The sequence below is a fragment of the Mesorhizobium sp. WSM4846 genome (genome assembly GCF_055811415.1).
The window spans coordinates 115344-172819 of sequence record NZ_JBVVPZ010000006.1 but is presented as its reverse complement, the minus strand read 5'-3'; the positions used below and the strand labels follow the sequence as shown (position 1 = coordinate 172819).

45 protein-coding genes and 17 pseudogenes (2 of these 62 cut by a window edge) are annotated in these 57476 nt (G+C 59.1%); 33 read left to right on the top strand and 29 right to left on the bottom strand.

Annotated elements, in window-relative coordinates:
- Both AC0L15_RS08310 and AC0L15_RS08305 read left to right on the top strand, forming a co-directional pair.
- On the top strand, positions 1-208 hold the 3' portion of the coding sequence (locus AC0L15_RS08310; protein WP_473496185.1) for a Mu transposase domain-containing protein. Its footprint begins 167 nt before the window's first position; only the last 208 of its 375 coding nucleotides appear in the window; the start codon falls outside the window, past its left edge; its stop codon occupies positions 206-208.
- Positions 209-301: 93 nt separating this feature from the next.
- A pseudogene (locus AC0L15_RS08305) lies at positions 302-445 on the top strand (AAA family ATPase); the annotation flags it as partial.
- 18 nt (positions 446-463) lie between these two features.
- On the opposite strand, the pseudogene AC0L15_RS08300 reads toward AC0L15_RS08305, so the two are convergent.
- Positions 464-1198: pseudogene (locus AC0L15_RS08300) on the bottom strand (transposase); the annotation flags it as partial.
- A gap of 204 nt (positions 1199-1402) precedes the next feature.
- Positions 1403-1645, bottom strand: coding sequence for a PIN domain-containing protein (locus tag AC0L15_RS08295; protein WP_473496184.1), 243 nt, complete (start codon positions 1643-1645; stop codon positions 1403-1405).
- A gap of 921 nt (positions 1646-2566) precedes the next feature.
- Between AC0L15_RS08295 and AC0L15_RS08290 the strand changes: the two genes are divergently transcribed.
- On the top strand, positions 2567-3514 hold the full coding sequence (locus AC0L15_RS08290; RefSeq protein WP_473496183.1) for an aminotransferase class IV: 948 nt from the start codon (positions 2567-2569) through the stop codon (positions 3512-3514).
- Here the strand turns inward: AC0L15_RS08290 and AC0L15_RS08285 are convergent.
- The 3 genes from AC0L15_RS08285 to AC0L15_RS08275 all read right to left on the bottom strand — a co-directional run bounded on the left by AC0L15_RS08285 (position 3505) and on the right by AC0L15_RS08275 (position 6183).
- A complete protein-coding gene (locus AC0L15_RS08285; RefSeq protein ID WP_473496182.1) occupies positions 3505-3810 on the bottom strand; it encodes a hypothetical protein in 306 nt (101 codons plus the stop codon). The genes AC0L15_RS08290 and AC0L15_RS08285 overlap by 10 nt on opposite strands.
- A 995-nt stretch (positions 3811-4805) precedes the next feature.
- A complete protein-coding gene (locus AC0L15_RS08280) occupies positions 4806-5216 on the bottom strand; it encodes a hypothetical protein (protein WP_473496181.1) in 411 nt (136 codons plus the stop codon).
- Positions 5200-6183 carry a recombinase family protein gene (locus tag AC0L15_RS08275; RefSeq protein WP_473496180.1) on the bottom strand — a complete coding sequence of 328 codons (984 nt, stop codon included), beginning with the start codon at positions 6181-6183 and terminating at the stop codon, positions 5200-5202. Before AC0L15_RS08275 ends, AC0L15_RS08280 begins: the two co-directional genes overlap by 17 nt.
- A 542-nt stretch (positions 6184-6725) precedes the next feature.
- Between AC0L15_RS08275 and AC0L15_RS08270 the strand changes: the two genes are divergently transcribed.
- Entirely contained in the window at positions 6726-6920 is a 195-nt protein-coding gene (locus AC0L15_RS08270; protein ID WP_473496221.1) for an ATP-binding protein, read from the top strand.
- A 2-nt stretch (positions 6921-6922) separates the two neighbouring features.
- On the opposite strand, the gene AC0L15_RS08265 is transcribed toward AC0L15_RS08270, so the two are convergent.
- A complete protein-coding gene (locus tag AC0L15_RS08265) occupies positions 6923-7150 on the bottom strand; it encodes a hypothetical protein (protein WP_473496224.1) in 228 nt (75 codons plus the stop codon).
- Positions 7151-7253: 103 nt separating this feature from the next.
- A complete protein-coding gene (locus tag AC0L15_RS08260) occupies positions 7254-7457 on the bottom strand; it encodes a hypothetical protein (RefSeq protein ID WP_473496179.1) in 204 nt (67 codons plus the stop codon).
- Between the two features lie 98 nt (positions 7458-7555).
- On the opposite strand from AC0L15_RS08260, the pseudogene AC0L15_RS08255 reads away from it, so the two are divergent.
- Positions 7556-7747 (top strand): annotated as a pseudogene (locus AC0L15_RS08255) (transposase domain-containing protein); the annotation flags it as partial.
- 557 nt (positions 7748-8304) lie between these two features.
- Here AC0L15_RS08255 and ggt read toward each other — a convergent pair.
- Positions 8305-9999: a gamma-glutamyltransferase gene (ggt, locus tag AC0L15_RS08250; protein WP_473496177.1), complete on the bottom strand. Its 1695-nt coding sequence runs from the start codon at positions 9997-9999 to the stop codon at positions 8305-8307.
- A gap of 111 nt (positions 10000-10110) precedes the next feature.
- Between ggt and AC0L15_RS08245 the strand changes: the two genes are divergently transcribed.
- Complete coding sequence (locus AC0L15_RS08245) at positions 10111-10341, top strand: transposase (RefSeq protein WP_473496176.1); 231 nt, start codon at positions 10111-10113, stop codon at positions 10339-10341.
- 6 nt (positions 10342-10347) lie between these two features.
- Here AC0L15_RS08245 and AC0L15_RS08240 read toward each other — a convergent pair whose 3' ends face one another.
- From AC0L15_RS08240 to AC0L15_RS08230, 3 genes are read right to left on the bottom strand one after another with little or no spacing between them, the layout of a single operon-like run.
- Positions 10348-13047, bottom strand: a complete 2700-nt coding sequence (locus AC0L15_RS08240; RefSeq protein ID WP_473496175.1) for a lyase family protein — start codon at positions 13045-13047, stop codon at positions 10348-10350.
- Complete coding sequence (locus tag AC0L15_RS08235; RefSeq protein ID WP_473496173.1) at positions 13047-14102, bottom strand: cysteine synthase family protein; 1056 nt, start codon at positions 14100-14102, stop codon at positions 13047-13049. The genes AC0L15_RS08240 and AC0L15_RS08235 overlap by 1 nt, the downstream gene beginning before the upstream one ends.
- Before the next feature lie 10 nt (positions 14103-14112).
- Positions 14113-15060 (bottom strand): GHMP family kinase ATP-binding protein, encoded by a 948-nt coding sequence (locus AC0L15_RS08230; protein ID WP_473496171.1) that lies wholly within the window; start codon positions 15058-15060, stop codon positions 14113-14115.
- 1423 nt (positions 15061-16483) lie between these two features.
- Between AC0L15_RS08230 and AC0L15_RS08225 the strand changes: the two are divergent.
- Positions 16484-16919 (top strand): annotated as a pseudogene (locus AC0L15_RS08225) (transposase); the annotation flags it as partial.
- Positions 16920-16939: 20 nt separating this feature from the next.
- On the opposite strand, the pseudogene AC0L15_RS08220 reads toward AC0L15_RS08225, so the two are convergent.
- Positions 16940-17325, bottom strand: a pseudogene (locus AC0L15_RS08220) (ectoine synthase).
- 143 nt (positions 17326-17468) lie between these two features.
- Between AC0L15_RS08220 and AC0L15_RS08215 the strand changes: the two are divergent.
- Positions 17469-17921 carry a hypothetical protein gene (locus AC0L15_RS08215; RefSeq protein WP_473496170.1) on the top strand — a complete coding sequence of 151 codons (453 nt, stop codon included), beginning with the start codon at positions 17469-17471 and terminating at the stop codon, positions 17919-17921.
- Positions 17922-18068: 147 nt separating this feature from the next.
- Here the strand turns inward: AC0L15_RS08215 and AC0L15_RS08210 are convergent, their stop codons facing one another.
- The 6 genes from AC0L15_RS08210 to AC0L15_RS08185 all read right to left on the bottom strand — a co-directional run bounded on the left by AC0L15_RS08210 (position 18069) and on the right by AC0L15_RS08185 (position 24495).
- On the bottom strand, positions 18069-19190 hold the full coding sequence (locus AC0L15_RS08210) for an ABC transporter ATP-binding protein (protein ID WP_473496169.1): 1122 nt from the start codon (positions 19188-19190) through the stop codon (positions 18069-18071).
- Entirely contained in the window at positions 19183-20190 is a 1008-nt protein-coding gene (locus tag AC0L15_RS08205; protein ID WP_473496168.1) for an ABC transporter ATP-binding protein, read from the bottom strand. The genes AC0L15_RS08210 and AC0L15_RS08205 overlap by 8 nt, the downstream gene beginning before the upstream one ends.
- Entirely contained in the window at positions 20187-21119 is a 933-nt protein-coding gene (locus tag AC0L15_RS08200; protein WP_473496167.1) for an ABC transporter permease, read from the bottom strand. Before AC0L15_RS08200 ends, AC0L15_RS08205 begins: the two co-directional genes overlap by 4 nt.
- Positions 21116-22090 carry an ABC transporter permease gene (locus AC0L15_RS08195; RefSeq protein WP_473496166.1) on the bottom strand — a complete coding sequence of 325 codons (975 nt, stop codon included), beginning with the start codon at positions 22088-22090 and terminating at the stop codon, positions 21116-21118. Before AC0L15_RS08195 ends, AC0L15_RS08200 begins: the two co-directional genes overlap by 4 nt.
- Positions 22087-23784: an ABC transporter substrate-binding protein gene (locus tag AC0L15_RS08190; protein WP_473496165.1), complete on the bottom strand. Its 1698-nt coding sequence runs from the start codon at positions 23782-23784 to the stop codon at positions 22087-22089. Before AC0L15_RS08190 ends, AC0L15_RS08195 begins: the two co-directional genes overlap by 4 nt.
- 570 nt (positions 23785-24354) lie before the next feature.
- Positions 24355-24495 carry a hypothetical protein gene (locus AC0L15_RS08185; RefSeq protein WP_473496164.1) on the bottom strand — a complete coding sequence of 47 codons (141 nt, stop codon included), beginning with the start codon at positions 24493-24495 and terminating at the stop codon, positions 24355-24357.
- A gap of 398 nt (positions 24496-24893) precedes the next feature.
- Between AC0L15_RS08185 and AC0L15_RS08180 the strand changes: the two are divergent.
- Positions 24894-25023 (top strand): annotated as a pseudogene (locus AC0L15_RS08180) (IS91 family transposase); the annotation flags it as partial.
- Between the two features lie 64 nt (positions 25024-25087).
- On the opposite strand, the gene AC0L15_RS08175 reads toward AC0L15_RS08180, so the two are convergent.
- Positions 25088-25363, bottom strand: a complete 276-nt coding sequence (locus tag AC0L15_RS08175; protein WP_473496163.1) for a hypothetical protein — start codon at positions 25361-25363, stop codon at positions 25088-25090.
- A 279-nt stretch (positions 25364-25642) separates the two neighbouring features.
- Between AC0L15_RS08175 and AC0L15_RS08170 the strand changes: the two genes are divergently transcribed.
- Complete coding sequence (locus AC0L15_RS08170) at positions 25643-27079, top strand: amidase (RefSeq protein ID WP_473496162.1); 1437 nt, start codon at positions 25643-25645, stop codon at positions 27077-27079.
- A gap of 344 nt (positions 27080-27423) precedes the next feature.
- Here the strand turns inward: AC0L15_RS08170 and AC0L15_RS08165 are convergent.
- Positions 27424-28766 (bottom strand): annotated as a pseudogene (locus AC0L15_RS08165) (transposase).
- Between the two features lie 501 nt (positions 28767-29267).
- Between AC0L15_RS08165 and AC0L15_RS08160 the strand changes: the two are divergent.
- On the top strand, positions 29268-30497 hold the full coding sequence (locus AC0L15_RS08160; RefSeq protein WP_473496220.1) for an ATP-grasp domain-containing protein: 1230 nt from the start codon (positions 29268-29270) through the stop codon (positions 30495-30497).
- A 1215-nt stretch (positions 30498-31712) separates the two neighbouring features.
- Here the strand turns inward: AC0L15_RS08160 and AC0L15_RS08155 are convergent.
- Positions 31713-32414 carry a GntR family transcriptional regulator gene (locus tag AC0L15_RS08155; RefSeq protein ID WP_473496161.1) on the bottom strand — a complete coding sequence of 234 codons (702 nt, stop codon included), beginning with the start codon at positions 32412-32414 and terminating at the stop codon, positions 31713-31715.
- Entirely contained in the window at positions 32414-33187 is a 774-nt protein-coding gene (locus AC0L15_RS08150) for a maleate cis-trans isomerase family protein (protein ID WP_473496160.1), read from the bottom strand. Before AC0L15_RS08150 ends, AC0L15_RS08155 begins: the two co-directional genes overlap by 1 nt.
- 159 nt (positions 33188-33346) lie before the next feature.
- Between AC0L15_RS08150 and AC0L15_RS08145 the strand changes: the two genes are divergently transcribed.
- The 9 genes and pseudogenes from AC0L15_RS08145 (at position 33347) to AC0L15_RS08105 (ending at position 40534) form a co-directional block, all read left to right on the top strand.
- Positions 33347-34492: a M24 family metallopeptidase gene (locus tag AC0L15_RS08145; RefSeq protein WP_473496159.1), complete on the top strand. Its 1146-nt coding sequence runs from the start codon at positions 33347-33349 to the stop codon at positions 34490-34492.
- 9 nt (positions 34493-34501) lie between these two features.
- Positions 34502-34714 (top strand): hypothetical protein, encoded by a 213-nt coding sequence (locus AC0L15_RS08140; RefSeq protein ID WP_473496158.1) that lies wholly within the window; start codon positions 34502-34504, stop codon positions 34712-34714.
- Positions 34707-36047, top strand: a complete 1341-nt coding sequence (locus AC0L15_RS08135; protein ID WP_473496157.1) for an amidase — start codon at positions 34707-34709, stop codon at positions 36045-36047. The genes AC0L15_RS08140 and AC0L15_RS08135 overlap by 8 nt, the downstream gene beginning before the upstream one ends.
- A gap of 305 nt (positions 36048-36352) precedes the next feature.
- Positions 36353-36538: a hypothetical protein gene (locus AC0L15_RS08130; protein WP_473496156.1), complete on the top strand. Its 186-nt coding sequence runs from the start codon at positions 36353-36355 to the stop codon at positions 36536-36538.
- Positions 36539-36613: 75 nt separating this feature from the next.
- A pseudogene (locus AC0L15_RS08125) lies at positions 36614-37180 on the top strand (extracellular solute-binding protein).
- A 98-nt stretch (positions 37181-37278) separates the two neighbouring features.
- Positions 37279-38388 (top strand): annotated as a pseudogene (locus AC0L15_RS08120) (ABC transporter ATP-binding protein).
- Between the two features lie 480 nt (positions 38389-38868).
- Positions 38869-39630, top strand: a complete 762-nt coding sequence (locus tag AC0L15_RS08115; RefSeq protein WP_473496155.1) for an ABC transporter permease — start codon at positions 38869-38871, stop codon at positions 39628-39630.
- 10 nt (positions 39631-39640) lie between these two features.
- Positions 39641-39967 carry an ABC transporter permease gene (locus AC0L15_RS08110; RefSeq protein ID WP_473496154.1) on the top strand — a complete coding sequence of 109 codons (327 nt, stop codon included), beginning with the start codon at positions 39641-39643 and terminating at the stop codon, positions 39965-39967.
- Positions 39968-40192: 225 nt separating this feature from the next.
- Positions 40193-40534, top strand: coding sequence for an ABC transporter permease (locus AC0L15_RS08105; RefSeq protein WP_473496153.1), 342 nt, complete (start codon positions 40193-40195; stop codon positions 40532-40534).
- Here the strand turns inward: AC0L15_RS08105 and AC0L15_RS08100 are convergent.
- Entirely contained in the window at positions 40491-40955 is a 465-nt protein-coding gene (locus AC0L15_RS08100) for a transposase (RefSeq protein WP_473496152.1), read from the bottom strand. The genes AC0L15_RS08105 and AC0L15_RS08100 overlap by 44 nt on opposite strands.
- A gap of 44 nt (positions 40956-40999) precedes the next feature.
- On the opposite strand from AC0L15_RS08100, the pseudogene AC0L15_RS08095 reads away from it, so the two are divergent.
- The 3 genes and pseudogenes from AC0L15_RS08095 to AC0L15_RS08085 all read left to right on the top strand — a co-directional run bounded on the left by AC0L15_RS08095 (position 41000) and on the right by AC0L15_RS08085 (position 42926).
- Positions 41000-41502: pseudogene (locus tag AC0L15_RS08095) on the top strand (transposase).
- A complete protein-coding gene (locus tag AC0L15_RS08090) occupies positions 41462-41593 on the top strand; it encodes a transposase (protein WP_473496151.1) in 132 nt (43 codons plus the stop codon). Before AC0L15_RS08095 ends, AC0L15_RS08090 begins: the two are co-directional and overlap by 41 nt.
- Positions 41594-41732: 139 nt before the next feature.
- A pseudogene (locus AC0L15_RS08085) lies at positions 41733-42926 on the top strand (IS256 family transposase).
- 4 nt (positions 42927-42930) lie between these two features.
- On the opposite strand, the pseudogene AC0L15_RS08080 reads toward AC0L15_RS08085, so the two are convergent.
- A pseudogene (locus tag AC0L15_RS08080) lies at positions 42931-43083 on the bottom strand (IS5/IS1182 family transposase); the annotation flags it as partial.
- 983 nt (positions 43084-44066) lie between these two features.
- Positions 44067-45047, bottom strand: a complete 981-nt coding sequence (locus tag AC0L15_RS08075) for a GlxA family transcriptional regulator (RefSeq protein WP_473496150.1) — start codon at positions 45045-45047, stop codon at positions 44067-44069.
- 93 nt (positions 45048-45140) lie between these two features.
- Here AC0L15_RS08075 and AC0L15_RS08070 point away from each other — a divergent pair, with 93 nt between their 5' ends.
- The 8 genes and pseudogenes from AC0L15_RS08070 (at position 45141) to AC0L15_RS08035 (ending at position 53955) form a co-directional block, all read left to right on the top strand.
- Positions 45141-46391, top strand: coding sequence for a sarcosine oxidase subunit beta family protein (locus AC0L15_RS08070; RefSeq protein ID WP_473496149.1), 1251 nt, complete (start codon positions 45141-45143; stop codon positions 46389-46391).
- Positions 46392-46409: 18 nt separating this feature from the next.
- On the top strand, positions 46410-46673 hold the full coding sequence (locus tag AC0L15_RS08065) for a sarcosine oxidase subunit delta (protein WP_473496148.1): 264 nt from the start codon (positions 46410-46412) through the stop codon (positions 46671-46673).
- Between the two features lie 6 nt (positions 46674-46679).
- Positions 46680-49649, top strand: coding sequence for a sarcosine oxidase subunit alpha family protein (locus tag AC0L15_RS08060; protein WP_473496147.1), 2970 nt, complete (start codon positions 46680-46682; stop codon positions 49647-49649).
- A complete protein-coding gene (locus AC0L15_RS08055) occupies positions 49642-50175 on the top strand; it encodes a sarcosine oxidase subunit gamma family protein (protein ID WP_473496146.1) in 534 nt (177 codons plus the stop codon). Before AC0L15_RS08060 ends, AC0L15_RS08055 begins: the two co-directional genes overlap by 8 nt.
- 13 nt (positions 50176-50188) lie before the next feature.
- Positions 50189-50374: a hypothetical protein gene (locus tag AC0L15_RS08050; protein ID WP_473496145.1), complete on the top strand. Its 186-nt coding sequence runs from the start codon at positions 50189-50191 to the stop codon at positions 50372-50374.
- A 494-nt stretch (positions 50375-50868) separates the two neighbouring features.
- A pseudogene (gene purU, locus AC0L15_RS08045) lies at positions 50869-51754 on the top strand (formyltetrahydrofolate deformylase).
- Between the two features lie 709 nt (positions 51755-52463).
- On the top strand, positions 52464-53372 hold the full coding sequence (locus AC0L15_RS08040; RefSeq protein ID WP_473496144.1) for a hypothetical protein: 909 nt from the start codon (positions 52464-52466) through the stop codon (positions 53370-53372).
- A 313-nt stretch (positions 53373-53685) separates the two neighbouring features.
- Positions 53686-53955, top strand: a complete 270-nt coding sequence (locus tag AC0L15_RS08035) for a helix-turn-helix domain-containing protein (RefSeq protein ID WP_473496143.1) — start codon at positions 53686-53688, stop codon at positions 53953-53955.
- A 465-nt stretch (positions 53956-54420) separates the two neighbouring features.
- Here the strand turns inward: AC0L15_RS08035 and AC0L15_RS08030 are convergent, their stop codons facing one another.
- Both AC0L15_RS08030 and AC0L15_RS08025 read right to left on the bottom strand, forming a co-directional pair.
- Positions 54421-55434 (bottom strand): 1-aminocyclopropane-1-carboxylate deaminase, encoded by a 1014-nt coding sequence (locus tag AC0L15_RS08030; protein WP_473496219.1) that lies wholly within the window; start codon positions 55432-55434, stop codon positions 54421-54423.
- A gap of 290 nt (positions 55435-55724) precedes the next feature.
- Positions 55725-55905, bottom strand: a pseudogene (locus AC0L15_RS08025) (4Fe-4S binding protein); the annotation flags it as partial.
- On the opposite strand from AC0L15_RS08025, the pseudogene AC0L15_RS08020 reads away from it, so the two are divergent.
- Positions 55877-56074, top strand: a pseudogene (locus AC0L15_RS08020) (succinate-semialdehyde dehydrogenase (NADP(+))); the annotation flags it as partial. The pseudogenes AC0L15_RS08025 and AC0L15_RS08020 overlap by 29 nt on opposite strands.
- An 84-nt stretch (positions 56075-56158) precedes the next feature.
- On the opposite strand, the pseudogene AC0L15_RS08015 reads toward AC0L15_RS08020, so the two are convergent.
- Positions 56159-56365: pseudogene (locus AC0L15_RS08015) on the bottom strand (aldehyde dehydrogenase family protein); the annotation flags it as partial.
- 628 nt (positions 56366-56993) lie between these two features.
- On the opposite strand from AC0L15_RS08015, the gene AC0L15_RS08010 reads away from it, so the two are divergent.
- Positions 56994-57149, top strand: coding sequence for a hypothetical protein (locus tag AC0L15_RS08010; protein ID WP_473496142.1), 156 nt, complete (start codon positions 56994-56996; stop codon positions 57147-57149).
- A gap of 87 nt (positions 57150-57236) precedes the next feature.
- Here AC0L15_RS08010 and AC0L15_RS08005 read toward each other — a convergent pair.
- Positions 57237-57476: pseudogene (locus tag AC0L15_RS08005) on the bottom strand (ATP-binding protein); its annotated part runs 231 nt beyond the window's last position; the annotation flags it as partial.

Here is a 57476-nt window from a genome sequence, read left to right as displayed (position 1 = left end):
CAGCGTCGGCGGCAATTTATACAGCATGCCCGACGCCACCAAGCGCTGTGTCGTTGAGGTACACACGCTGGCCGAAGAGGTTCGCACCTTCGAGGACGGCGTGCTCATTGCCACCCAATCCTATCCTCGAAGGCCGGCACCAGCGTCATGTCGAGCCGGGTCATCGCAACATTCACGTCCACAAGCGCCGCCGTCTGAGGAACGATGAGGTTATCCTTCACGGCTGCGGCGACAGGGTGGCTCGGCGCCCATTGGCCCTCTACGACGCCGTCGCCCGGGTGATGGCGAAGGAGCAACGTCCATGACGAACGCGCTCGACACCACGCGGATCCGCCACGACCTCCGTCGGCTGAAGATGCCGCGGGCGCTCGAAGCGCTCGATCATGTCGTGCGCCGGCTCGAGAAAGGCGAGATCGCCGCCCTCGAAGTCATGGACATTCTCCTCTAGGAAGAGTTGACCATGCTCAAGTGCTTTGACCACGTCCTCCGCGCGATAGCTGAAGCGCGGATCGAGCACCGCACGTAGCGTGAGAACGTGTCGACGACCGTCAGGACACGTATCTTCTTGCCGGTGGCGAGCTGATCGTGGACGAAGTCCAATCGCCCAGTCGGCGTTCGTGCCGACGGCTTCCTCCCGGCCTTCCCGCAGCTTCGCCTTCACACGCCGCTTCGGCGTCTTGTTCCTGAGCTGCAGGCCCAAGTCCCTGTAAATTCGATAGGTTCGCTTCATGTTGATGTCCCAGCCTTCGCGCGTGAGCATCACGTGCACGCGCCGGTAGCCATAGCGGACACGCGTCGCCCCTCCTTGATCCGAGGCGGCGGGACTTGTAGTGATAGGTCGAAGTGTCGAACTCCAGAACCCGGCAAGCCCGCCGGATCGACACGTCCCACTCACCGCACGTCTCCGCCACCAGCTCGCGTTTGCCACCAGGCCTCACAGTTTTCGGCGGATGACGTCTTGCAGCATCTCCTTGTCCAATGACAGGTCAGCGACCAGCTTCCTGGGCTTGCCGTTCTCGTCCTCAAGCTGCTTCAGCCGCTTCATCTCCATCGGCACCTGTCCGTCGTATTTCTTCCAGTTAAAGTAGGTCGCCTGGCTGATTCCCGCCCGCCGACAGATCTCGGCAACAGGAAGCCCGTCCGCTCCTTGCTTCAGAATAAGCGCCTTCTGCGCGTCCGAAAACTTCGATACCTTCATCGTTTTCCGCTCCTCCCAGCCTAGGGACATCACCGAGGAAACTCCACTTTCGAACGGTCCAGTTTCAGGGATCAGAGCAGCAGGTCAGCACAATTTGCCCAGACACTCAGCGAATTGAACGCCCGGCAGGAGACTAAGCTCGCTGCCGGGCCGGCACGCCTTGGGAGGTGGCGTAAGTCGATTTCCTTGCGCATCAGTCCGAAATCACATTTTGCCGCTCGGGCAGAATCCAAGGCGTTGCAGACGGTGCTGCAGTCGGCGAGCGGGCGCGGGCTTGACCATATCTCCTTTGCGTTCGCCGAGGGAAATAGTTGAAATTGCTGGAAATGGATTGGATCTCGCGTCTTCTGGCGGCAGATTTTTTGGAGCGAAATGTGCTCCGTCGGAAAATGGAACCCATATATTCTCCATTAGCGTGACAGGCAGCGGTCCCCACGAAATCTTCATCACAAATTCCACACTTCCATTCCCTTTTGTGTTGAGCGATTTCGCGTTCAGAGCGGAGCTGCTTCCCACTGGCCGCGGCGTTCATAACTGGCGTCTCTGCGCATCAAGTGTGGCGCTCGATACTCCGTTTGGTCTCGAACGATAATCATGTTTAGGAAATATGGCGCATGGGTTTGCGCCAAAATGACTCGGTTTTTGAAACGCGGGTCGCGCGAAGCGATGTGATGTGAAACGCGATCCAAAGCGCGCGGGCGACGCCCGATCGCCAGCCTGCCGCTAGGTCTCGATACAAGCTTCACAAAGGGCGGTCAGGTCTCGGTTAAACATGCAGAGCCGTGGGCAAATTCCTCGGCGCCGCTCAAGGTCCTCAAATGGCTGAGTAGCACCGGAAGCGCCGATGCCAAGCCATATTGTGCAACGCGCGGAGCCTGTTCTCTGGCAGGCCAGTTCGAGAGGGCGACTTTCTAGACAGGCCTCACACCCACAACCCCCTCGAATTTGCCCTATTGGCGTGGCGCGGGCTGTAGTTGAGCACCGGACATGGAACCCTCGGCTGGACTCTGGGAGCCGGGTCGGCAATACGAGTCCGCCGACATGCTGATCAATCAAAACGGGCCTGTCGTTGCGTGAAGCGCAAGCGTTCAGTCGAGCGCTCTTCACTACTACGAATTCGCGTGAGAGCCCGGCGCCGCCTTTGCGTTTAGGCGGCCGTCTGATCGAATCATTTCAATTCTTTCAGACAAGCGACCGTAGCCGCTCGCTGATCCTTTGAATTTGACGCGCAACGTGGCGTCTTCCACGTCAACATTGCCGGTGTCGTAGCGATATCTTGTAGCGATCAGCGTACGAGCCGCTTTCGAGCGCAAGCTTTAGCGCAACCTCTTGAGCCTGACCAAGTAGCCGGATCGGAATGGTAGAAAAATGACACAGCTCTTACTTGATCTTCCAACTGTGGATGAGCATCACCTTGATCGGCGACGTCACCCGCATGGGGTCGCCTTTATGGATGGGCAATACCTGCCGATATCCGAGGCCAAAATCTCCGTGCTCGATTGGGGGTTCCTGCACTCGGACGCCACCTACGACACGGTGCACGTCTGGAATGGCAGATTCTTCCGGCTGGATTTGCATCTGGACCGCTTCTTTGGGGGCGTGGAACGGCTGCGAATGAAGCTGCCCTATGATCGGGAGAAAATAGAGTCGATCCTGACAAATTGTGTCGCGTTGTCGGGGCACAGATCGGCTTACGTGGAGATGATCTGCACACGCGGTTCGTCGCCGACCTTCAGCCGCGATCCCCGCCAAGCGGAGAACCGGTTCATGGCTTTTGCTGTTCCTTTTGGCTCGGTCGCTAACAAGGAACAGCTGGAAAGAGGCTTGCACGTCGCGATCAGCGAAACCGTCCGCATCCCGCCCAAATCGATCGATCCCTCGATCAAGAACTATCATTGGCTCGATCTCGTGAAGGGCCTTTTCGACGCCTACGACAGGGGGGCCGAGACAGCGCTGATCCTAGACACGAACGGGCACATTGCGGAGGGACCCGGCTTCAATGTGTTCGTTGTAAAGGACGGGTCCCTGAGGACGCCCGCTTTTGGGGTGTTGCCGGGCATCACGCGCCGGACGGTGTTCGACCTCTGCGCCGAGATTGGGTTGTCGGCTACGGCTGCCGATATTCGTCGTGCCGAGATCAAAGCGGCTGACGAGGTGTTCATCACCTCGACTGCCGGCGGCATTATGCCCGTGACCCGTATTGACGACGCCGCGATCGCTAATGGGCGCGTCGGATCCGTCACTCGCCGGCTCATGGATATCTACTGGCGAAGGCACGATGATCCGGTATGGTCGACTGCTGTCATTTATCCTTGATCGGATATGCACCATGTGAGAGCGATTTGCCGAGCGGATTCGCGATGATCTCGATGAGCTGTCGTCACGCAAACTCCCGAAAAGTCGAGCAGGCGCGCTTCGGCGGGCGTCGCCCTGGATTTGGCGGACTGCCCGACGAGCCGTGCCATGGCGATGGCGCTTTTCTCGTCGGGTTTGATTTGGCTGAAGGCGATACGCGACGCATCGTCGATGCAGTCAGACGTAATCGAATTCCCAGCCCGTGCCCCCGCGCTTGGAACGTGCGACACGCCGAACTTCGCGGCCGCATCCGACATGTGAGCCACTCGCCATTCTTGTCGGAAGAGCGATAGCCGCTGATCTTGTGCACCGCGCGTAGCGATTGGACGCGACGCGCTGTCCAGGTCTTTCCCTGACCGGTTTGCATGCCCATGCGATTGAGTGTGGCAACGATTTCGGCATCCGACCACCGGGTTGGCATGGATCGCATGATCGCCAGAGCGTCCTCAGGCGCTGGCCATGCTCTCCGGATTTGGGCTTGCGAACCCCTACGTGCGAGTGCTGGCCACCATGCCATTGGATGGTCAAGATCACGTCGCGCGCATCGTCATCGACGCTGATCACCGCGCAACTGCCGATCGCACAGTGGCATGCCATGATCGGCGAACCGATCTTGTCATGAGACCTTCCTCCTTGATCGCCTGGTGCGTGCGAGCCGGGCTCGCAGGTGTTGATTTGGTCATGCGAGAGTTCGACTTGCCAGGGCTGGCCCTTCGCAAGCTGCGCCCGTCGAGCAAGCCGCATGCGAGATAGTCGAACACAGTTTGTTGGTGTGACGCCCAGGGCGGCCGCCGTCCCTTGAACCGAGTAGGTTCCATCTGGCCATCGGTTCGGGATTGGCGCTCGTCCCGTTGATCTTGACGGTGGGGATACCCCAACGTGTTCGCAAAAGCCAGACATTCTCGCCCTTGAACGCGCAGCCACGAAGCCTTGCGCGTTCAGCGCCGCTGCGATCTCCTTGTCCATTTTGCCCGCGGCATTGGAGTTCGATCACTCTGCTCCGCAGCCGCTCCAAATCGATGTAGTCCGCCATAGGTGTGGACCCGCCTCTGGAGAACATGCTCGCTGGTCGCTCCCGTCTGCCACAGGATCTTGAACCAGACCTGGCCCTGGAAGCGCTTTTGGTCGAGGACGACCTCGCCAATGATGAGGCGCAGGATACCCTTTCGCTCGGCCGATGTAGTGGAAGGGGCGTGCCAGATGCCAGGCAGGTCTTCTCCCAGCTTCTGAAGCACTTGGCGGTCGGACTGGCTCAACACCAGGTGCTCGTGGACCGCCATCGTTCATTATCCTGTTCGATTGCCTCGGCCACGCGCAACTTCTCTTCCCACCCGCGCTCCAACGACCGAGCCACCAGGCGATTTTCCGGCTCGAGCGCGTCATATTGGCGGCGTGCTCTTTCCGCCTCATAGCGCGTCCGCTCGCGTCGTAGCGCCCACTGCCGCTCAAGCTGACGCGTCTCCTCTTCGATCTGGCGCCCCAATGCGGCAATGGCGATAGCGATCTGGTCCGGTCGCAAGGCCTCGAGCAGGATGCTTTCGACGTGCGTATCGACGGGCAGCGCACGCACTTCCTGGCAGAGCGGCCCGCCCTCCTGATCGCGGTCGGCGCGACACGTGTAGACGGGGTAGTCACCGGCAGGACCGCTATAGCGTAGGCTCATCCGGCGACCGCACCGCCCACAAACGGCGATGCCCTGCAGCAGGGCCGCTCCCTTGCGCGGCACGCCCGAATGGCCGGCTTGCGTAGCGATTAATGTTGTTTGCCAGTCGCCTCTGGTTCTCCATGAACTCCTCCCAGCTGATATAACCAGGATGGGCAGCCTGAAGGCAAACCTCCCAGTCGGCGATGGGGACGTTGACCGTCTTCGGGCGATAGACATCATGGCGAAGCCGCCCGCCTTCCGTCCGGTACCGACCATAGACATATGCCCCGGCGTAGGCAGGATTTTGGAGAATGCTGAGGACCCGCGCACTGTCGGCCTCGCGCCACACCACATCATGCGGCGCGGGACCGAGGAGCGGGCGCACAGGCAGTGGCAGATCGTTCTTTCGCAGGTAGCGCATCACGGCCCGTGCGCTGTGTAGCTCGCGGAATTTGGCGAAGACCAAGCTGAGCCGCGCCTGCACCTCCTCATCGGGATTGAGAATGATCTCGCCCGAGCGATCATGTGCCAATCCGGCAGGAACAGGAAGGCGCAGCTCGCCGCGTGCCGCTTTCTGACGTTCGCCCTGATGGAGCCGCTGCCTGATCTGGTGCAGTTCCGCCTCGCTCATGATGCCGGACAAGCCGAGCAGCAGGCGGTCATGGTAAGCGCAGGGATCGTAGAGACGTTCGCCATCGGCAATGATGACGCCGAAGAGAGCGCACAAATCGAGGAGCTGATGCCAATCGCGATTGTTGCGGGCAAGCCGGGAAGCGTCGAGGCTGATGACGAGGCCGGCATTGCCCAATCCGATCTCCGCGATCAGCTTCTTGAACCCCACCCGCTCAACGGTCCCGGCTCCGGATTTGCTAAGATCTTCGTCGATGACGTGCACGCGTTCGTGCGGCCAGCCGAGGGCGACGGCACGGTCGACGAGGCGGTATTGCAATTCCGTGCTTTCCTGATGATGCCGTACTTGGTTCACGGAGGACTGGCGGACATAAATGTAGGCAAGCCTTACCGCGATGCGCGGCCGTCACACATCCGACCGGTCTATTCGGCGCTCTCAACATGCCGATCCGCCGCTATCGGCACGCCCGTCGGTCGCATCCGCAAGCGAAGTCGCGCAACACTCTGCGTGATCTGCTTCTGCGTCTTCGCCGGCAGATCGAACCACAGGTGCGGTAGTTTCGCTGCGGCTGGGGCTGGAACTCTGGTGACTGTCTGGGACGCAACGCGGCACGGATTCGACTGAATGTTCATCGCGGATCACCTCCTCGATACGGGAGGTCAACGTGCTGTTCAAATGGTGCAGCAATGTGAGCAACGTTCGGCCGTTGATGCGAGCCAACGATTTCGACGCGCCTTGTTCTTCCGGCGTCGCCTTCGTAAGGTCGGTCACCGAGCGCCGAATTGAACGGCGGCGCCCGTCAGGTAGTCGGACGATGACGAAAGCCGGACCGCGCGCAGAATGGGACGACACGAGTTCCAGACGCTGACCCGCGAGCCCGTGACGCGGATCGATGACTGTTAATTGAGACACCACCCCGTGGAGAATGGTGGCAGCATGGGATGTTTGGTGAGCCGACAATCGCCGATGCCATTCTCGCCCGGATCATCCACAACGCCCATCGCCTCACCCTCGAAGGCGACAGCATGAGAAAGCAAAAAGCACCGCCGCTCTTGACCGGCGCCGAAAACGGCGAAATCAATCGCAAATGAGTTCAACCAAGCAACCGAGGGCCGACTCCATCCTGCTGTTCGGGACTTAGTGAAAATGCTGTCCGCGATTTAGCGGAACGACTGTCCCGTTTTTGCGAAATACGCAGCTTGGCTTCGCTCTCCAGCTGTATCCGTTCAGCCTCCAACGCCGCTTCGATCGCCATCGGCGCAACCGCCTCCAGCGCTTCGCGGGTCACCGCCGCGTCGGTGCGAAAGCCGTTGAACGACATGCATCGCGCCTGTGCCATCATGAGGTTGCCGCGCTCGCAGCGATATATCGGATAACCTTGGCCGCGTCCGGCATACATGACAACCAGTTTTCGCCCGCATCGATCACAGGAGATGAGACCCGGGAGCAGCGCGACCGCCGCGGCTCGACTTGACGCCGCCGGCTTCGCCATAAGCGTTGGCCGCGAGCAGTTCCTGGTTACGTTCGTACTCGCTCCATCCGATGTAGCCTTCGTGATGCTCCTTGAGCACCAGCGCCCACTCGCTAAGCCGGCTTGTAATGGCCATACCTCTTGCGAATGCGGCCATCGACGATCTCAGTGCGCTTCTCGCTCTTACCATTGACATAGGCGCCGCCGTAGAATGGGTTGTTCAGGATCCCCCAACATGGGCAGAATGACCCCGAGATGGCTCTCGGCAGAAAGTCCTGGCTGTTCTGCGGTTCCGATCGCGGCGGACAGCGCGCTACCGTCCTTTATAGCCTGATCGTCAGCGCCAAGTTGAATGGCGTCGACCCTCGGGCCTGGCTCGCGGATATCCTAGCGCGCATCGCAGCCCGCCCAGCACAGCGGATCGATGAGATCCTCACTTGGAACTGGTGCCGCGAAGGCGTCGACGCGCGGCCGCCTGATATGCACACTAACCAAGTCTACCGCTTCGTCACGATTGCCCGTGTAGCCGCGGAGCTCGGCGAAGACGAAAAATGGCTTTCGGATATCGCCCGCGAGATGGGAGCCCGAAGACGGATTAATCCGGTCTATGGTCCGGAGGGCGAAGAGACGATTGCCTTCACCGACTTCGGCATCGAGCAGTTGCAGGAACTCATCGCAATCCATCGCGATCAGACCGCCTGATCGTTATTCGCCGTGAAACCAAAACCTCTGCGGTGTTCACCGGAGGTCCACCGGATGGCTACCACCGGTCAGCCAGCCTTTCGGGCCAAATGTTTTGGCCGGGCGGTGCGAGGTCGCTCGTTAATTCTCCTCCCATCGATGCACGGCAAGGGGGCTTCCGATGACGGGTTCAGTGCGCGAGACCTGCTTCGTGAGACTCTTGGCAGACGTGAAGAATTGGTTCAGGAAGCCTCTTCGATATGGACCACTTTGCATGAAGATGACCCGATTGTCGGTGCGCCGGAGCCAGTCGCCGGCCGCGCTCAAGCCCGCGCCTGGTCCGGACTGAACCTCGCTCCACCCCGCGCCAATCCGCCGCCGAGACCGATCGGCGTGCCGTCTGCCCGCCAGCACGCGGCGCCGATCATCGTGCCGTCCGCATCGAACTGAATCGCACTCATGCCGCAGCCAACGCTGTTAACCGTGGCCACATCGTGACCGCGGTCGCGCAATGCCGCGAGCACGCCTTCCGGCACCGAAGCCTCGACCTTCACCCCATAGCCGCGCGTCCAAAGCCGCGGCGCCTCCACCGCCTCCTGCATGCTCATGCTATGATCGATCAGATTCGACAGCACTTGCATTACCGAGGGGAACATGCGCAGCCCGCCAGGCAGCCCGATCGCGTAACGTAGCCTGCCATCGTGCAGCACCATCACCGGAGACATCGACGAGGTCACGCGCTTGCTTGGTGCGACCGAGTTGGCGCGGCCCGGAAGCGGATCGAACGAGGACATGTAATTGTTCGGAATCATGCCGGTAGCCGGCACGATGTAACCGGCGCCGAAAAGGGAGCAGATCGTCTGTGTGCTGGCGACGACGTTGCCGAACGCATCCGCAACTGTCAGGTGAGTGGTATGCGCACCTTCGTTAGGTGCCACCCCCGCGCTCCATGACTGGGCGCGGTTCATTGTGATGCGAGCCCGGCGCTCCGCTGCATAGCCCTTGGACAGCAGCTTGCCGATCGGCTCCTGGACGAACTCAGGATTGGCGGACGCCGCGGCTCTGTCAGCAAAAGCGATCTTCAGCACTTCGGCCAGCAGGTGCAGCGCGTCCGGCGTCGCGTAGCCGAGCTTGCCGATGTCGTAACCCTCCACGATATTCAACATCTGAATGATGTGCAGGGGGCCGAACGATGGCGGCGGCGGGCCGACGACCTCATAGCCGCGATAAAGCCCGCGCAGCGGCTCGCGATCAACGGTGCGATAGCCCGTCAGGTCCTCGAGTGTCAGAAAGCCTTCGTTCTGCGCCATGTGCTCCGCATATCGACGCCCCAGTTCTCCGCCATAAAGGATGTCCGGCCCCTCGCGCGCGATTGATCGCAGCGTCTCGGCATAATCGCCGGCAACCAGGCGGGTCCCCGGCTGGATCGGAGTGCCGCCGGGCAAATACAGTTTGGCGATTTCGACATCGCGCGCGAGGTCGGCCGCCGACTCTGAGACGCATTCCTGTAGATAGGGAGTCACGCGAAAGCCGCGCGAGGCGTGACGGATCGCGGGCTCAGTAACGTCGGCCAAAGAGAACGTGCCGAACCGGCGCAGCGCCTCGCACCAGCCCAGCAGATTGCCGGGTGCGGCGACCGCCGAGGGGCCAATAACGTTTCGGCGGCCGACCGCGTCCAACGTGCCGGGCGCAACCTTCGGATCAGGCGTGTAGGTGGTGGGGCCGGTCCCGAGTGGTGCGGTGCTCATGCCGTCGAGCACGTGATGCGAGCCATTTGCGAGGCGGATATGCGCTATGCCGCCACCCAGCACCCCCACCATCATCGCCTCGACGACCGAAAGAGTGAATAAGGCCGCGATGGCAGCGTCGATTGCGTTGCCGCCGGCAGCGAGCATTTCGGCCCCGGCGGCGGAAGCGAGCGGGTGATTGGTTACTACCATGCCACGCGAACCGGTCGCCGGTTGTTTCTCACAAGTGAAGGTCGCGCCCGCATGAGAGCGCCAGCCAGTATGCCGCATTAATCAACCTCCTCTTACGTTCCTGAAAATAGGGACACGGTGACGTTGTTAGTCTTTTGACACTCCGCCCTCGTCAGCGGAGATTGCGAACGTGCAGCTGACCGTGCGGCGATGCGGTCAGCGACCCAGCAGCCGAACGCCCGAGCGGATTGCCGAGTCATGCCGATGAGGACCTACCCCCCCCCCGGCGATCTGACGGCCGCCGCGCTGCTTGCCGCAACAGATGTAGGGCGGCGTTTTTCAATCGATCGCGATCTTCCGGCGTGGCTTGGCCTCATACCACGACAACTGCTGGACATTAGAATAGACTGCACGCGTCCGGCAGCGAACGTCCCAACATAGACACCTTCAGGCAGTCGGCTCCCTATCGATGAGTTCTTTCACCCTCTGTTTGCAGTGCATCTCAGCGTGAGCCCAGCGCTCCCGTATTTCCTCGCATTTCAGCTGCATGGCCCGAAAGAGCGTTTTTGCTACAGAAAGCTGGTCGTCGATTGATCTTTTTCCGGGTCCTCCCCCGAACTGCAGAGCGTCCCTGCCCTCTTCGGGACTCGCCGGCAACACATCAGCGAGGTGACGGGCCAACTCGCTTCGGCGCTCCGCGACGCAGCCATCCTGAGACAGGCGTTCCGCGATTTCGCTAATAAGTGTGTGGGCCTTCCTGAAAGGAATGCCTCGCGACGCCATCTGTTCGGCGGCGACTGCCGTCATCGATAAGCCGTCTTCCAAATTTTCACGCATTGACCTCACGTTGAAAGACATGAACTTCACGATGAGCGATGTGAGGGTCATGGCGCGCTTCAGGGCATTCTCCGCAATGCCCAGAGGAGAGCAGCCGTAGTTGCTTGCTTCGATCGAGTTGCTGAAAGGCGATTTGCAGGTAGCCGTTGCCGCAGAAACGTATGCGCCGATCACGGTGCTTGCCGACCCCTTTATGTGTTCAAGCAGAAACGGGTTCTTCTTTTGCGGCAGCATGGAAGAGCCGCCGGCAAGATTGTTAGGAATGTCGATGAGAGCGAACTCGCGCGTTGTCCAAACCTGAAGGTCCTGGGCCACACGACTGAGCAAGATTGAAACGCCAGCAAAGAGCGAAAGCCCGTGTAAGTGATGGTCACGGCTCGCGACCGCATCAAGTGAGTTGAACGACGGCAGTTCGAATCCCAGAAGATTTGCAGTTTTCAAGGGATCTATCGGCATAGTCGTGCCACCGCCGGCACCAGATCCCATAGGGCAGTTCCTGATGTCTTCCAGGAGGCAATGGAGGCGCTGGCGCTCGCGCCCCAGAGCGAAGAAAATGCCGAGCAGGTAGTGCCCTGGCGATCCGGGGAGCGCGATCTGGTACTGACTGTACAGCGGAGCCACAAGTCTCGATGCCTCTTCCGCTCGCTCAAGCAGGGCATCCTGTAGAATTCCTATTTCTCGCGAGATGGAGCACGCGGCCTCCCGGAGAGCCAGGAGAGAAATGGTCGCGTTCAAGTCGTTTCGGGATCTCGCAAGGTGCAGCCAGCCGGCCTTTTCCGGTCCAGCTCTGGCGGCAAGTTCCGCCTCATAGGCCAGATAGAGGCCACGCGGAGCATCGCGGCCCTCCAAAGACTGAAAGCCCTCCTCCTGGAGGTCCAAGATGTGCTTGAGGAGATCGGCGGCGGCGGCCTGGCTGACCAAGTCCTGATCCGCCAGCATCACCAGATGTGCTTCGTCTATGGCTGCTTGGTATTGCAGAAGGCGACCATCACGCGTGATTTCGATAGGCGGCGCGAGCAACTTCATCGCTTCGGGATGGAGGGTCCACCTATCCTCGCTCGACCCAGCGTCTTGCTTATTGTCCGATTTGCCAGCAGCCGACTCGATATCGATCACAATGGAATCGATCATCCGTTCAGCTGCCGCGGCGGCGGCTTCGAGTTCATCAGCGACTCCTACGGCGTAGGCTACTCGGTCTCTAAAGTCGCCATTTATTTGAACCTCCTTCCCCTCAGATTTCAGTAGCCCCGCCTCGGGCACTGTCGGGTCTGGGTTTCGAGAGAAGCCCAGGCGTTTGAGCTTCCCTGATTTGTGAGCAAGTTGGAAACGGATGGCTCCCGCCCTTGCGCTCGCTTGTGGAGGGGTGAAAGGTTCTCCCGCATAAAGTTTGATCACCATGTCAAGAATTGACATGCCTAACGCATGCGACAGCATGATTGGAATCATTCCTCCAGCCAGCCTGGGATTGATCTCAATGATGACGGGGCCCGACTCCGATATCACGAACTCTACATGAGCCGGTCCGAACCCCAGGCCGAGAGCCGATACCGCGCTCACTGCAAAAGAGGACAATTCCCGGAGGGACGGCCCCGAGAGCGGGGCCGGGAAGTCGTGCCCCACCTCAACGAAGCAGGGACGCGGGCCTTTGTGCTTGGCAAGAATTCCGAGGCAATGCAGCGTCCTATCATACGCAATTATCTCTGCAGAGTATTCCTTACCCTCTATATATTGCTGGATGAGGACGTCCGGACTGCGCAAATCCACTTGATCTAGCAATACCTTCTTTGCACTTTCAAATGCTGTAATGGCGGCTGCTGCACTATCGCACAACCTCACACCGCTACTGCCGCTTCCCGAGACCGGCTTCACGACCACGGGCAGAGTAGCCTGGGCAAGAATGTTCTCCACGTCTCTGACGGAAGTGGCCAGCCGAGTTTCAGGGATCGCGATTGATCGTCGCTGCAGCTCGGCCGCTTGCTTCCATTTGTTCCGGCATGTGGCTATAGCCTCCGGATCCGCTGTTGGTAGCCCGATCGCCGCCGCGACACTTGCCGCTGCTTCCACAAAATAATCTGATGACGAATATATTCCCACGAGGCTTTTTAATCTGGCGGCGATCCCGATAAGTTCGTCCGGACTGCGGGTTTCAGCTTCAATCACTTCAGCGACGGAGCCCTTAAGAAATGTATAGCGCGCGGGATTGCGCGTAACGAGATAAGGTTCAAAGCCCAAGGCTCGGGCTCGCTTCATCAATAGTTCGCCAGTACCCGTCGTGTTGCTTTCCACGAAAAGGAAGCTACCTCGGTTCATCAAACTTGCTCCAAACAGCTCAGGACAGCTTCCCGGCTTTTCCGATCCCAAAGATATCGGTTCCATGGTGGGCGGGCGGTCGAGGGGTGATTTTCGGCTGCCGGCGCATCCAACAGAACGCTTTCGTTTAGACATCCGTTTTGCTTGAGCCACTCATAGTCGTATGCAGATTCGGCGTAGCGGTGTCCTTCATCAGGACAAATGACGACTACGGCCTCTTCTGGATATTGCCGAGCCCGCCAGCGTCCCACGATGTAGCTCGCTCCGGAGGTCGGACCGGCGAAAACGGCGTGCCGCTCGTGAAGGTAACGCGTTGCAGCAAATGCGAGCGGAGCCGAGATGAAATGAACCTCGTCATATAGTTCGTGCTTCACGTTCTTGGGGACAAGACTATTCCCGAGGCCCCGCAATTTCCGTTCGCCATCCTGTTGGCCAAAAATGACGCTGTTGAAGGTGTCCACTCCGATCAGTCGCGCGCCAGGGGATTTTTGGCGGAGGCGCTCTATCGTCCCACAAGTAGAGCCGCCTGAGCCCACAGAACCGACCAACGTTACGTCCGCGCTGAACATCCCCGTTATCTGATCGGCGAAGAGCTTGTACGCTGCGGGGTTGTCCGGTGTGTCGTATTGCCGGGGCCAGAAACAGGAGTGTCCCAACTGTCTAATCCTGGCCTGCAATGCGTCGAGGCGAATTCTTTGATAGCCACCCAGCTTCGCTTTTTCGGTTATTATGAAGACTTCGGCCCCCAAGGATTTCAACCTGTTTTCCAGGCCTTTATCCATTACTGGATCTGTGAAAATTTCGAGCTCGAATGCGCGTTCCCGGCAAACTACAGCCAAACCCAACGCGAAGGTTCCGCTCGAGGTCTCGAGAATTTTCATGCCGTGCGTCAAAGTTCCCCGAGCCAGCGCCTGCTCGATGATGTACTTTGCAGGGAGAAGCTTCATGAACGCGAACTGCGCAAGGTAAAGGTTTGTCTCACATCTAATGATGCTGGGAAGAGCATAGGCATCCGAATAGCCGAAGAATGGCAGGCATTTGCGATCAGTGTCCATATTGCTTACCTCACCCACAGCCAGCCATAGTCAGATATATTTTTGGCGAGATGTCGAACGCCGATACATGGGCGCGCACGGACCGAAGCTTCCGCGGAAAGTCAGCCGCCATTCGATCAAGCAGGATTCCAATCATTGTGCCGCTGTGCGCGATTATGACCCCAAGAGCCTCAGCGGCCTCGGATGCTTTGAGCATCGAGTTCAGATGCACCTTTGGAGCTCGCTCCTGATGCAGGAGCGCGCTGGCCGTAGCTATTCTGCCGATGGTGGCGGTGTCACCCTGCGGAATTGCTATTCGCGCGCGGTCGAATAGTTGGTGATATTCCGCTCTGTGACTGGCGGAGATTTCACCTCGCCGTTGGTCATAGTCGACGGTTTCGACCGTCCCGCCTTCATCGATACCAACGATTGCAAGCGGCGGCATTTGCCCAAGGAACGAGAGAAGGGTACATGCTCGCTGCTGATATGCGACCACTCCTGGGTACATTACCCCGTCGGATGGCTCGATCTCCGCCATCAGCTTCTCGATTAACGAAGTACCCACTCTAAGCTTGAAGCAGCAGGCCATTGATCGTGCAGTCGCAACAAGATCCGCAGACGAACTCGCCAGCCCTTTGCCTTCGGGGAGTTCAGATTGCAAAAAGAGGATTCCTCCTGAGACGCCGAGCGCAATCGCGAGATTCTCCGCCAGGCGTTTAGCTTTGATTTTATGTGGCGGATAAACGGTTACATATCGTGTGCCCGCAATCGGCATGAAGTGAGCTCGCGCAAAAAGCGCGATCGGCATCGTGATCAAGAAGTGAGAATCTCGGGAAGCGGAACCCACCGGCAACTGGCCTTGCAGCAACTCGCCGAATGTGCCGTAACAAAGGGCGTCGCCAGAATGAATCCGTGCCTGCTGGCCGTCCTCGATGATAATCTGGGCAGCATCTGCGCCATCGAACGTCTGGTGACACATGTATGGCCTCCAAACTTCATCGGCGGCCGCTTCGAAAAGTTCTCTAGTCGACCCGCTTCCTGGAGGGCCTATAGGATGGGTCGAATTTCGGATCGCCATATCACTTCCCCGTCAGGTATATTGAAGTGTGATTTGCCGCTACGACACGAGACCAAGATCATCTGATAATGGGATCGCGATTCAACTGGGATACTTTGAAGTAGCCAAGGCCCCTAGGTGCCTTATCTCTGCCCTTGGGGTGAACCTAGCATTTCTAGCCATGCTAAGTCGCAAAGATTCTGTGAAAGTACTTTGTAGGATCCGTTGCACTGTTTGAATATCATGACGCATCTGAGCGAGCTCCGTACCGAGGCCGGGGCATCAGGAACTTCGGGACGCGGAAAGGTGAAAAAGGTTTGTGTTCACGCCGATCCAGTTGGGCAGACTCTTGCGCGCGCACCATCGCTGCGACCAACAGCTTATGCGATGGGCTTAGCCCGTGGTCGGGTCGAAGGCGTTGGCAAGCCGGCCTCGCGCAGGAGCGTCTTAGTGATCACCTTGTCGTGCGTCAGCCCATGCCCGAGCGCGCTCGACCGGTGTATGGGACGCCCGCCAACTCAAGCATGGCCGGAACGTAGGTGTAGCGGTACTCGCCTTGAATTCCCTCCGCGGCGTTGAAGACGGAATCCGGAAGGGCGGGCTTGCGGATCGGGTGGCATGAACCGCTCCAGCCCAGCAAGCAGTGCTTTATCGCCTTCACAAGCGTTTCGTGACCGCCCTCCTGCAGTGCCGCAATCGAGCTTTCGATTGTACCGCTGGGGCGGTATTCGTCCGGACAAGGGCCGACCGAACCGGTTGATCACGCCCGTATGATCAAAGTTAAAAACGACGGCGATTTGCATGAGCTACTCCCTTGATGTTGCGCTCTAACACAGTTGTACGCTCGGATTCTGTTAAGCGAGCACAAGAGCTTGTCTGGACGCCGCGCGTTCCGTTGTTACCGGACTCTTCAGCGTATTCCATGCAATCGGCATGCCACCGGAGAGGTTGATCGAGGGATACAGGCCAACTCCATGTGATTCGCGCGGTACGGGCGGAATACTTCCGTTTTAGGATGTCAGATACCGAACACAGACGCTCTTCGACCAGACATAGCTAACACCCAACCGGACGTCGAATGACGCACAGTTGACAATTGGACTTGTAGTAAGCGCGGTACGGATGGTTGTGTCCCATCAGGTGGTATATCTCGGCGGTGACAAACGCCGATCGCGAGCGCGCCCCAACAGCGCTGAAGCAAGCGGCCTAGAGCACGTCCTGTGATCGATGAATCGATTGTGATGTGACAGCTGCGTCTTGTGCTGATTCAACATCCACCTCGATGGAGGTGGTCGCCGGCTAGAGCATTGAGCGGGGATCTTCGATCGCGGCTTCGGACGAGGGCATGTCGGCGCGGCAAGCGGCGGCGCGGTTCGGCGTGGGAGTGTCCAGCGCGATCCGCTGGATTGCGCGGGCGAAGATCGGCGAACTGGCGCCACGCCCGCAGGGCCGCCGCCGCGCCTCCAGCCTCGATGCGCATGAAGCCTTCATCGTCGGGCTGATCGAGGAACGCAAGGACATCACGCTGAACGAGATGGTGGAGCGGCTGGTCGCCGAGCAGTCGGTGCGGATCAGCCGCAGCGCCTTGAGCGCCTGGCTTCGCGGCTACGGCTGGACATTCAAAAAAAGTCCGCGCACGCACTGGAGCAGGATCGCCCCAACGTGCTGAAGCGGCGCCGGAACTGGTTCGACGGCCAGCTCGATCTCGATCCGGCGAAGCTCGTGTCATCGATGAGACCGGCCTCTCCACAAAGATGGCCCGCCTGCGTGCGGCAAGGCTTTCGACCGCAGATTTAGTGAGTCAGTACGACGAACCCTCGCCGCTTTTCAGGTCACGCCGCTCTGTGCCTCTCAAGGGTGGATTGAACACGCTGACCAAGACGAGGTCGGTGTCTTTGCCGCCGCGGAGTAATGCTTGTCGTGTCCGTTCAACGCATAAATGTCGCCGGCCTTGATCGGGTATACGGTGCCGTTCATGTCCTCGACCTCGCCTTGGCCGGCGACGCAGTAGCACGCCTCCAAGTGATTTCTGTCCTGCAGCAGAGATTCCGTGCCGGCTTTCACGACAGTGTGACAAACAGCAAAACCCATCCTGTCGGACTCGATCAGCAAGCGGTAGCTTTTTCCATTGCCCCAATCGACCTCCCGCGCCGTTCCGTGAATTTCCTTGACGGATCGAACGAACATATTCCCTCCTGTTAGCAGATCTGCAATCTAAACGTCGCGGCGACGAACGTGAATATATCTTCGCCTTTCAAGAGGAATGTACTGAAATCCACGCCCTCGAAGAGAATCCGCCGCCCGGTCGTGAGCCGATCGACTGGAAGCTGGTGACCAACTTGCCGGTCGAAGATCTCTCGGTGGCGGTCGAAAAGCTCGGCTGGTACGCCCTGCGCTGGAAGGCGGAGGTGTTCAACAAGGTCATGAAGTCCGGCTGCCGTGCCGAGGAGACGAGGCTCGAGACCGCCGAGAGGCTGGCGAAGTTCCTCGCCCTCATCGCGATAGTCAGCTGGCGCATATTCTTCGTCACTATGTCGGTGCGCGCGAAGCCAGACGCCGCGCCCGACAGCGTTCTCACCTTCGCCGAGATCACTGCGCTCGACCGGTTCGAGGCGTCCCGAACGCGACCGCGCCTCCAACAGCACACGCTCGCCGCTTACCTGCTGCAAATCGCCATGCTTGGCGGCTATCTCGGCCGCAACCATTACCCGCCTCCCGGCAACATGGTCGTCTGGCGCGGCATGACCCGCTTGCACGACATCGCCTTCGGCGTCTCCTGGTAAGGGCATCGGCGAAATAGCCGAGCGGTTCGACATCGTTGAGTTTGATGAGGTGCATTGCTCCCGCTCCCGGTCGCATAGTGCGATGCGGTCGCCAGGTCAACACCGCTCACGCTAAGCGACCCATTTGGCTACAATAGTGGGACGAATTCATAGCCCGTCCAAAAGCTTGACACTTGGCGACTGATCGGGGGCAGTATTGCCGTTCCAGGGTCCGTCCTGCCCCTTGCTATAGGGTGTAATTTCGCACCCGATAGCGTGTGTCGGGGAGTCAATTGCCAGCCAGCAGGCGGATGAGTGCTCTGGTCCAACCTCGATGGATGGTGGTTCCTCTTGCCGGCAGCGGTCGAAGGCCAAAGGGCAACGCGGATGGAACCGACAGCCGTTCGGCACGCGCGCGGCACTTGGAACTTCGCCTTGCAGGGCCGGCAACTCGGCGCGACCTGCATTGGCGCCAATCTGCGGGGTGGCGTTACGCAAGGCGACGGTATACGGATGGCGAGGGTTGAATGTGATCTCGTCGGCGCTACCGATCTCGACCAATTTTCCAAGATACAAGACGGCAATTCTGTCGGCGATCAACCAGGCAAGCGACAAGTCGTGGGTGATGAACAATAGCGCCATGTTGTGCTTGTCGCGCAGGTCAACCAAGACCTGAAGAATCTGTGCGCGTATCGACACATCGAGCATCGAGACAGGTTCGTCGGCGACGATGAGTTCCGGCCTCGCGGCAAGCGCTCCAGCAATCACAACCCGCTGGCGCTGCCCACCAGACAGCTCGTGGGCGAAGCGGGCGAAGAAATCACCGGGAGGATTGAGCCCGGCGGACGCAAGAGCTTCACTGACCCGCCTGGCGAGTTGGCTGCCGTTCTCGACCAGCCGCAATGAACGCAGCGGTTCTGCCACAATATCGAAAACGGTGTGTCGCGGATTGAGCGCCTGATAGGCGTCCTGAAAGATCATTTGCACCGCGCGCCTGTATGGGCGCAAAGCCGACAAGCCTTGAACGGACGTCATGTCGCGGCCTTTAAACAACAGCTTGCCGCCTGTTGGCTGAGCAAGCTTGGTAATGAGGCGGCCCACCGTCGTCTTGCCGCTTCCCGATTCCCCGACCAGGGCGACGATCTCGCCCCGTCCGACGTTGAGGTCGATCCCGTCTACCGCGCGCACGGCGCCGGCAGGTCGGCCCAGGACACGGTCGAACAGCCCGCCCTGGATAGGAAAATGGACCTGTAGGTTCTCAAGACGCAGGATATCGGCGGCGTCAGGCATGAGCTGCGACCTTGTCTTCTTGCGAGGACCGGTGAAGGTGACAGGCGACGCGTCCCTGCCCGAACCTATCGAGGCTGGGGAGCTCGGTCGCGCAAATCCCCATAGCCGACGGGCAACGCGGATGAAAGGCGCAGCCCGAGGGTCGGTTCACCAAGTTGGGGGGATCACCGGGTATCGGCCGGACCATCTTTTTGCCGCTCGCTGGGTTCGGGATCGATTCGATCAGCAGGCGAGTGTAGGGATGTTTGGGCTGGGCGAAGATCTCGGCGACAGTGCCATCCTCGACGATTCGGCCGGAATACATGATCATGACGCGATCACAACACTCAGCCACCACAGAAAGGTCGTGGGTGATCAAAATGAGGGCGAGGTTAAGTCGCGATCGCAACTCACCCAGCAGTTTAAGGATCTGAGCCTGTGTGATAACGTCAAGCGCCGTAGTGGGCTCATCACCGATGATGAGTGAGGGGCGACACGCGAGCGCCATGGCGATCATAACCCTCTGTCGCATTCCGCCTGACAATTCGTGGGGATAGGCAGCGCCGCGATCCGCCGGGATGCCTACGAGCTCGAGCAACTCACTTGCCCGCGCGGTCGCATCACCACGCGACATGCCACGCTTCAGCATACACGGTTCGGCAATCTGATTGATGATACGGTGAACAGGATTAAGCGCATTCATCGCGCCTTGGAAGACTACGGACGTTTCGCTCCAGCGATGTGGCCGCATCGCCGCATCATCGTCGATCGGCAGTCGGTTACCGCGATAACGCACCTCGCCGCTGCTGACCCGCGCGTTGGGCGATAGCAGACCCGCGATCGTCATGGCGGTCGTGGTCTTGCCGCTGCCCGATTCTCCGACGAGGCCAACGGCCTCTCCGGCCCGGAGCGCAAAGCTTACTCTGTCGATCGCACGCGATGGAACGCCCTTGAGCCCGTAGTCGACGGTGAGCCCGTCAACCTCCAAAAGCGATACTCTGCCTTGAGGGGAGTCTATCATGGGATCACGCGCCGCTGTGGATTGAATGTGTCGTCGAGCGCATTGCCAATCAGGACAAAGCTAAGCGAAACCGTGAGGACGCACACTCCGGGGGCGCCGAGATACCACCAGGCCCCAGCACTGGCCGCGCCGGCGCGCTGAGCCAGCGCCAGCAATGTGCCCCAAGAGGGCTGCAAGGGGTCCCCAACCCCGAGGAACGACAGTGATGTCTCAACATAGATTGCGCCGGCGACGACCAGAGCCCCGTTGGCTGCGATTTGCGGCACGAGATTGGGGAGGATGTGCCGCACCATGATACTGAGGTTGCTGCTGCCTGCAACGCGCGCGCGGTCAATAAATGTTCGCTCCTTAAGCGACAGTGTCTGGCTCCGAATGACACGGGCGACGAACGCCCAGCTTGTCATGCCGATAACGACAAGGATCACAAAAAGAGAAGGACGGAAGCCGAGGATTTCTCTGCCCCGCCCCATCACCTCGAGAACTACGGGTGTGATGACCAGCGCCAGCACGAAGGACGGCATGACAAAAAAGAAGTCCGTCAAGCGCATCAGCCAGACCTCCACCCAGCCACCAAAGTAGCCCGCGCTCATTCCGACCGTGGTGCCGACGATGAGGCTGATCACAGTCGCCAGTAGCGCAATCGTAAGCGAGATCCGGGCACCATGGACAACCAAATTGAAGACATCCCGCCCCACCTCGTCGGTCCCCAGCAGATGCTGGCTTGATGGTGGCTCAAGGAAGTCACCTGATGCGGTTCCTACCGTCTCAAGTGGGCCCACGAGGGTACGGGGCATAGTAGCCAGCGCAAGGAAGAAAACCAAACACAACAGGCCGAGCTGAGCCCCGCCGTGGCCAATAAATTGCCGCACGAATCCCTTGATCGCTCGGGCCCGACTACTCTGCGAATATCGAACAATACTATCACTCATTGCCTGACTCGCGGATCAAGAACGCCGTAGGCCAGATCGGCCAGCAGGTTTCCAACAACTATCGACGCACCGAGCAATAGGAAAATGCCCTGAAGGACCGGGTAGTCCCTCGCGTTGAGGGCCTCGACCGTGAGCCCGCCGATCCCCGGCCAGGCGAAGACAGCTTCGACGGTGATGGCACCTGCCACCACGTAGCCAAGATTGAGGGTAATCAAGGTCACGACCGGCAGCATTGCGTTGCGGAATGCATGACGCATCAGGATCTGAGCATTGGTGAGCCCTTTGGCTCGTGCGGTTACCATGTAGTCCTCGGTCACAACGTCGCTCATTGCTGCGCGAGCGACCACGACGTACTGGCCAACTAGCCCGAGGGCGACCGCCGTGACGGGAAGCGCGAGATGCCGCAGGTAATCAAAAAACCGATCAAGTGAACCGTTGATAGCGCCAGGTGAATAGGCACCATAGCCTGGAACCCAGCCTAATGCCGTACTGAAGATCACTACCAGAAGCATACCCAGCCAGAAAGCCGGCGTAGAATAGAGCGCCAGAGAGACTCCCGTAACGATATGGTCGACTGCTCCTCCTCTGCGCCAACCCGCATATAGGCCAAGCATAACCCCGCTTAGAATGGCAATAAATTGGGCTAGACCAACCAGAGCGATAGTGGCCGGCAATCGCTCCATGACCAAGCCATCTACACGCCTCCCCCTGAATTTGAAGCTATAGCCCAAGTCACCATGAAGCGTTGCCCAAACGTAGTCGACAAGCTGGTCAGGTATCAGCGGCCTGTCGAGGCCCCAACTCTGGCGCTGCGCCTCGATCTGCTGAGCGGTCGCGCTGATACGCGCACCGCCAAGCAGAAGCGATGCTGGGTCGCCCGGAATAACCCTGAAGAGAATAAAATTTAGAGCCGCCACCATCAGGAGCGTGAGGACGGCCCTGATCAGGATTCGCGCGATGCGCCGGCTCATTGGTTTCCCTCTCCATCACCACCGCTTTCAACAGGCCTCAGGCGATCGAAAGGAAAGTAGCCCCACTGCGAAATTGCGTCGTTCGAGCCCCAACCCTCGAAGCAATCCTTACGATGAGCGTCAAGCAGGAAGGGGTAATACAGTATGATATAAGGCGCTTCGGTGTAAATGAGACGCGCCGCCTCATTGACAAGCTCCTGGCACTTCTTAAGTTCTACCGTGGAGTCCACCTCTGAAACAAGTTTGTCGAATTTTTCATTTGCCCAGTAAGATTTATTGTTAGAGCCGATCGCCTCACTGCTTCCTATCACAAGCAGGTCGTGGGGACTAGGGGATAGCCAGCTATCGGTCACCAGCATATCCCAGCCTCCGCCGCCCTTTTCTGGTGTTGCGTATCGGGCGGCGAGCGCCGCGCCGTCTAGCTGGCTCACTGATACTGGAACACCAATTTGGCCTAACCAGTCAGCTATCAGCTGCACAACCGCAATCGGCATCTCGATATTAGCGCCTGCGAAAATCAACTCCAGCCGGAAGCTGTTTCCATCCTTGTCCTCTCGGATGCCGTCTCCGTTTTTGTCCCGATAACCGGCGGCGTCGAGCCGACGACCTGCCTCGGCAAGATCGAAGTGGCGCTTGATGTCACTCAGATCCGAGTAGTAATCGGCCACCGCCGGCATAGCTAGTCCGACACCAGGATCGGCGAGCCCGCGCAGGGCGCGATCAACTATGGCCTTCTGGTCGACCGCGTAGGCGATTGCATCTCGAAACGCAGGATCCTGCAGGGCCTTTGTGCTACCCCGCCCCTCTCCAGAGAGAGTGTTGAATGCAAGGAAACTGCGGATTTCGACAGGCTGTTGCCCCACGATAATGTCGGCATTTTTCGACAAGTCTGCCCACTGGGCGGCCGTAAGCCCGAGACCGTAGTCGACATCTGCGCTCTTCAGACCCTGCGCGATGGAATCGGCATTGCCGAGAAAACGAAAGACCACACCTGCTGTTCTCGGCTGCCCTGTCCGGAAGTTCTTGTTCGGCGTCATTACGGTAAATTGGCCCTGCTGAAACTCCGAAACGATCATGGGGCCCGTGCCCACGAGCGGCGGGTCGTTGCGGAATGTGCTGCGCGCATCGGCATAGCTGATATCCTTCCAGACGTGCTCGGGAACAATCATGATAGCGTTGTCGATCGGCCAGCGCGTTGGAGCCTTGGTTACAATCTGCAGAGTCTCGTCATCGAGTGCCTTGATCGACTCGACCTGTTCCAAACCGCTCGTGTTATTCCAGCCCACATTCAGCTCGTCCGGCTTCCCAATCGAGTGGCGGAGATAGTTATAAGTGAACGCCGCGTCTTTTGCAGTGGCGCGCTGGCCGTCCGACCATTTCATGCCCGGCCAGATTTTGAACATCCAGGTAAGGTTGTCGTCCGCAACGGACCACTCCTTGGCAAATCCCTTCCTATCATTGTGGCGCTGAGCGTCCACGCCCACCAAGAAGTCATAGGAGAAAGCCGTGGGCCAAAAGGAGCCCCAGGTCGCAAAAGGATTCATCGTAGTAGGGGAACTAGTTGAGGCGATTCGCACAACGTGATCGTCGCAGGACGATGCCGCCAACGCTCTTGAGCTCATAACCCACACTGCAGCCGATCCCAGCAGCATCGCTTTGACGACGCTACGACGGTTGATTGGCAACTTATTCATTCTGTCCTCCCTTGGAAGCTTTGATCCATTCTCGTCGCACCCCTACCCTCGCTTGGGGGGATGCAGAACCCACGCATCCCTTTGATCGCGCAGTTCTGCCACGACGAAACAGCAGACCGCCTGAGGCTAAAACCTCCAGAAGGGGTGCAAAGCCGCTTGCACCACACCCAAAAGCCGGCGGTATTCCCTCGTTCCAATCCCACCATGGCCTGGATTTGAGCTCTTGGAAGCGACGCCCTACAACGGGAAAATTGCTCACACGCAGCGAGAGCTCACTCGCCAACAAATGGCGTTACGTGCGAGACAGCAAGGCCTAGTTCATTCCTTTCCGTGTATTGGCGTCTTCACCCCACGTCCCACAGATTGCGTTGGCAACTGCATATTTGTGCGTCAAAAGTCAAAGCTGATTGAAACAGAGTGGTCATAATAGGTTTCTGCTTGATCCAAATGCTTGGTGACAAACAGCGGTTGATGAAAGCTGGCCGCCCACGAACGAGAACGTATTTCATTCCCGGAGCCATCCAACATCGAAACGTCGAGCCCAAGCAGGGCGCCCAAGATCCGCCCAGTTCACGAACCTGCCTCGGTGACTTTTGCATCACCGTTCACGCTCTCAGACCAGATATCGGAGGTGCGAGTTGCTGTTGCCGCCAACAAGCCGCCCTGCACGATCAACACTTGGCAGTAGCCCCAATCGACAAGAAAACCCAAGGCCGTGATTCCAGCTGGCAAAATCCGGATCGAGAAAGCAGAAGAGCTTATGCTCGATCAGCACTGCGGCAACGAGGCGACATACGCAACTTCCCATAAGGTTATCTAGTGTCCAGGCCTCACAAATCATACCAATACCCAAGCACCGGCGGAGAGTATTATCTTCATGATGGCACTTGCTTAGGAATACATAAACGCTTTACGAGATGGTATGTTTCGCCTTACCAGTAAGTTGGCTCGATTTACGCCGCGTCGAGAACTGCTCGGACGTGAGGGATGGCGGACCACACGAGGGCCTCCAGCGGCCTAATGGGTGAAGCCAAGTCAGCTTGACCAGTTGAGCATCGAGGTCCGTCTCCCGACCCGAGCTTACGTCGCCAGTCGACCCGACGGCGTACATCTTCCGCCGCCACGGCGAAGCCTACGCCCAAGCCGATCACGGGAGGCCGTGCACGAGCCATGAGCCCGGTTGAGTTGTGCCGGACGGCCGAACTCAGCGGCCATGTCGCAAGCTGCCGGTCTGCGGGGCCCCGCGCATCTTCTTTGCCCGTTCACGGGCCGCCGGCCGCTCGATCGCCCGAGGTTCATCACCCTAAGGTAAGATGCCGTCGAGACCTGCCCCCTGGACGAGGATGGGCGCAAAGCGCCGCCCAGTGCGCGCATGTGTCTTGTTTTGGAGCCATGCAAGGCGTGCCAACAGCCCGTTAATATCGCCGCCGCGCACCGCATACTTCGCCATCCGCTCGCCACTACTTGGCGAGGGCGACGTGTCCAGCCGGCTCGATTTGATGAGTTCAGAGGAAACGAAAACTCGCGCCAGAATCAGTGCAGATAACGCCAAGCGCGGCAGATCGATCGGCTGCAACAAGCATGATTGGCTCAAGAGTTAAGCACACAGCCACAATCCCAAAACGCAAGTCGCTTCCACCACTCGTCATGCGATCTCTGGATTGCGAGAGGAGCACCCCGCTTTGCCAAGCAATCCGTTGCAGTCATTGGCCAAGGCACCGACCGTATACTGTGCCGTCACATTTCAAAAGGTGCCGTTTACGCGAGTTTGAATTTCAGAGGTAGAACGATTTCGGCGCGTATGTTTCGCATTCAAAAGTTATTTTGAACTCATGGCCACGATGAAAGGAGACTCTGTATGAAACTAAGTGAATATGTAGGCCACGACGCGACCGGTTTGGCTTCTCTCGTAAAGGCCGGCGAAGTGACTCCTGTGGAACTAATACGCTTGTCGCGAGAGGCCCACGACGAGGTCAATCCCAGCATCAACGCTATCATTGAGCTCTATGACGATGCTGAGACCGTTGCCGGCGCAGATGGCGGGATTTTTCATGGCGTGCCCTTCCTAAGGAAGGATACGGGAGCGACTGAAGCTGGTCGTCTCCAAGAATTGGGAAGTCGCCTCTTCAAAGGCAACCGCTCGAAAACAGACAGTTTCTTTTTTAGACGCGCTCGGACGGGCGGTCTCCGGTGTATCGGAAGAACAACGACGCCAGAGCTTGGCATATCTGGATTCAGCACATCGATACTCAATGGCGTAACCGGTAATCCGTGGAACTTGCAGCGTACGGCAGGGGGCTCTTCCTCGGGCTCCGCGGCGGCGGTGGCCGCCGGGATCGTCCCAATTGCACATGGGGGCGATGGTGCTGGATCTATCCGCGTCCCAGCGTCCTGGTGCGGTCTAGTTGGACTAAACCCCTCGCGCGGGCGTGTTTCCGGTGGCCCAGACCACCAAGACCCAATGTTTGGCCTTGTTCGACAGTTTGTACTTTGCCGCACTGTGCGCGACATGGCTGCCGCTTTGGATGTCTTTTCCGGCCCGCATCCGGGGGACCCGTTTATTATTGTCCAGCCTAGTCGCCCCTACATATGCGAACTATCCCATCCGACCGGCACTCTGCGGGTTGGAATTGCTAAGACGCGGTGGGGTGAGGTTGATATCGAGCCAGAGGTCATGCATGCAGTCGAGTCCACGGCCCACCTTCTGGAAGAAATGGGGCATACCATTGTAGACATCGAGGCGCCTTTCGAAATTGAAGATTACTGCAAAATATGGTTCGGCTTAATCAACCTCGGCAATGGCTCTCTTGAAGACGCGGCGCGAACAATGGGCCGCATTATCAGCGCAGAGACGCTAGAGCCAGTTAATCTCAAACTAAACGAATACGGTGCGAACCTCCCGTTGTCATATTCTCGGGAGGTGCATGAAGCTCTTCGGCTAATGAGGCTGCGGGTAGGCGAAGCGTTGAGTTCGTTCGATATCGTCGTAACCCCGACGATGCCGATCGTGGCTTTGCCCCACGGTGGCATTTATTGCGCGACTAATCCGACCATCTCCGCCGAGGAGTTCATGAAAGCGGATGGCGCGCTCTATTCGCAGTTGGGTATTTTCAACGTCACAGGGCAACCGTCCGTATCATTGCCTTTGGCACAAAGCGCCGACGGGCTGCCTATCGGCATTCAGCTCGTGAGCCGCTTCGGTGAAGAGGCCGTGCTGGTCCGTGTCGCGCGCGATCTGGAAGAGGCCAGACCGTGGAGCGGAAGACAACCGGGGGTCCGTGCAGGCGGCATCTGACGATCAGCGGTGGCGCTCCATTTCGCTGCGGAGTTCGACATCCCGACTTAAGCTCGCCGGAGGCGGCTTGCGAAAATTTGATAGTCGATACAGGACGCCCGTCAGAGTGTCGCGTTGGCAAGCTTGGCCGACCCGCCGTTGCATATGGGAGAGTGAGGCGATATCAATGTCCCTTGCACTTCCCCCAATCGCGAGATTTGCCTGGTCTAATCAAGGTCCAGCCGTCGAGACTGAAAACTAGATAGAAACTGGGGGCAACGTCAGCACCTGCTAAGATTGTGTTGAAGAAGTCGGACAGCGTGTTCGTTGGTCGCCATTTGAGGATGTTCGGAGGCCAGGGCCTCTCACGCCGGTTTCGGCATCGGCACCGGAATCAGCTCGGCGAGTTTCCGGAGGTTCTGGGCGGTGGCTGCCAGGTGGAACTCGTCTCGGGCGCCATTCGTTCCCCGTAGTCGCAGGCGATCGAGTTTCAGGATACGTTTTGAGGTGGGCGAACAGCATCTCGACCTTCTTTCGCTCGTGGCGCGAGGTGACATAGGCGTCGGTGGCGGCGATATCACGGGCCATGTCGCGCGCACCCTCGTGGATGGAGCGCATGATCTTGCGGCTGGAGCGTTCGGACAGCATCGAGGCTTGAGAGCGCAGGCGTCGCAGTCGAGCTTGCTGACGCGCTAGCGCATGAAGCCCTCGTCGTCGACACCGTGGCGGGGTGAGGTGAAGCGCCGCTCCTTGCCGCTTGGACAGGTGTAGAGATCGCGCCTGCGATCTAGCTGAACTCTGCCCGCTCAAAGGTCCATCGCGACGCTCTGACTTGTCGGAGACAGGGATGTGCGGCTCGATCCCGCACTCATGCAACGAGCCAACCCAGCATCTCGGCCGAACCGTACGCGCTGTCGGCGGCCAGCCGCTCCGGGTAGAGATTGAAGCGATCCTGGACGCGCTCGATCATGCTACGTGCCGCACCGACCTCCGCCTGCCGGATTGCGCGGCTCGCCTCGACGTCCACTATGACGGCGTCGTTCAGGTCGATCAGATAGTTGGTGGCGTCGGCGAAGAAGGCACGACCCTTCATCGCTCCAGTCCATTGCGCCGCCGGGTCGGACCTCGATACGAACTTCGGCTCACCTCGCTCGCTGCAGTGTCGAGATACTCCTGTACCGAGCGGCGTGTTGCCGCCATCATCTCCCAGTCGACCTGCTCCGATCCCTCGGCTGAACACTGCTTGTTCGCGTCTGCTCTGGTGAGGCCGGCATCGACGGCGAAGCCCTCGTTGCCGACGAGACCTTAGTCGATCCAGCGGCACACCGTAGTCTCGAACAATTCGCGCAGCAGATCGCTGTCGCGAAAGTGGCCGTGCCGGTTCTTGGAGAAAGTGGAATGGTCCGAGACATCACCCTCCAGGCCAAGCCGACAAACCAGCGATAGGCAAGATTCAGATGCACTTCTTCGCAGAGCCGGAGCTCGGAGCGGATACCGAAGCAGTAGCCGACGATCAGCATCCGGATCATTAGCTCCGGATCGACGAGGCCGGCCGATCTCGCTGTAGAACGGCCGCAGATGGGAGCGGAGTTCGGAAAGGTCGACGAACAGGTCAATCGAGCGAAGCGGATGGTCTGATGGCACGTGACGAATCGATGCTGAACTCGTAGAACAGCCCTTCCTGCATCACGGTCCGCTCGCCCATCATCGACTCAATCTCCTTTTCCCAACGGGACTGAATCAGTGCTTCAGAACGGCTTCAAGCCGGATTTTTTGAACACAATCCTAACAAAGGTGACATCCGCGACCACAAGAAGCTTCCTCTGCGCGGGCCCAAGCCTCATGACCGCTTTCAGGGCCGCACCATAGAATTCGAATTTACGTCTCGAATCAGATGTTCGGGACGAGAGTCATGAGCCAATCTGTTTCCCACACGGATACCGCAAGAGCAGTTGATAGGAAATCAAGTCTTTCCTAGCATGCTCCGCCGCGTGCCCTCCAACGGAGGAGCTTGACCTCCGGTGGTTTTTCCACTTGAGAGTGGTACGCGTGTTGTACCACCCGATCAGACTATAACAAATTCTCCAACTAAGTTTACGGAATCTTTGCAACCGGAAGATCCCGCCAATGATACCTTCACCAAAGGTCGGCGGTTAGGCGCGTGGTTCACGCTCAGATCGCCGCACAGCACATAACCGAGGTCACCCCTATGGCGAGAAGAGCGCTCATCCTAGTTGAAGGCCACCCAAGGTGCACTGGTCTGCTATACGTCCAAGCGGCCAAGCGTCTTGGTCTTTATCCAATTACCCTGTCGGCTGATCCAGCTCAGTACGACTACATTGCGGCGGAAAAAGTTGAGTCGATCCGTGTCGACACAGACAATCTCGAGGCGCTGATTCGGGAATGTTCCCGGCTGCGGGCGAGCTATGACATTGCTGGCATTGCAACCACCGAAGAAGATGTCTATGCGGCGGTTGGCAAGCTCTGCAAGCATTTCGATCTACCGGGACCGGACCCCGCATCGATTGAACGATGCTGCAATAAGTTCACTCAACGTCAGCTCCTCGAGGACGCTGGCGTTCCTACACCCGCCTACCGCTTGGCGACGAGCGCGGTGGACGTAGAAAACTCCGCCGCGGAAATCGGCCTACCGGTGGTACTTAAGCCAGCCGTGGGCGCCGGCAGCAGAGGTGTCCGGCTGTGCCGCAGCATGGGTGAGTTGGCCCAATATACGGCCTTCTATTTGGCGGGATGCCACACGTCGCAGACTTCGCCGAATATACTGGTCGAAGAATTCGCACAGGGCCCCCATTATTGCGCTGACATAATGGGAAATGAGGTCATCGGAATCGCCCGGGCGGAGTTCGGGCCGCCGCCCCATTTCGTCTTTCGTGAATTCACCTTTCCGGCCCCGCTGACAAACGACGAGCATGAGCGTATCGTAGACGCTTCGCTGAGCTGTTTGCGAGCTCTCGGCCTCGAGTGGGGCCCAACTAACGTTGAGCTCCGGTGGACGAAGCGCGGCCCGGTTGTCATTGAAGTCAATCCGCGACTTCCTGGCACACCTGATCCTCAAATAATTCGGTTGGCTTACGGTGTCGATCTCATCGAGGAGCATATTAAGCTTGCCATCGGCGATGAATGGGACTTGCGCAGAAGGCATTCGCAAACCGTGGCCGCCCGGATCCTTGTTTCTGATCGCGATGGCACCATTGATTCAATTGGTGGGGAGAGTCGGGCGGCCGCCGTGCCAGGCGTCTCGGAGATTAAATTCTATGTTGGGCCCAAGAGTGAAATCGTCAGGAAAGGCGATTCACGAGACTGGATCGGACATGTCATCGCAGCTTCACCTAGCCATGCCCAAACCGCAGCGATACTTCAGCAGGCCGTTAATTTAATCAGTTGGTCTATTACACCATTTCCTACCGTCGGCGAATAGGGACCTCTCCGTCCCTGCTCAGCTTGTCTCACTAATTTAGTAGCTGACTCTGCTCTGAAATCGTAACCCATGCCGGGAACGAGGGTGATGGAGAAGATGGAGAGATTTTCCACCGCAGTCTCTCCAGCCGCGCCTCCGATCGGTGGCTGGAGGTGCCGGCCGAGACGCGCGCAACGAGCGAACAGATCTGGATCAGGAAAACGCGCTAGGCCCAAAGAGCCAATGCGCTCGATGTTGAGATTTGGACCCGATCTGCAGATCACATAGCGCCCAGCGGCTTCTCGAAATGCCGCACATGAAGTGCCTGACGGAAGACCGCACTCATCACACGTCGAAAAGGGCCAGAAGTCGCTTGCGGCCGGCAACCAACCTCCGCAACCGATGCGTTCACATGGGGAGTAGATTGTCGCGCAGACGTTCGAGTTTGGCACGAGGAGACCGTCGTCATTTGGTGTTGCACGCTCTCGTGTTTCAACTGTGTCCAACTTGCAGACGTCCTTGTGTGAAACCCGACACTGAGGCGTCCGCACCGCGTGGCGCATTTTCGCTGCCCACATGTCGTTCCCAGAAGCCTTGCCGTCTTGTTGCCATTGCTGCAGGACCTGATGACCAATTTCCACACCTCATCGCAATCGGGCGCAGCATAGGGTCCGTTCAATTCGTTGTCCAACCCAGACGATGCGGAGACCGCGCAGATGCCACCCTGGCAAGCGCTGCCGGAAGAGACGCGCCGCGCTTTTCGGGAGTCCAGCCATGTCCCGCCCGCCCGTACGCTCTTTATCGATCCGCGACCATCTTTCGGCGCTGTCGGGTCGCGCCAGCGTTAGCGGGCGGTCTACCCGCCGCCTGAAATCCTGCTTGTGGTGCTGTGGGCGACGTTGTGCAGCATTGAGGATTTTGTCGAGACCAAGCGTAGGGGAGGAGCGGCTCGACCTTCTGCGCCGTATTCTGCCCGACCAACCGCACGCGGATTCTCGACGAGACCAGGGTGCAGGTTCTTAAGGAGGATGGCCCGATATTGAACCCCATTTCCGCTAAATATCCAGATATAGCAGCCACAAGGCCGCGCGTAGACCGCAGGTAACGATAAGGACAATGCCGTCATGATTCTGTCATTCCGCAAAGGGGAAAGGGCCCCACAACATGGCCGCAGACTGCGGCGGTGGAACAAGTTTCCGTCAGATCCCGCGCGGATTGACCTGACTGACGGGATGGTTACTCGCCCGTAGAGATGTATCTCGCGACGCGCGATAGGCCGTATGAGATGAAGTTTCGCTGCACGAAACCGACCGCTCTCAGATCTCCAGCACGCAAGGCGCGGCAGAGTTCATCAACCTCCTGCTTGAGGAACCTGACTTCGTCCTCCCACATTCGGTCCACAAAGCTGTACCAGACACGCGACGCTTGGAAGTACAGGCGGTCGTGGCTATCCCGCATCGCGGAATTGCTTATGAGCCCGTTTACAGCGAAATGAAGCTCGTGGTTGATTTGCCAGAACTGTTCAAAATCCCCTGACTGAAGAAGTGCCTCCACCCGCGGGACAAGCGCCTCGACCTCCTCCAGTACTTTGGGTGTTCGCTCCGGCCTGCTGAAATCGCCGATCATTTCACTCAGTCTTAGACGGAAAGCGTAGACGTCCTTCAATTGCTGGAAGTCCACTCCGGTGACTGTCGTACCGACCCCATTTTTGGTTTCAACAAGACCTTCGTAGTCAAGACGCTGCAACGCCTGCCGGACCGGTGTACGGCTGACATTGAACTCCGCAGCCAATTCTGTCTCGACGAGCAGTTCTCCGGGCCGATATCGCAACAGGCAGATCCGGTCGCGAAGAACACGATGGATCTCGATTGACTGGCCCCGAGGAGGCGCAGCTCGTGGCGCCTCTCGCTTAAATGCTGTCGCGGCGGCTTTGGACATCAGTTCTCTTTGAAAAGTAGGCCATATTTGTCGCTCCGGTCATTCACCCCCGCCAACCGCAAGCAATCCCACATCATCGCCTGGTTGCTAGTGATCACTGGCTTACCCGACTCTGCTTCAAGTGTCTGGATAATGTCCACCGAGCGAAGGGCGCCGCAACTGATAAAAATGGCCTCGGAATCTGCCCGATCGACCTGCTTTGCGAATTCGTAGATGTAGTCAGGGGTCACCCGCACCATGTCTTCATCATTTTCAATGTTCAAACCCTGGATATTCAGGATCTCAAATCCCCGTTCTTCCATATAAACCCGCTCGATCTCGTTGACCGGATCGACATAAGGAGTAGCGACGGTGATCTTCCTCGCATTCACGGCCTGCAGGGCGCGCATGACGCCGGAGATTATCGAGGTAGGCTTGGCGCCGGGTGCACCGCGCGTGAGTTCTGCGAATACCTTGTCTTCGCCGATCACCACGCTTCCAGAAGTGCACCCATAGCAAATGACGTCGAGTTGCACCTCCGGAACGATCAGAGCAGCAGCGTCACCGATTTCCGAAGCCATGGCAGACAGAGTTTCGACGTCCACCTTATTTGCCATCGGGGCTCTCTGAAAGTGAACGCCGACCCCATTTGGAGCGAGGTTGAACATGTCCTCTTCGATCGTCTGCTCCATTGCCAGAAGAACGAAGCCTAGCTTGGCCTTGTGATGGCGTCCCGCGTCGAACCAGATGCCTCCGCGACCGAGTGAATGTTCAGATTGTCCAGTCTGTTGCACCGTCTGCTCCTATAGCTGTTTTCCTACCTGTACACAGCAAAGGCGAATGCGCAAGATTTATTAAAAAAAAACGCCAGACGAGACAGTGATTGACAGATTTTTAGCACCGATTTAGCATTACTAAATCCAACCTGCATACAGCCTGAAAGGGCCGAGACCATGAGACCAGGCAAGCAACGTACCGAGAAACTGAAGAAGGCGCTCCAGGTGGGCTGCTTCGAAAGCGCCATTCTGACCAATCCGGATTCCATCGCCTACTTTGGCGAATATCTGGACTATCTGGGCATAGACTTCGGTCGTCCTACGCTGATGACGGTACCGGTTGACGGCGAACCGACCATTATCACTCCCCTGATGGAATCGGAGATGTGCGGACGGATGAGCTGGGTGACTGACATCCGCCCATGGAGGGACGGCATCAACGACGAGTGGCGCGGCGTGCTCAAGTCGGCGGTCGAAGGAAAGGCGCGCCGAGTTGCAATCGAGAAGCGATCCATCCCGGCGCTCGTGGCCAATGATCTGCTCCCCATGCTTCATGGAGCCGAAGTCGGCGATGCCGGACCTGTCATCTCGGAGATCCGGATGATCAAGTCGGCCGATGAGATCGGAACCATGCGCAAGGCGGGCGAAGTTGCCGTCGCGATGGTGAAAGGCGCGCGCGAAGCCATCGCCGAGGGCGTGCCGGAGTACGAGGTCGCGCTGGCGGTCATCGCAGCGGGCACCAGGAAGGCAGCGTCCTTCCTCGATGACAAGACGGATCGCTTCGTCTCTCCCACCATCTACAATCTTCAGATCCTTCAGTCGGGCACCGACGTGTGCCTGGTACATCGACGTTCGTCGGTTCGTGAAATCCGGAAGGGAGACCCGGTCTATCTCTGCTTCTGCGGAATCGCCAACTTCCGCAACTACAAGCTCGGCTTCGACCGCGAATTCTTCGTCAGCGGGGCGACAGACGAGCAGGCACGTGTCTATGAGACTGCCGTGGCCGCTCAGCAGGCGGCGCTCGCGGCAATCAAGCCGGGCATCGCATGCGAGGAAATAAACGCCGCTGCAGAAGCCGTCTATACGGAAGCAGGCTTCTCAGCTGGATATCGTACTGGTCGTTCGGTCGGTCAGTCATTCCTGGAATCCCCAGAACTGAAGCGCGGAGAGAAGCGTTTGCTCGAAGCCGGCATGACCTTCGCGGTCGACGGAGGGATCACGATCGAAGGTAGCTTCGGCGGGCGTATCGGTGATTCCATTGTAGTGACCGATACCGGATTTGAGTACCTGACGAACTATCCGCGTGAACTCGCAGTCGTTTGAGGTAGTTCAATGAACCGGTCCACCTTTGCTACATTGAAAGCGATGAACGCCGAATTCTTCGGCAGCCGCTGGGATGAGAAGGATCTGGAGCAGCTTGTCGCGCCAACATTCGGTGTCGTCTCCAGCTTCGAACAGGTCATTTTGGACCTTCAGCGCATTGTCAGTAAAGATCTGGGCCAGGTGACCCCCGATGACCACTGCTCGGGGCTCACCAATGAATAACAGGAAATCCGTCAAACAGATCGCGGCAGAATTTCGGAGCGGCCGCTCGGTTGTCGAAGTTGTCGAGGAGAGCTTGGCAACAGCGGAACGACTGAATCCCGAGCACTTCAGCTTCATAACGATCATGCGGGATCAAGCACTCTTGCGGGCGGCAAAAGCCGACGCCCGGAGAAGATACGGCCATGATGGGGTGCTGCTCGAGGGCGTGCCTTTCGCGGCAAAGGACATGTTCGAAACCGCCGACGTTCTCACAACGGGCGGAAGTCCGGTGCTCAAGGATAATGTGCCTGACACATCGGCCCTGGTCATCACGCGTCTGGAGGAGGCTGGCTCTGTACTGATCGGCAAGGCGAACCAGCACGAGTTCGCATATGGCGCGACGGGGGAGAACAGCTGGAGCGGTACGACACGCAATCCGTTCGACACCGCACGGTTGGCTGGAGGATCCAGCGGAGGGTCGGCGGCCGCGGTTGCGTCGGGAATCGTGCCCTACGCCCTGGGAACGGACACTGGCGGCTCGGTCCGCGTTCCAGCCGCACTTTGTGGAGTAGTTGGTTTCAAACCCAGCTTCGGGCGCATGAGCCTTCAAGGCGTCATTCCATACTGCTGGTCTCTCGATCATGCCGGGATCTTCGCCAACAACGTGGAAGACGTGGCCCTCGTTCTAGATCAGACGACATCTATCGGTCGCGCACCGGTACACAGGAACCTAAAGGTCGGGACCGTAAGGGGGTGGGCCGAAAGAAGTGACGCCCCCGTCCGTAAGGCGTTCCTCATGGCCAAATCTGCCCTCGAGCAAATGGGGGCATCATTCACGGAAATCGAGCTCCCGGACCAAGCGGAAGCAAGAACAGTTTCGCTGACGATACAGTTGGCAGAGACGTTGGCCTATCATGGCCCCAACCTCGCGCGTGCGCGCTCATCGTTCGGGGAAGACATGCTGAGCGGGATGGCGCTTGGACAGTTCCTTTCGGCAGAGAGCTACATTCAGTGCAAGCGCATGCTTGAGGTTTATGATCGGGCGTTCTCAGAGACGATGAGCACCGTGGACGTTCTGCTGACGCCCAGTTGCCCGATCACGGCCCCCAAAGTCGGTTCCGTGCGTGTCGACGTGGGAGGTGACAGCCTGCCCGTAGGAAACGCGCTGACCCTGTTCACATCGTTCTTCAACCTCGTGGGGACACCAGCTATCGCGCTCCCCGTCCCTGAGGCGACATCCTACCTTCCTGTATCAGCGCAGCTAGTCGGCCGACGCAATCGCGACTCCGAGCTTCTGGCGGTAGCGCAGGCTTTTGAGGAAACCCTTCGAGGAACAAACAAGATCGCGGCCTAGCCGCTTTTGAATTCAATCGACCAAGCCGGCGTGAAGATTCGGTCAATCCAGAGGAGTAACAAGAATGAATAAGTTTCTATATCTAGTGGCTGCGATTGCTAGCATCCCTGCCGTTTCTTCCACAGCCTTCGCCGCGGACCAACTGGTTATCGCGTCGTTCGGGGGTGCCTACACGACCAGTCAGTCAAAGGCCTTTATCGAACCCTAATACGGCCGAGAAAGGCGCCAAGGTACTCACCGCTGATTATAACGGCGGTCTCGCGGAACTTCGATCCCAGGTTCAATCCGGCAACGGCGCCTGGGATGTGATCGACCTCGAGCTTCAGGATGCGCTCAGAGCTTGCGACGATGGCCTCATCGAAAAGATCGACGCCTCCCAACTCGCTCCGGCGGCCGATGGAACCGCCGCTAAGGACGACTTCCTGGCAGGCACCCTGATGGATTGCGGCGTTGGAACCATCATTGTGGTCGAACATCATCGCCTACGATAAGACCAAGTTCCCGAACGGCGGTCCCAAGACCATTGCCGATTTCTTCGACCTAAGAAGTTTCCGGGCAAGCGCAGCCTGAGCAACAAGCCAAACGTCAACTTCGAGTGGGCGCTCATGGCCGATGGTGTGCCGAACGACAAGGTTTATGAAACGCTCGCGTCCAAAGAGGGTCTCGACAGGGCGTTTGCCAAGCTCGACTCCATCAAAAAGGACGTGGTGTTTTAGGGCGCGCATGCTCAGGCACCGCAGCTTCTCGCGGACGGCGAAGTCGTCATGACGGCAGCGGCGAATGGCCGGATTTACGACGCGATCTCCAAGGAGAACAAACCCTTCGAGATTGTGTGGGACGGACAAATCTGGAATCTGGACGTATGGGCGATCTCGAAGGCCAGCAAGCACAATGACCCTGCTCTGGACTTCGTGAAGTTCTCGACGACGGGCCAGCGCCTTGCAGACATGACGAAGTACATCAGCTACGGCCCAGTCAGAAAGTCATCCCAAAGTTTGGTTCCCGAGACGATCCGGACCAGCCTGCCGACCTACGAAAACAACTTCAAGACGTCTCTCGCGAACGATCTCGAGTTCTGGGCAGATCATCAGGATGAGATCAACCAGCGCTGGGCGACTTGGATGGCGAAGTAATTCGGTCGCGCTTGCTTTTTCGCTGAGATGGAGCGTTGCTCCGGCCATCGGATTTGACGCGATAGCTGCGGCAGTACCACGAGCCAGAACCAGAGATCATGAATAGCGACAGCGCAGCGTTCGTGCATTTCCACGAAGTGCAAAAAAGCTACGACGGCTCTTGCCTTGTCGTGCAGTCCCTTTCCCTTGCCATAGCAAAGGGAGAATTTGTCACGATGCTAGGGCCATCGGGGTCGGGCAAGAAAACGTCGCTGATGATGCTTACAGGTTTCGAGCGGCCCACCGGCGGCAAGATCACCGTAGCAGGACGCGACCTAACGAACGTTCCTCCTCACCGGAGGGATATCGGCATGGTCTTTCAGAACTATGCCCTGTTTCCTCACATGACCATTGAGGAGAACGTGGGGTTTCCCCTCGTGGCGAGCAAGATGCCGAAGCCGGAGATTGCATCCCGTGTCCGCGGGGCGCTGGAACAGATCCGCATGGGCGCACTGGCGCATCGTCGCCCCGCTCAGCTTTCAGGCGGCCAGCAGCAGCGAGTGGCCCTCGCCCGCGCTCTGGTGTTCGAGCCGTCGCTCGTGCTGATGGATGAACCCTTAGGCGCGCTCGACAAGCAGCTTCGCGAACAAATGCAGATGGAGATCAAGGACCTGCACGAGGAGCTCGGCCTTACCGTGGTGTCTGTCACGCATGAACCAGGACGAAGCCTTGGCGATGTCCAACCGCGTGGCGGTATTCAACAACGGCATTATTGAGCAGGTCGGCGCTGCCCGCGCGATTTATGAATCGCCTGAAACGGCATTCGTGTCGTCATTCGTGGGCGAGAATGACCACCTGAGCGGCTTGATCTCTTCGGCTGCTCGCAACGGGTGCGTCGTGACCGTCGGAAAAGTCAACATGCAATGCGTTGCCGTCGGATCCTTGAAGCGGGGAGATAGCGCGGTGGTCTCGCTTCGTCCGGAGCGCGTGTCGTTGGTACATGACGGTTCGGTTTTCGCCAACACCGCGAAAGCTATCGCAAAGGAAGTGGTCTACTTCGGGATCATCTGCGCCTGTCGTGTCAGCGCGAAGACGGGCAAACCGTGACGATGAAACAGCCGAACAGAGACGGGATCACACAGATCTCCGTCGGTCAGCCGGTGCTTCTCGGTTGGCAAGCCACCGACGCGCGGGCCTTTTCATCCCAGAAAGTGCCTGGCAATGGCTGATGGGGCTGTGACTGTCTTCGCGACACCTGAAGAAATCGCCCGGCAGGTCGCTCGGTCTCGACGGAGCGAAACGCGAAAGGGTCCTCTCCTTCTGGCGCCTGCCTTGTTGTTCCTGTTCTTCACCTTCCTCCTTCCGCTCGGCTACATCCTGCACTTAAGCGTTTACGATCCGACCATTCATGATGGGCTTCCGCGGGCCGCAGAGGCACTGCAACGTTGGAGTGGAAACGAGGCTCCCGATGAGCACACGTTTCAGGCCCTCGCCCAGGACCTGATCTACGCGGGAGGCGGATATTGTCGGCTCGATCGCCAATCGGCTGAAAGTCGAGGCAGCGGGACTGCGTAGTGCGTTCGCGAGAACTGCTCGGCGTCTCGGGGAGAAGCCTCCCAGCGATCACTACTCAGAGTGGTTTCAACGGGCAGATCCGGTATGGGGGTGAGCAGTCAACCTGGCAGGTCGTCAACCAATTGCGAAGCTCAGTGAGCGCGAACTATTACCTCGCAGCCGCCGATCTTCGTCGCAACGCCTCCGGCGGCATCGAAATGGCCCCTGAGGAAAACCGTATACACACTACGCTCTTTGCAAGGACTTTACTCGTCGCTTTTTCGGTGACGACTCTATGCATTCTTCTCGGCTACCCGGTGGCCTACTTGATTGCGACTTCATCGAAGCTTGTTGGCTCGATCATGATCGTACTGGTTCTACTCCCATTCTGGACCTCTCTGCTGGTCAGAACCACCGGTTGGATCGTGATCCTACAGTCTCAGGGCGTTCTGAATGACCTGCTTGTTTACCTCGGTATCATTTCGGACGAGAACAGGGTGAGAATGATCTACAACCTTGCCGGCACCCTGATTGCCATGACGCACATCCTTCAGCCCTTCTTCATCCTCCCTCTGTACAGCGTAGTGGTTTCGATCTCCCCGGTCTATATGCGCGCTGCGCAGTCGTTGGGTGCCCACCGGTTCTACGCGTTCTGGAAGGTGTACTTCCCTAACACTCTCCGGGGTGTAGGCTCGGGCGCGCTCCTCGCATTCATTCTCGCCGTGGGCTACTACATCACCCCCGCCCTGGTCGGCGGACAGTCCGGGCAGATGATCTCGAACATGATCGCATTCCACGTTCAGTCGTCCCTCAATTGGAGCCTGGCAGCGGCACTGGGCATGATTCTCCTGTCGGTCGTCCTGATCCTCTACGCCGTGTACCACCGATATTCCGACGCCAATCGTTTGGTGAACTGAGGAACGAGGCATGCACAGCTTCACCGTCGAAGGAGCTTGGTCAGTCGCATTCCGCATTATCTGCGCTGCGATCCTGATCTTTCTGATCGTGCCGATTTTGATCATTGTGCCACTCTCCTTCAATGCGGAGCCATACTTCACATTCACCAGCGGCATGCTGCACTTCCACTCGGAAGCGTTCTCAACGCGGTGGTACGAAGCGTTCGTTTCGGATGCAGGCTGGATGGTCGCCGTACGCAACAGCTTCTTTGTCGGGTTTCTTTCGACGCTGCTCGCGACAGCGCTCGGCACCCTTGCCGCATTAGGCCTCAACAAGCCCTGCCCATGCGCACGCTGATCGTGAGCTTTCTCCTGGCGCCAATGATCGTCCCGATTGGGGTGCTGGCTACCGGCACCTATTTCGTCTTTGCCAAGGTAGGTCTCGTTGACAGCTATCTCGGGCTGGTGCTCGCCCATTCTACCTTGGGACTGCCTTTCGTCGTAGTAACCGTGCTGGCCAGCCTCTCGAACTTCGATCAGGCGTTGGTGCCGGGCGGGTCTCATTTCCGGCGCGCATCCGACGATGGTCTTTCGTCGCGTCACGCTGCCACTTATCGCGCCTGGCGTCTTTTCCGGCGCCGCACTGGCCTTCGTGACATCGTTCGACGAAGCGGTAATCACTCTCTTTTTGTCCCCAAGTCCGGCCTATTACACGGTTCCCCGCAAAATGTGGTCCGGCCTGCGCGAACAGATCAGTCCTACCATTCTGGCCGTCGCCACCACCTGGATCGTTCTCTCTTTGGTGCTGATGATCCTGATGGGAGTGCTGCGGGCGCCAGTCCGCCAAGCGGTCGGCAAAACCAGTCGACTAGGGTCAGGACTCATTGATTCAGAAGATGAAGGCTGCAGCGAAGGCGATCGCTGACAGGAAGGTGTGAGCATATCGGTGCGTATCTGTTGTGGATGCGTCGCCAGTCTTTGAGGCGTGCGAACATGTTCTCGATCCTGTGGCGTTGTCGGTACAGGACAGGATCGTAGCTGTGCTGAACACGATGCTTGGCATGGGTAGGATGCATGGCGTGATAACCGCGCTCGACGAGCGCCTGGCAGAAGGCCGCTGAACTGTAGGCCCGATCGGCCAGCAGGGTGTTGACGGCGGGCAAATCCTCGATCACGGCCGCAGCAGTCTCGTGATCATTGGTCTGCCCTTCCCTCAGATGCAGCAGCCGCGGACGTCCCTTGCCGTCACAGACCACTTGCAGCTTCGTGGGATAGCGTCCTGAAGGTTCTGCAAAAAGCTTTGGAGAGAACAGCCCTTGCTCTGAGGCGAGGGGCGGCCATGGCACGCTGGTGACGTTACGACCACCGATTCCCGTGGAAGGGGAGTGCCATGACCAAGCGAGAGGTTAGACTGAGCAGAGGCGAGTTGAAAGCGTTGCTGTTGTCGGATGAGGACGGCTTCCGCAGAGTTTTGCAGACTGTCGTGCAGGAGGCTTCGGAAGCCGAGATGACGGAGGCGATCGGGGCCGAGAAAGGCGAGCGGAGGGCGGAGCGGGTTGGCTACCGGTCCGGCTATTATGAGCGCAAGCTTGTGACGCGGGTTGGCGTGCTGGAGCTTCGGGTTCCGCAGGATCGGCCGGCCGGTTCTCGACGGAGTTGTTCGAGCGTTATCAGCGCTCGGAGAAGGCACTGGTGTCGGCGCTGGTCGAGATGTACGTGCAAGGCGTGTCGACGCACAAGGTTAAGGCGATCACCGAGGAGCTGTGCGGCCACGCCTTCTCGGCCTCGACGGTGAGCGAGGCGACGGCGCGGCTGGATGAAGCGCTGAAGGCGTTCTTTGAGGAGCAGCGGCTTGCCGAACTACCCGTACCACATTCTGGATGCGCGCTATGAGCGGGCGCGCGAAGCCGGCGTGATCGCCAGCCAGGCGGTGCTGGTAGCGATCGGCGTCGACTGGGAGGGCCGGCGCCAGGTGCTGGGGTAGAGCTGGCCAACCGGGAGAGCCATTCGAGCTGGCGCGCGTTCGTGGCAGGGCTCAAGCAGCGCGGGCTCGCCGGCGTCGAGTGGGACTGTCAGGAATTGTGTGCGCGAGGCCATGATGATGGAAAGGAGAGAATCATCACATGGCTATCGAGATAGAACTTCTGGACCAACTGCTTGCCGGCCGCGATCCGAATGAGGTGTTTGCCAAGGACGGATTGCTCGACGATCTGAAGAAGGCGCTTTCGGAGCGTATTCGAATGCTGAGCTCGACGAGCATCTCGAGGAGGAACGCAGTGAAGGCGGTGTCAACCGCCGCAACGGCCATTCGCGAAAATCGGTTCTGACGGGCACATCTAAGATGACGCTGTGGATCCCGCGCGACCGGGCCGGGACCTTCGATCCGAAGCTGATCGCCAAATACCAGCGCCGCTTTCCCGATTTCGACGACAAGATCATCTCCATGTATGCGCGCGGCATGACGGTGCGCGAGATCCGCGGCCATCTGGAGGAGCTCTACGGATCGACGTGTCGCCGGACCTGATTTCGGCCGTCACCGACGCCGTCCTGGAGGAAGTGGCCGAGTGGCAGAACCGCCCGCTGGATGCGGTCTCTCCGCTCGTCTTCTTCGATGCGATCCGGGTCAAGATCAGGGGACGAGGGCTTCGTGCGCAACAAGGCCGTCTACATCGCGCGCGGCATCCTGCCGGACGGCACGAAGGAGATCCTCGGCATTTGGATCGAACAGACCGAGGGCGCCAAGTTCTGGCTGCGAGTCATGAACGAGCTGAAGAGCCGTGGCGTCGGCGATATCCTCATCGCCGACGCCGATGGACTGAAAGGCTTCCCCGAAGCCGTCTTTCCCCAGACCATAGTCCAGACCTGCATCGTGCACCTGATCCGTCATTACTTGGAGTTCGTGTCCTGGAAGGACCGCAAGACCGTGGTGCCGGCGCTGCGCGCGATCTACCGAGCCAAGGACGCCGAAGCCGGCATGAAGGCCCTTGAGGACTTCGAAACCAGCTACTGGGGGCAGCGATATCCGGCGATCACGCAAAGCTGGCGGCGCAACTGGCAGCACGTCGTCCCATTCTTTGCTTATCCCGAAAGCGTGCGCCGGATCATCTACACCACGAACGCGATCGAGGGCGCTGAACTCCAAACTGCGCCGCGCCGTCCGCACCCGGGGACACTTCCCGAGTGACGATGCGGCCTTCAAGCTGCTATATCTGGTGCTGAACCATGCGGCCGAGGAATGGAAACGACCGCCGCGCGAGTGGTTCGAGGCCAAGACCCAGTTCGCCGTCGTCTTCGGCGAGAGGTTCGTCAGCCAATGACGAAATCGGCCTCGCGCACAGAATTCCTGACAGTCCCCACGAACAGGATGCCCCTCAGCACCCGGCGGTCATCTACACGCGGCACACCATGCGACAAAGGAAAATAGGGCTCGATCCGGCGCATCTGCTCCGGCGTCAACATCAGCAAATCACTCAAAGGCGGCACCTATAGCCACCTTAAATCACCCAACAAATATCAACTCAACAAATTAATGGGTCCTGACCCTAACTGAGCAAACGGAGCTCCGGCCTGCTTCGTAACTCATCATAACGAATACGTGGGAAAAGACGACCCGCCGACCATCGCTGTCGGCAACGATCTCCGTCGAACGGGGTGGGGCGACGCAGGTTCCAAGTTGGCAGGTTGGTGCACTCCACGACGTGCCCCGAAAGAGGTGGTGAGAGCCGCCATTCCGGGCGACCTATTGGAGAACGAAAGTGCTCTTAGGCGACCGGCTCGCGCAGTCTAGGTCGAGTGCCCGCGTTCAAAGGAGATCGAATAACAAAGCTCCTCGCCGAGAAAGCCTCTGCCATCGTCGTTTCGGTCCAACCAGGTGATTTTCGGTCGGTCAACATCGCGATCGAAGGAAGCTCTCGATTTGCGTCATGGCCGGGATCAATCTGACGACGCGTTCCCCGCAAATTGGAACGGAGAGCGTCGTCCGACCCCTGCCGAATGCTGCGGCAGAAGTCAGGCAGTCCTACACCCATGGGTCGTGTCGCCGAACCTAACGGATAAGGATGGCGTCGTCGCAGAGCGCATTATTTCAGTTTGGGGCGAAGCTGACGAGTTGCGTTCGGGATTCGACGCGGCTTATTTCACTGGACTAACAGTTTCAGGTCCTGCATTTCCCGCTCTGCTCGCCCGGCAATGGCGCGAGATGCTATGGCGAGGGTGATTGATCTGGATCGTTGCGTGCAGGGCCGTCATGGCCGTGCTGAAAGGTGCCGAGGCGCTCTTTCAACGCAGTTCCGACGGACCTGAGGATTGGTCAAAAGGTTCGTTGATAACAGAGGCATCACCTCGGCAGCGCTGGAGCGATGATAACCGCCAACTTTGAGACTGCGGTCAGCAATGGCCTTGAGGCGGCTCTTGCCCGATCATACTTGCTCGGACCTGACGAAAGCAGAGCCGACTGATCATCGCTTGCTTTCCCTTATTCTGTCCCGAAGGCGGCCCGGGGTGATGGAGAAGCGCGCAGTGAACACTTTGGAAAAATGACCCGCACTAGAAAATCCGGTGGCGAACGCGATCTCGGAGACCGACAGCGGGCTATGCTCCAAAAGACGGCGTGCGTGATCCAGGCGGACGTTTCGATACGCTTGAAGAAATCCGATTTCCAAGTGGTCTGCGAACAATCTGTTTAGGTGGCGAACGCTGACGCCAGCGACCTTCGCCATAGCGTCGCGGGATAATGGCTGTTCGATGGCCGCTTCCATCTTTTCCAAGACCGTCAGCAGCGCCGGATGATGGGTGCCGAAGCGCTCCACCGCCGAGCTGCGCTGCGGCGCGGTGGGCTCACCGACCGCCGTGTGGAGATACCAATCGCTAACGCGGCGAGCGAAATGCGAGCCCATCCGCTCGGAAATCATCGCATGCATCATGTCGAGCGGCGCTATACCACCCCCGCAGGTGATCCGGTCGCCGTCTATGACATAGCGCGCCTGCCGGGGCGACAGGCGTGGAAAGGCTTCCTTCAGAAGCCCGGCATGTTCCCAGTGAATGGTAAAGTCGCGATTGTCCAGGAGGCCTGCGGCAGCCAGAAGGTAGGCACCCGAGGATATGCCGCCGATCCTGATTCCTTGCCGCGAGAGCTTGCGCAGCGTGCCATAAAGCCCGTCCCGATCCACCCAGTCGTGGCGGCTGCCGCCGGCACAGACGAAGAGCGTATGGCAAGCGCTGCCTTGGACCAGCAGGTCGCCGCATTCGACATTGAGGCCCGACGAGCTTCGCACCGGGTCGCCCAAGGAAGAAAGCGGCACCGCATCATAGAGCGGTACGCCGGCGATTAGGTTCGCAGCGCGCAAGGGCTCGCTGGCCGACGCATAGGACATCAGCGCGAAATTTGGCACGAGCAGAAAGCCAATGCGGTGGAAGGCTTTTGATTCAATCGGCACCATGGCCCAATTTTACTTCACGACGTCCTATCCGTGCAATTCAGATCGTGAAACTCGGCCTAGGCTATCGGGCATCACCTCGATTGCGGGCATTACATGCGATATTCGGCTCTAACCCTATTTCTCAACGGGCTTCGCGGCAATAAGGCTTGGGCGCCGGCCTGGCGCCAGCCGGAGCCGAAGTCCCGTTACTCCGTGATCATCGTCGGTGGCGGTGGCCACGGCCTGGCGACCGCCTATTATCTCGCCAAGGAATTCGGGATCACCAATATCGCCGTGCTGGAAAAAGGCTATATCGGCGGCGGAAACGTCGGCCGCAACACGACGATTATCCGTTCGAACTACCTGCTGCCGGGCAATAATCCCTTCTACGAACTGTCGATGAAGCTCTGGGAAGGCTTGGAGCAGGACTTCAATTTCAATGCCATGGTCTCCCAGCGCGGCGTGCTGAATCTCTACCATTCCGATACGCAGCGCGACGCCTATACGCGACGCGGCAACGCCATGCTGCTTCACGGCGTCGATGCCGAGCTGCTCGACCGCGAGGCGGTGCGCGCCAGACTGCCCTTCCTCGATTTTGACAATGCCCGCTTTCCCATCCAGGGCGGCCTTCTTCAGCGGCGTGGCGGCACGGTGCGGCATGATGCAGTGGCCTGGGGCTATGCCCGGGGCGCCGACAGCCGCGGCGTCGACATCATCCAACACTGCGAGGTGACCGGCATCCGCCGGGAAAACGGCAAGGTCGTCGGCGTCGAGACAACCCGCGGTTTTATCGGCTGCGGCAGGCTGGCGCTCACAGCCGCCGGCAATTCTTCACGCGTTGCCGAAATGGCCGACATCAAGCTGCCGATCGAGAGCCATGTGCTCCAGGCCTTCGTGTCGGAAGGCCTGAAGCCCTTCATCGACTGCGTGGTTACCTTCGGTGCGGGCCACTTCTACGTCTCGCAATCCGACAAGGGCGGCCTGGTCTTCGGCGGCGATATCGACGGCTATAATTCCTACGCCCAACGCGGCAATCTCGCCACCGTCGAGCATGTCGCCGAGGCGGGTAAGGCGATGATCCCAGGCATTTCCCGTGTGCGCGTGCTGCGCTCCTGGGGCGGCGTCATGGACATGTCGATGGACGGCTCGCCGATCATCGATCGTACCCATATCGACAATCTCTACCTCAATGCCGGCTGGTGTTATGGCGGCTTCAAAGCGACGCCGGCATCGGGCTTCTGCTTCTCGCATCTGCTCGCACGGGGCACCCCGCACGAGACCGCCCGCGCCTTCCGGCTTGACCGTTTCGAGCGCGGCTATCTGATCGACGAAAAGGGCCAGGGCGCCCAGCCCAACCTTCACTGACCCTCAAGGTATAGCACGATGGCAAGTCTCATCCCATGCCCCCATTGCGGCTCCCGGCCGAAGGGAGAATTCACCGTGAAGGGCGCGGCGCTCGCCCGGCCCGCGCCCGACGCCGGCAAGGAAGCCTGGGTGGACTATGTCTATCTGCGCGACAACCCGCGTGGTGCCTATGAGGAATACTGGCACCATACCTCTGGCTGCCGCCGCTGGCTGGTGGTGACCCGCGATACCGCTACCCACGAGATAGAAGCGAGCCGCGATGCGGCGCTCGCGCAAGGATAGGCGCCCATGACATCGTACCGTTTGCAGAATGGTGGCATTATCGACCGCCAGGGGAGCCTGTCTTTTTCCTTTGATGGCAAAAGAATGCTCGGCTTTGCCGGCGACAGCCTCGCCTCGGCGCTGCTCGCCAACGGACAGCTTCTGGTCGGTCGCAGCTTCAAGTATCACCGTCCGCGCGGCATCCTGACCGCCGGTGCCGCTGAGCCGAATGCGCTGGTGACCATCGGTCGGGGCGGCCGCACGGAGCCGAATACCCGCGCCACCATGCAGGAACTATTTCAGGGGCTGGAAGCGAAGAGCCAGAACCGCTGGCCGTCACTTGATTTCGACATGGGCTCGCTGAACAGCCTGCTGTCGCCCTTCCTCGGCGCCGGCTTCTACTACAAGACGTTCATGTGGCCGGCCCCATTCTGGGAAAAGGTCTACGAGCCCTTCATCCGCAAGGCCGCCGGTCTCGGCAAGGCAAGCTATGAGGCGGATCCGGATGTCTATGAGAAATGCTGGGCGCATTGCGACCTTCTGATCATCGGCGCCGGCCCTGCCGGCCTTGCCGCTGCGCTGACTGCCGGACGATCCGGCGCGCGGGTGATCCTGGCCGACGAGCATTCGATGCTCGGGGGTTCGCTCCTGTCGGAAACAGCCGTGATCGGCGACGCGACCGCGGTGGATTTCGTCCGACAGACGTCGGCCGAGCTGGAATCGCTGCCGAACATACGCATCCTCGACCGCACCACTGTGTTCGGCTGGTATGACGGCAACGTGTTCGGCGCGGTCGAGCGAGTGCAAAAGCACGTCACGTTGCCGCAGGCGAAAGTCCCGCTCGAGCGGCTGTGGCGCATCGCCGCGAAGCAGGCGCTTCTGGCGACCGGTGCCGAGGGACGCCCGTTGGTCTTCGGTGGCAACGACATTCCGGGCGTGATGATGGCAGGCGCGATGCGCACCTATCTCAACCGCTATGGCGTTGCGCCCGGCCGTGAGGTGGCGATCTTTACCACGAACGACAGCGGCTATGCGCTCGCTCTTGATCTCGAAGCGCGGGGCATCGTGCCTGTGGCGATCATCGACAGTCGCGCAGAAGGCTGTGCGGCCTATGCAGGCAGGGGACGGGTCCTCAAGGGTGCGCTAGTATCGGATGCCAAGGGCGGCAAGGCCCTCTCGGCCATCGAAATTTTGAAGGGCGGCTCCAAGGAAACCCTGAAAGTGGATGCGCTCGCGGTGGCCGGCGGCTTCAGCCCCATCATTCATCTTGCCTGCCATCGTGGCGGCAAGCCCGTTTGGTCCGACGAGCAGGCTGCATTTCTTGCGCCAGAGAGGCTGAACGGTTTGCAGCTGGCAGGCGCGGCCTTAGGCGCGGCGGGCATTGCCGCTTCGCTGGCAAAAGGCGCAGCCCAAGCCTCGCTTATGGTCTCAGACATGGGCTTCTCGGCGACGCCGGCCAGTTTCCGTACGGTTGAAGGCGACATAGCAGCGCAGACGCGTCCGATTAAGGCGCTGTGGACCATTCCGGGCGTCAAGGGCAAGGCCTTTGTCGACTTCCAGAACGACGTACATCGCAAGGATCTCGGCCTCGCCGTGCAGGAAGGCTATGGCGACGTGGAGCTGGCCAAGCGCTACACGACGTTGGGCATGGCGACCGATCAGGGCAAGCTCTCCAACGTCAACGCCGTTGGTCTGCTCGCCGAAGCGCGCGGCGTCTCGCCTGCGGATGTCGGCACGACGACCTTACGTCCCTTCTATGCGCCGGTCTCCTTCGGAGCGCTCACCGGCCCCTATCACGGTTTCCACTTTCAGCCTGTGCGCAAGTCGCCGCTGCATGACTGGGCCAAGAAAAACGACGCGGTCTTTGTCGAGACCGGCCTCTGGTATCGTTCCTCCTGGTTCCGACGTAACGGCGAGATAACCTGGCGCGAAAGTGTCGACCGCGAAGTCAAGAACGCCCGCATCAATGCCGGCCTTTGCGATGTGTCCATGCTTGGCAAGATCGAGGTCTGCGGCAAAGATGCCGCCGAATTCCTCAACCGCGTCTATTCAAACGCCTTTTTGAAACTGCCGGTCGGCAAGGCGCGCTATGGCCTGATGTTGCGTGAAGACGGCATGATCTATGACGACGGCACAACCAGCCGCTTGTCGGAACATCATTTTTTCATGACCACCACTACGGCTTATGCTGCAGGCGTCCTGAAACACCTCGAATTCTGCTCGCAGGCATTGTGGCCGGAACTCGACGTACGGCTTGCGTCGGCAACCGACCAGTGGGCGCAGATGGCGATCGCCGGGCCGAAATCCCGAACGATCCTGCAGAAGATCGTCGACGAAGATATTTCGAACGCGGCCTTCCCGTTCCTCGCCGCCAAGGAAGTGTCCCTGTTCGGCGGTCAGCTCCATGGCCGCCTGTTCCGTATCTCCTTCTCCGGCGAGCTGGCTTATGAAGTGGCGGTTCCGGCCGGCTATGGCGAAAGCGTCGCCGACGCACTGATGGAAGCGGGCCGCGAACACGGCATCCAGCCTTATGGCGTCGAGGCGCTCGGCGTCCTGCGAATCGAGAAGGGTCACGTCACGCATAACGAAATCAACGGGACCGTGGTGCCGGGCGATCTCGGCTTCGGCAAGATGGTGTCCGCCGCCAAGGAGGATTTCATTGGCAAGGCCATGGTGAGCCGCGACGGCCTCGTTGCACCTGACCGGCAGCAGCTTGTCGGTGTGGTGCCGCTCGATCCAAAGAAGTCCTTCCGCAGCGGCTCGCGTATCCTTGCGAAGGATGCGGCCGCCACACTTGAAAACGACCAGGGCTATGTCACCTCCTCGGCTTATTCGCCGCATGTGGGCTCTACGATCGGACTAGCCCTCGTCAAACGCGGCCCCGAACGATACGGCGAGGAAGTGACGATCTGGAATGGTCTGCGTGACGAGCTCACGCCCGGCCGCCTCTGCAATCCGGTCTTTGTCGATCCAGAAAACGAGAAGCTTCATGTCTAAATTTCGCGTCACCCTGCGGCCCGCTCTGGCCGCCATGCATCCGATTGTTTCCGACCGGATCGCGCTCGAGGCCTTGGCCGAAGGCCATGTCATTCATGTTCTCGGCAAACCGGGCGATGGAGATCTCGCCGCGCGTCTCGCGACGCTTTCGGACAACTCAGCACAAGCCGTTCGCGCCGCCGGCCCCGACCAGTGGTTTCTCGTCGGCAATCGCATGAAATCAGATGCGGAGCTTTCCGCGCTGTTCGAAGCGCTAAAGCCGGACGCCTTTGGCGTCGACCAAAGCCAGGGCCGCGTTCGAATGCTGGCGAAAGGCCCCATGGTCGAGCGGGTGCTGGCCAAGGGCACCGCGGTCGATCTGTCGCTTGCCGCGTTTCCGGTCGGTCACTCGGCGACCACGCTGATTGGCCACATCGCGGCGCACGTGACCCGCGTGGGCGACGACGCTTTCGAAATTATGGTTCTGCGCGGCTTTGCCGAAAGCCTGTGGAATGATCTTGCCCGCATGTGCGCTGAATACGTCTGAAAACGAACCTTCCATGACAATCATCATCGTAAGTGTCATCAGCTCCTCACGTGATCTCGGAGTGACGGATACTTTTGCCGATGTTGAGACGAGAGTATTGCGATGTTCTGATGCAGTCAGGCTTAGTTCCAGGCTTGAAGCCTTCAGCGGCTATCGGCGGATCGAGCTGATTTCTGGCCGCCGGCAGCATCAGACGTGATCGGACGATGAGAAGGCGCGGAAGCGGGCGCGAACGTCTCGGAGGTGATCGTAATGGCGACAGCCGAGGCCTGTTTGCGCTACGCCGCTGGCGTTGTCCGCGCGAGGGGTGCCTACCCAGTTTCATTCCGGTCGAGGTCGAGGCCGCGCCGCGCGATCCGATGGTGTCTTGCGGGATTGACGTCGATCTTCGGCCGGGACGTGTTGCGTTTCGCGGCGGCATCGCCCCGCGCATTGGCCGCGGTCCTGCGGCACCGCGAAATGTGGAGCAGCAAGACCGTCGTTGCAGTTATCCGGAGGGAAAGTGGACCTGAGCGTTTGGCGCGTCCTTATTTGATCTCCTGACGCCGCCGGGTCGCGACGTTTTGTTTTGGTCGGGTGACCTTATGCCATGGACGACAGGCCGGGCTCCGAAAGCTTCGAGCCGCTTTTGTGGCCACCTTCTCGCGTCACGAAGAAGCGAACCTTGTTTCCCACAACCCTTAAAGGCAACGACTGACCACTTATGTCCTGACAGCAACGTGTCAATCAAACGCGAGGAATAGTAGCCGTCATTTCCGGTTTCTTTGCGAAATGGGTTGCAAAATCGGTCGATAGCTCGCAATTCGACGATCTTAGCACTGGCCGCTTCTTTATGCGCGTCTCTTTCATATCCGAGGACGGGCAACGAGCCGAAGCACTCGCCGAGGGGCTAAGACCAATCGCCGAAAAATTTCGAATGGAAGCAGAGCTTCACATACAAACGCAAAGGATGAAGGCGCTATTGATGGTCTGGCGCTTTGGCCACTGCCTCAATGACCTTTTGTATCGTTGGCGGATTGGGGCTCTGCCGATCGACATCGTCGGCGTCCTCTCAAACCATTTCGACTACCAAAAGGTCGTGGTGAACCATGACATTCCCTTTCACCACATTAAGGTGACGAAGGAAAACAAGCCGCAGGCCGAAGCCCAGATTATGCAGTTGGTTGAAAGCTCAGGCACCGAACTGATCCTGCTTGCTCGCTACATGCAGGTGCTGTCGGATGCCATGTGCCACAAGATGTCGGGCAAGATCATCAACATCCATCACTCTTTCCTGCCGAGCTTCAAGGGCGCCAATCCCTACAAGCAGGCTTATGAGCGCGGCGTCAAGCTGATCGGGGTTACGGCGCATTATGCACAGCCGATCTCGATGAGGGCCCGATTATCGAACAGGACACGGCTCGCGTTACCCACGCCCAAAGCGCCGGAGACTATGTCTCGATAGGCCGGGACGTCGAAAGTCAAGTCCTTGCACGGGCAGTCCACGCCCATATCCATCAGCGCTTCTTGAACGGCAACCGCACTGTCGTCTTCCCGACGACCCCGGGGAAGTTACGCCTCCGAACGCATGGGAATATGACGATAGTCGACGGGAAACAGGTTGCTGCATCCGTGATCAATTAATGCCCGCGGCTGCGGCGCTTGAGAGCAGAATGGCGTGAAGACCCTCCTTGCCGTCACATCGTCGGCGACGACCCGGCGAGCCGCACTCACATTTCTTCCAAGAGCCGCAAAGGCCAAGGAGCTGCTTAAGCTCGGTCACCGTCGCCGCCGAGACCAGCCAGGAAGACCTCGCAAGTTTGGTGAATAACCGTAGCCTCCGGCGAAGCGATCACCGGATGGCTAGGAAGAACCTGAATGCCGATAAGACCATGCGCCCCCTCCCAGGGTAGTTGCCGTTGCCTAGATTGCCTGATGGACAGGCAAACTCCCCTGTTCAAGGGCTACTCAGAGTTTGCGGCAAAATCCCGGAAGAATCCTGTCCGCCCGCTCCTCGGGGACACCTACTGTCGGGTAGTCGCGTCCGCGACACGGTGATGGTCGGTCTGGTTTCCTGCTGCACGCCCGATTAGTTATTGAAAAACATGCAAAAAAATTCTGCAGCTTTTTCCCGTGCAATTGGCACGAATGTTGAAGCTCCTCCCTTGCGATGCGGCAGCTGCTGCCGACCGGAATTCAAGTCGCGGGTAAACGCGATCGAATTCGCTCGCCGCGCCTGTCGATCTCGGGCAGAAGACCGTCGCCTGCGATCCCCAAAGGCAAGGGGTAGTGTGAAGGACAATAGTGAGATGGCAAGTGCGCGCAGCAGCATTCAGTGGGTGAAGCACGACTTCTCCGGAGCATACAACCGCAAGTGGCCGCACGCCTATTTTCGCGCACATTTGGACTTGGACTATATACTCCCAGATAAAGCCAAGCCGGTCTTCGAAAGAATTTTCGCCAATTATCGACGCCTTCGAAACAAGACAAAGTTAAAGATTATCGATATCGGTTGCTCCTATGGCGTCAACGCTGCCTTACTGCGCACCGATCTCGATCTCGACGATCTGTATGCTGCATATCTAGGCTCCAGCGGATCGCTGTCACGCCGACACGAAATCGAGCATCGCGCGTTCTTTCGCGATCGCGGCCTTCGTGACGACATCCGGTTCGTCGGCGTGGACCCATCATTTCGCGCTGTTCGCTATGCGCAGAACCAAGGCCTGCTGGAGGCCGGCATCCCGGTTAATCTGGAAACCCGGGCCTTAACGGTGAAGGAACGTCGCGCCCTGGCGGACGCGGACATCGTTATCAGCACAGGCTGTGTGGGTTACGCCACGGAGCGAACCTTTGCACGCGTATATGACGCCTCGGCGGCATCACGCCCGTGGGTCGTCGTCTTCGCAATGCACCCCTTCAGCTATGACAACATCGCCGCGGCCCTGCGGGATTATGCATTGGAAACCAGGCTCGTAGACCGGTTCAGACAACGCCAGCGCCGCTTCTCCACAATCACGGAACGGCAGGCGATCCTGACTGCTATGGCCGAGCTTGGAATAGAGGATCGCTTGGAGCGCACGACCGGCTATGTCTACGCATCATGCTACATCTCCGCACCGCCCGGAGAAGTGAGCGGCGCGTCAGCCGTTGGCCCGCGCCCGTCGGCAGCTGCAGAGCCGCGGACGTGCTCGCTTCCACCGTCGACGGCTGCTCCATAGCCAGATACTTCGTTGGCCCTGAACAACGGCTAATGCGTTGATATTCCGACCCGTGAAGAGGGGTGGAAGCATCCGATTTCGCCGTTGTTGGCTGGAGTGCTTGCAGCTCCGCTTCGTAGGCCGCCACAGTCACACCGCCTATTCCGGGTGCTGCTCTCCGCCGAAGGCGCCGAAATGCCCTTACGAGCGCCTTGACCTCAACGTGGTGGAGCAGCGCCGTGAACCGGGTCTGGCGCGACCTTTGGGCCGCGTCGTCCACTCGAACACGGTTCGCCAGCAGGGGCTTCCAGGGTCGAGAGCTCGGCGAGCCGCGGTGGCTGGGAAAGCCCAGGCAGAGATTGCCTCGACCCTCAAGATCAAGCAGCCCTCGGTCTCGAAGACCGAGAAGCAGGCCGATATGTATCTGTCGACACTCAAGAGCTACATAGAGGCGATCGGGGGACAACTTGACCTCATCGTCGCCTCCCCTAGCGCGCCCCTCGGTATAGAGCGGCTCGGCGATGTCGTAGCCCCAAACCCCTCTCCGCACGTAGTGCTAAAAGCGCCAGGTGGGGACGATCTCGTCGACGCTCGCAATAGGTAAAGCAAGCCGTCGTTAAGCCGGATACCGACCTGCCCGTTGTCACGCTCGCGGGGGACGCCTCTTCCCTCGCTCACGCTGGCCCAGTTCACCGCCGCGCTGGGGTGTCCGGCGATGTGCTCGCCGACGACGACCAGCTCGAGCACGCTTGGTTACAGCTTCCATACCTGATCAGTTAGGTACCTCCGCGCCTGCGCGACATCTTCGGTGGTTTACAATTTGTCAAATTTGCGGCGATCATCGCCGCACCGCAAAATGACAAAAAACGTTAAACGGCCACGTCTGCTCCCTTTTTATGCGGCTCCAGGGGCACATTGAGCACAGGCAAATACTGGCAAGCATGCCAGCGCCACGACCCCACGTCGTGGCGGCAGTTGGCAGCTGACCGCTGCGATTTGCCACGGGCCTTCGGTCAAACGTGGCGCAGCGCTGTTACGGCAGGCACAGCACGTCGAGATATGTCGAGCATCAGCCATTGCGAAAGGTGTAGCCATAACCATTGATGGCCGGGGCGCCGCCGAGATGCACGTAGAGGATCCTCGAGCCCTCTGGAAAGAAGCCTTTTTGGACGAGGTCGATCATCCCTTGCATCGATTTGCCCTCATAGACGGGATCCGTAATCATACCCTCAAGCCGCGCGCTCAGGCGGATCGCCTCCTTGGTTTCCTCGGATGGAATGCCATAACGCGGGTACGCGTAGTCCTCGAGCAACACCACGTCATCCTCGGCAAGTTCCGATCCGAGCTCGACGAGGGTCGCTGTATGTCGGGCAATGCTTAGCACCTGCGCCTTAGTCTTGGCCGGGGTAGCAGAGGCATCGATACCAATCACGTTGCGGTGTCGACCGTCCTTGGCGAATCCGACGAGCATGCCGGCATGCGTTGAACCCGTAACAGTGCAAACAACGATGCGATCGAAGCCAAACCCAAGCTGTTTCTCCTGGGCGCGCACTTCCTCCGCGAACCCCACATAGCCGAGGCCTCCATTCGGGTGAACAGATGCCCCGGCTGGTATCGCATAGGGCCTTCCGCCCCTTGCCTTGACCTCATAGAGCGCTTTTTCCCAACTGTGGCGGATGCCGATGTCAAAGCCATCGTCGACCAGATGCACCTCCGCTCCCATGATGCGGCTCAAGAGAATGTTGCCAACGCGGTCGTAGACGACATCCTCATGTGGAACCCAGCTCTCCTGAACCAGGAGACATTTCATGCCGATCTTGGCGGCAACGGCGGCGACCATCCGCGTGTGGTTGGACTGCACGCCGCCGATGGTGACGAGCGTATCGGCATCCGACGCGATGGCGTCGGGGATGATGTATTCGAGCTTGCGCAGCTTGTTGCCGCCCAACGCCAGACCGGAGTTGCAGTCCTCTCGTTTGGCGTAGATTTCCACCTTTCCTCCCAGATGCTTGCCGAGCCGGTCGAGCTTCTCAATGGCTGTGGGTCCAAAGGTGAGCGGGTAACGCTCGAATTTTTCCAGCATATTCTCTCCGGCGATGATCATTCGGCTGAAATAGCCACGCAAAACTCGTTCCATGAGCGCTGCTTGGATTGGTCGGCCGCGCTCTCCGACCTCCCATCAGAGCCCTGGGGATTTCCAGCGCTTTCCTTGCGATTGAGACGAAGCGACCCATATGTCGGCATGCTGCGATGAGGCGACCATCGCATAGGAAACCAAAGAGGACGCGCGATCGGCATCTGCGCGACTGGCAGCTTTGCGAGGCCAGACCAGACAGAGCACGCTTGCGAATGGGCCAGCTGAAGAAGCAGTGAGGAAGCCAGCGTGACGGCCGCTAGGTGGATCTGGCAGTTCTTCGGGCAGACGCGGCCGCAGGCGCCGCAGCCGATGCAGCGGCCGGCCTGGATCGACGACCATGACCATGCGCTAGAGCTCGCCGTCGACGTCGTCGTCCCGGCCCGCGCACATACCGAGGATTCCGCCTGCGTCATCGACGTGCGGCTGCACAATCGTCCTCAAGCCCGCTGAACAGACGCCCGCTCGTGGCTGGCGCAATGTTCGCCCTCGCCCATCAGGAGGGCTTTCCCAAGGGCATCGTCAACTTGATCTTTGCGTCCGTGATGGCGACGGCCGTGAATTCTGCGCCAATCCCAAGGTCCGAAAGATTAGCTTCGCCGGCTCGACCGAGATTGGCCGGGTGCTCATGCGCCAGTGCTCAAGAAGGTCAGCCTCGAACTGGGCGGCAATCCTCACGCACGACCTGATCCGCATTGTCGAACCGAATGATCGGCACGCCAACCGGCCCGAATGTCTCCTCCTGCGCTACCGCCATCACGTCGGAAATCTCGTTGAGGACCGTGGGTTCGAAAAACGTACCATCCTTGCCAATGCGTTCGGCTCCGCATCGAATTGTCCCGCACTTGGCAACGGAATCGGCGATATGGAATTCGATTTGGCCAGAGCAAGGCGCCGGCCAAACAAGGCTGTGTCGTCAAACCGACGAAGCCGACACAATTGTCGGATGTCGACGAACACCTGAGCGTGAACCCACCCGCATGGGCACAGCAACGCTCCCTTTGCGCTCCGGCCAGGTGCCATCGGAGAGCCCTCGAAACGGCCTTCATATTCCATTCGACGCAATCCTCTTCAGCCGGGCATTGCGCCCCCTAATTTGAAGTTCCGAGCGCGAGTACCTCTGAAAGGGTATGCCCGGCAGGAGACTGAGCTCGCTGCCGGGCCGCTACGCTTTGGGAGGTGGCGTAAGTCAGCGACTCTCGTGGCGGTGGGACCACTCAGTCGGTGCCTTTTGCTGAATAGCGTGCATGTACCGTGCCAAGGCGAAAGCGTCAAAAACACCCGAGAGTCAGCTCCCTCTACGCTCCGTACTCGACATTGTCGGCTATTGGACAATGCCGAACGTGCCTTTCGGCATCGACCGACGCCTGAACCAGAGGGCACCCGCAGGGCCGTTCGCTGCCATGCCGACCGGGCGAACTGGCGGTGACCGGGTTTAGCTCCGAAGTTCGCCGGCTGATGCAAAGGGCGGACTATCACTCTTAAAGAAGGAACTCACTGTACCCTCCATGGTCGAGAAGTTTCAGGCGGGCACTCTCGATGAGGATGCCGCAGCGGCCGATCGTCTCCAAGCTTATGAGGCGCGCATTGCCGCGCTCGAACGGCTAGTCGGCAAGCAGGCTCTGGAACTGGAGTTTCTAAAGGGGGCTCTGCATGCATGGTGACCACGAACAGCGATCACAATCAGCCGATCTTCCCGAACCTCGCCCGGGACATCGTCTGCGACGGGCCCAATCAGCTCTGGGTTGCCGACTCGGCCATTCGCCGAATGCCAGGTTGGTGGTGACGATGATGGAGGTGCGTTCGTAGAGCCGACTGATGAGATGGAAGAGAAGCTGCCCGCCGGCTTGGACGAAGGGGAGATAGCCGAGTTCGTCGAGGACGACGAAAACAGGTCGGGTGAGGTAGTCAGCGATGCGTCCCTGCTTGCCGTTTCGGTGCTCCGTCTCAAGCCGGTTGACGAGATCGCCGACGTTGAAGAAGCGGTCGCG

Coding starts and splice junctions, on each gene's coding strand:
- AC0L15_RS08140 (WP_473496158.1), top strand. CDS start 34,502: ATGAACCGGTCCACCTTTGCTACATTGAAAGCGATGAACGCCGAATTC.
- AC0L15_RS08065 (WP_473496148.1), top strand. CDS start 46,410: ATGGCAAGTCTCATCCCATGCCCCCATTGCGGCTCCCGGCCGAAGGGA.
- AC0L15_RS08030 (WP_473496219.1), bottom strand. CDS start 55,434: ATGCTGGAAAAATTCGAGCGTTACCCGCTCACCTTTGGACCCACAGCC.
- AC0L15_RS08285 (WP_473496182.1), bottom strand. CDS start 3,810: ATGTCGGATGCGGCCGCGAAGTTCGGCGTGTCGCACGTTCCAAGCGCG.
- AC0L15_RS08040 (WP_473496144.1), top strand. CDS start 52,464: ATGGCAAGTGCGCGCAGCAGCATTCAGTGGGTGAAGCACGACTTCTCC.
- AC0L15_RS08280 (WP_473496181.1), bottom strand. CDS start 5,216: ATGAGCCTACGCTATAGCGGTCCTGCCGGTGACTACCCCGTCTACACG.
- AC0L15_RS08240 (WP_473496175.1), bottom strand. CDS start 13,047: ATGAACCGAGGTAGCTTCCTTTTCGTGGAAAGCAACACGACGGGTACT.
- AC0L15_RS08145 (WP_473496159.1), top strand. CDS start 33,347: ATGAGACCAGGCAAGCAACGTACCGAGAAACTGAAGAAGGCGCTCCAG.
- AC0L15_RS08050 (WP_473496145.1), top strand. CDS start 50,189: ATGACAATCATCATCGTAAGTGTCATCAGCTCCTCACGTGATCTCGGA.
- AC0L15_RS08290 (WP_473496183.1), top strand. CDS start 2,567: ATGACACAGCTCTTACTTGATCTTCCAACTGTGGATGAGCATCACCTT.
- AC0L15_RS08075 (WP_473496150.1), bottom strand. CDS start 45,047: ATGGTGCCGATTGAATCAAAAGCCTTCCACCGCATTGGCTTTCTGCTC.
- AC0L15_RS08110 (WP_473496154.1), top strand. CDS start 39,641: ATGCACAGCTTCACCGTCGAAGGAGCTTGGTCAGTCGCATTCCGCATT.
- AC0L15_RS08060 (WP_473496147.1), top strand. CDS start 46,680: ATGACATCGTACCGTTTGCAGAATGGTGGCATTATCGACCGCCAGGGG.
- AC0L15_RS08160 (WP_473496220.1), top strand. CDS start 29,268: ATGGCGAGAAGAGCGCTCATCCTAGTTGAAGGCCACCCAAGGTGCACT.
- AC0L15_RS08245 (WP_473496176.1), top strand. CDS start 10,111: ATGCGGTCAGCGACCCAGCAGCCGAACGCCCGAGCGGATTGCCGAGTC.
- AC0L15_RS08155 (WP_473496161.1), bottom strand. CDS start 32,414: ATGTCCAAAGCCGCCGCGACAGCATTTAAGCGAGAGGCGCCACGAGCT.
- AC0L15_RS08105 (WP_473496153.1), top strand. CDS start 40,193: ATGGTCTTTCGTCGCGTCACGCTGCCACTTATCGCGCCTGGCGTCTTT.
- AC0L15_RS08260 (WP_473496179.1), bottom strand. CDS start 7,457: ATGGCCGCATTCGCAAGAGGTATGGCCATTACAAGCCGGCTTAGCGAG.
- AC0L15_RS08190 (WP_473496165.1), bottom strand. CDS start 23,784: ATGAATAAGTTGCCAATCAACCGTCGTAGCGTCGTCAAAGCGATGCTG.
- AC0L15_RS08200 (WP_473496167.1), bottom strand. CDS start 21,119: ATGAGTGATAGTATTGTTCGATATTCGCAGAGTAGTCGGGCCCGAGCG.
- AC0L15_RS08295 (WP_473496184.1), bottom strand. CDS start 1,645: ATGAAGATTTCGTGGGGACCGCTGCCTGTCACGCTAATGGAGAATATA.
- AC0L15_RS08205 (WP_473496168.1), bottom strand. CDS start 20,190: ATGATAGACTCCCCTCAAGGCAGAGTATCGCTTTTGGAGGTTGACGGG.
- AC0L15_RS08265 (WP_473496224.1), bottom strand. CDS start 7,150: ATGTCGTTCAACGGCTTTCGCACCGACGCGGCGGTGACCCGCGAAGCG.
- AC0L15_RS08210 (WP_473496169.1), bottom strand. CDS start 19,190: ATGCCTGACGCCGCCGATATCCTGCGTCTTGAGAACCTACAGGTCCAT.
- AC0L15_RS08055 (WP_473496146.1), top strand. CDS start 49,642: ATGTCTAAATTTCGCGTCACCCTGCGGCCCGCTCTGGCCGCCATGCAT.
- AC0L15_RS08170 (WP_473496162.1), top strand. CDS start 25,643: ATGAAACTAAGTGAATATGTAGGCCACGACGCGACCGGTTTGGCTTCT.
- AC0L15_RS08195 (WP_473496166.1), bottom strand. CDS start 22,090: ATGAGCCGGCGCATCGCGCGAATCCTGATCAGGGCCGTCCTCACGCTC.
- ggt (WP_473496177.1), bottom strand. CDS start 9,999: ATGCGGCATACTGGCTGGCGCTCTCATGCGGGCGCGACCTTCACTTGT.
- AC0L15_RS08135 (WP_473496157.1), top strand. CDS start 34,707: ATGAATAACAGGAAATCCGTCAAACAGATCGCGGCAGAATTTCGGAGC.
- AC0L15_RS08230 (WP_473496171.1), bottom strand. CDS start 15,060: ATGTGTCACCAGACGTTCGATGGCGCAGATGCTGCCCAGATTATCATC.
- AC0L15_RS08235 (WP_473496173.1), bottom strand. CDS start 14,102: ATGGACACTGATCGCAAATGCCTGCCATTCTTCGGCTATTCGGATGCC.
- AC0L15_RS08070 (WP_473496149.1), top strand. CDS start 45,141: ATGCGATATTCGGCTCTAACCCTATTTCTCAACGGGCTTCGCGGCAAT.
- AC0L15_RS08010 (WP_473496142.1), top strand. CDS start 56,994: ATGGTCGAGAAGTTTCAGGCGGGCACTCTCGATGAGGATGCCGCAGCG.